General features: G+C 68.1%; 46 protein-coding genes and 1 tRNA gene (1 of these 47 running past the window's edge). 25 read left to right on the top strand and 22 right to left on the bottom strand.

Annotated elements, in window-relative coordinates; genetic code table 11:
* Both AUL32_RS02285 and AUL32_RS02280 read left to right on the top strand, forming a co-directional pair.
* A protein-coding gene (locus tag AUL32_RS02285; protein ID WP_062111390.1) for a L,D-transpeptidase crosses the window boundary here: on the top strand, window positions 1-700 show its 3' portion. Its footprint begins 80 nt before the window's first position; only the last 700 of its 780 coding nucleotides appear in the window; the start codon falls outside the window, past its left edge; its stop codon occupies window positions 698-700.
* A gap of 143 nt (window positions 701-843) precedes the next feature.
* Window positions 844-1,341: an AAA family ATPase gene (locus AUL32_RS02280; protein ID WP_062111388.1), complete on the top strand. Its 498-nt coding sequence runs from the start codon at window positions 844-846 to the stop codon at window positions 1,339-1,341.
* 45 nt (window positions 1,342-1,386) lie between these two features.
* On the opposite strand, the gene glcF is transcribed toward AUL32_RS02280, so the two are convergent.
* Genes glcF through AUL32_RS02265 form a run of 3 tightly spaced genes read right to left on the bottom strand, consistent with a single transcriptional unit; the run spans window position 1,387 to window position 5,469 of the window.
* Window positions 1,387-2,730, bottom strand: coding sequence for a glycolate oxidase subunit GlcF (glcF, locus tag AUL32_RS02275; protein ID WP_062111386.1), 1,344 nt, complete (start codon window positions 2,728-2,730; stop codon window positions 1,387-1,389).
* Between the two features lie 4 nt (window positions 2,731-2,734).
* Window positions 2,735-3,970 (bottom strand): glycolate oxidase subunit GlcE, encoded by a 1,236-nt coding sequence (gene glcE / locus AUL32_RS02270; protein ID WP_062111384.1) that lies wholly within the window; start codon window positions 3,968-3,970, stop codon window positions 2,735-2,737.
* A 5-nt stretch (window positions 3,971-3,975) separates the two neighbouring features.
* A complete protein-coding gene (locus AUL32_RS02265; RefSeq protein WP_062111382.1) occupies window positions 3,976-5,469 on the bottom strand; it encodes an FAD-linked oxidase C-terminal domain-containing protein in 1,494 nt (497 codons plus the stop codon).
* Between the two features lie 184 nt (window positions 5,470-5,653).
* Between AUL32_RS02265 and AUL32_RS02260 the strand changes: the two genes are divergently transcribed.
* Window positions 5,654-5,860, top strand: a complete 207-nt coding sequence (locus tag AUL32_RS02260; RefSeq protein ID WP_062111380.1) for a hypothetical protein — start codon at window positions 5,654-5,656, stop codon at window positions 5,858-5,860.
* A 55-nt stretch (window positions 5,861-5,915) separates the two neighbouring features.
* On the opposite strand, the gene AUL32_RS02255 is transcribed toward AUL32_RS02260, so the two are convergent.
* A complete protein-coding gene (locus AUL32_RS02255; RefSeq protein WP_062111378.1) occupies window positions 5,916-6,713 on the bottom strand; it encodes an SDR family NAD(P)-dependent oxidoreductase in 798 nt (265 codons plus the stop codon).
* Between the two features lie 186 nt (window positions 6,714-6,899).
* On the opposite strand from AUL32_RS02255, the gene AUL32_RS02250 reads away from it, so the two are divergent.
* From AUL32_RS02250 to AUL32_RS02235, 4 genes are all read left to right on the top strand, one after another.
* A complete protein-coding gene (locus tag AUL32_RS02250) occupies window positions 6,900-7,655 on the top strand; it encodes a 16S rRNA (uracil(1498)-N(3))-methyltransferase (protein WP_062111376.1) in 756 nt (251 codons plus the stop codon).
* Window positions 7,656-7,838: 183 nt separating this feature from the next.
* Window positions 7,839-9,212 (top strand): glutamate--cysteine ligase, encoded by a 1,374-nt coding sequence (locus AUL32_RS02245; RefSeq protein WP_062111374.1) that lies wholly within the window; start codon window positions 7,839-7,841, stop codon window positions 9,210-9,212.
* Window positions 9,213-9,383: 171 nt separating this feature from the next.
* Window positions 9,384-10,223: a hypothetical protein gene (locus AUL32_RS02240; protein ID WP_062111372.1), complete on the top strand. Its 840-nt coding sequence runs from the start codon at window positions 9,384-9,386 to the stop codon at window positions 10,221-10,223.
* Window positions 10,224-10,379: 156 nt separating this feature from the next.
* Window positions 10,380-11,690, top strand: a complete 1,311-nt coding sequence (locus AUL32_RS02235; RefSeq protein ID WP_062111371.1) for a hemolysin family protein — start codon at window positions 10,380-10,382, stop codon at window positions 11,688-11,690.
* Between the two features lie 281 nt (window positions 11,691-11,971).
* On the opposite strand, the gene AUL32_RS02230 is transcribed toward AUL32_RS02235, so the two are convergent.
* Window positions 11,972-12,235 (bottom strand): DUF1127 domain-containing protein, encoded by a 264-nt coding sequence (locus tag AUL32_RS02230; protein WP_061974530.1) that lies wholly within the window; start codon window positions 12,233-12,235, stop codon window positions 11,972-11,974.
* 255 nt (window positions 12,236-12,490) lie between these two features.
* Between AUL32_RS02230 and AUL32_RS02225 the strand changes: the two genes are divergently transcribed.
* Both AUL32_RS02225 and xseA read left to right on the top strand, forming a co-directional pair.
* Window positions 12,491-13,444: a LysR family transcriptional regulator gene (locus AUL32_RS02225; RefSeq protein WP_061974529.1), complete on the top strand. Its 954-nt coding sequence runs from the start codon at window positions 12,491-12,493 to the stop codon at window positions 13,442-13,444.
* Between the two features lie 2 nt (window positions 13,445-13,446).
* Window positions 13,447-15,039 (top strand): exodeoxyribonuclease VII large subunit, encoded by a 1,593-nt coding sequence (xseA, locus tag AUL32_RS02220; RefSeq protein ID WP_062111369.1) that lies wholly within the window; start codon window positions 13,447-13,449, stop codon window positions 15,037-15,039.
* 43 nt (window positions 15,040-15,082) lie between these two features.
* Here xseA and AUL32_RS02215 read toward each other — a convergent pair whose 3' ends face one another.
* The 4 genes from AUL32_RS02215 to AUL32_RS02205 all read right to left on the bottom strand — a co-directional run bounded on the left by AUL32_RS02215 (window position 15,083) and on the right by AUL32_RS02205 (window position 18,036).
* Window positions 15,083-16,711: a Na+/H+ antiporter gene (locus tag AUL32_RS02215; RefSeq protein WP_062111367.1), complete on the bottom strand. Its 1,629-nt coding sequence runs from the start codon at window positions 16,709-16,711 to the stop codon at window positions 15,083-15,085.
* 257 nt (window positions 16,712-16,968) lie between these two features.
* Window positions 16,969-17,121 (bottom strand): hypothetical protein, encoded by a 153-nt coding sequence (locus AUL32_RS24955; RefSeq protein WP_156421097.1) that lies wholly within the window; start codon window positions 17,119-17,121, stop codon window positions 16,969-16,971.
* A gap of 175 nt (window positions 17,122-17,296) precedes the next feature.
* A tRNA-His gene (locus AUL32_RS02210) sits at window positions 17,297-17,373 on the bottom strand.
* Window positions 17,374-17,514: 141 nt separating this feature from the next.
* The gene (locus AUL32_RS02205) at window positions 17,515-18,036 is read right to left on the bottom strand and encodes a phasin family protein (protein ID WP_062111364.1); all 522 of its coding nucleotides are present in this window, start codon (window positions 18,034-18,036) and stop codon (window positions 17,515-17,517) included.
* A gap of 233 nt (window positions 18,037-18,269) precedes the next feature.
* On the opposite strand from AUL32_RS02205, the gene AUL32_RS02200 reads away from it, so the two are divergent.
* From AUL32_RS02200 to AUL32_RS02190, 3 genes are all read left to right on the top strand, one after another.
* The gene (locus AUL32_RS02200; RefSeq protein ID WP_062111363.1) at window positions 18,270-21,245 is read left to right on the top strand and encodes an ATP-binding protein; all 2,976 of its coding nucleotides are present in this window, start codon (window positions 18,270-18,272) and stop codon (window positions 21,243-21,245) included.
* A 195-nt stretch (window positions 21,246-21,440) separates the two neighbouring features.
* A complete protein-coding gene (locus tag AUL32_RS02195; RefSeq protein WP_062111361.1) occupies window positions 21,441-23,336 on the top strand; it encodes an AsmA family protein in 1,896 nt (631 codons plus the stop codon).
* Between the two features lie 59 nt (window positions 23,337-23,395).
* Window positions 23,396-24,658, top strand: coding sequence for a hypothetical protein (locus tag AUL32_RS02190; protein WP_062111359.1), 1,263 nt, complete (start codon window positions 23,396-23,398; stop codon window positions 24,656-24,658).
* Between the two features lie 83 nt (window positions 24,659-24,741).
* On the opposite strand, the gene AUL32_RS02185 is transcribed toward AUL32_RS02190, so the two are convergent.
* From AUL32_RS02185 to AUL32_RS02160, 6 genes are all read right to left on the bottom strand, one after another.
* On the bottom strand, window positions 24,742-25,563 hold the full coding sequence (locus AUL32_RS02185; protein ID WP_061974515.1) for an ABC transporter permease: 822 nt from the start codon (window positions 25,561-25,563) through the stop codon (window positions 24,742-24,744).
* Entirely contained in the window at window positions 25,560-26,462 is a 903-nt protein-coding gene (locus tag AUL32_RS02180) for an ABC transporter permease subunit (RefSeq protein ID WP_062111357.1), read from the bottom strand. The genes AUL32_RS02185 and AUL32_RS02180 overlap by 4 nt, the downstream gene beginning before the upstream one ends.
* A gap of 11 nt (window positions 26,463-26,473) precedes the next feature.
* Window positions 26,474-27,625, bottom strand: coding sequence for an ABC transporter ATP-binding protein (locus AUL32_RS02175; RefSeq protein WP_061977694.1), 1,152 nt, complete (start codon window positions 27,623-27,625; stop codon window positions 26,474-26,476).
* A 135-nt stretch (window positions 27,626-27,760) separates the two neighbouring features.
* Entirely contained in the window at window positions 27,761-28,852 is a 1,092-nt protein-coding gene (locus AUL32_RS02170; protein WP_061974511.1) for a polyamine ABC transporter substrate-binding protein, read from the bottom strand.
* Between the two features lie 78 nt (window positions 28,853-28,930).
* The gene (locus AUL32_RS02165) at window positions 28,931-29,512 is read right to left on the bottom strand and encodes a GNAT family N-acetyltransferase (protein WP_156421293.1); all 582 of its coding nucleotides are present in this window, start codon (window positions 29,510-29,512) and stop codon (window positions 28,931-28,933) included.
* Complete coding sequence (locus tag AUL32_RS02160) at window positions 29,509-30,300, bottom strand: aspartyl/asparaginyl beta-hydroxylase domain-containing protein (protein ID WP_062111355.1); 792 nt, start codon at window positions 30,298-30,300, stop codon at window positions 29,509-29,511. The genes AUL32_RS02165 and AUL32_RS02160 overlap by 4 nt, the downstream gene beginning before the upstream one ends.
* A 289-nt stretch (window positions 30,301-30,589) precedes the next feature.
* Between AUL32_RS02160 and AUL32_RS02155 the strand changes: the two genes are divergently transcribed.
* From AUL32_RS02155 to AUL32_RS02120, 8 genes are all read left to right on the top strand, one after another.
* On the top strand, window positions 30,590-32,113 hold the full coding sequence (locus AUL32_RS02155; RefSeq protein WP_244493069.1) for a glutamine synthetase family protein: 1,524 nt from the start codon (window positions 30,590-30,592) through the stop codon (window positions 32,111-32,113).
* A 10-nt stretch (window positions 32,114-32,123) separates the two neighbouring features.
* Complete coding sequence (locus AUL32_RS02150; RefSeq protein WP_062111353.1) at window positions 32,124-33,416, top strand: NAD(P)/FAD-dependent oxidoreductase; 1,293 nt, start codon at window positions 32,124-32,126, stop codon at window positions 33,414-33,416.
* 164 nt (window positions 33,417-33,580) lie between these two features.
* The gene (locus AUL32_RS25535; protein ID WP_061974503.1) at window positions 33,581-34,201 is read left to right on the top strand and encodes a biliverdin-producing heme oxygenase; all 621 of its coding nucleotides are present in this window, start codon (window positions 33,581-33,583) and stop codon (window positions 34,199-34,201) included.
* Window positions 34,198-36,792: an HWE histidine kinase domain-containing protein gene (locus AUL32_RS02140; protein WP_062111351.1), complete on the top strand. Its 2,595-nt coding sequence runs from the start codon at window positions 34,198-34,200 to the stop codon at window positions 36,790-36,792. The genes AUL32_RS25535 and AUL32_RS02140 overlap by 4 nt, the downstream gene beginning before the upstream one ends.
* Window positions 36,793-36,915: 123 nt before the next feature.
* The gene (gene zwf / locus AUL32_RS02135; protein WP_061974499.1) at window positions 36,916-38,394 is read left to right on the top strand and encodes a glucose-6-phosphate dehydrogenase; all 1,479 of its coding nucleotides are present in this window, start codon (window positions 36,916-36,918) and stop codon (window positions 38,392-38,394) included.
* An 8-nt stretch (window positions 38,395-38,402) separates the two neighbouring features.
* Window positions 38,403-39,104 (top strand): 6-phosphogluconolactonase, encoded by a 702-nt coding sequence (gene pgl / locus AUL32_RS02130; RefSeq protein WP_062111349.1) that lies wholly within the window; start codon window positions 38,403-38,405, stop codon window positions 39,102-39,104.
* 93 nt (window positions 39,105-39,197) lie between these two features.
* Window positions 39,198-41,015: a phosphogluconate dehydratase gene (gene edd / locus AUL32_RS02125; RefSeq protein ID WP_062111347.1), complete on the top strand. Its 1,818-nt coding sequence runs from the start codon at window positions 39,198-39,200 to the stop codon at window positions 41,013-41,015.
* Between the two features lie 282 nt (window positions 41,016-41,297).
* Window positions 41,298-43,322, top strand: coding sequence for a polysaccharide biosynthesis protein (locus AUL32_RS02120; RefSeq protein ID WP_062111472.1), 2,025 nt, complete (start codon window positions 41,298-41,300; stop codon window positions 43,320-43,322).
* Between the two features lie 30 nt (window positions 43,323-43,352).
* On the opposite strand, the gene AUL32_RS02115 is transcribed toward AUL32_RS02120, so the two are convergent.
* The 6 genes from AUL32_RS02115 to AUL32_RS02090 all read right to left on the bottom strand — a co-directional run bounded on the left by AUL32_RS02115 (window position 43,353) and on the right by AUL32_RS02090 (window position 51,089).
* A complete protein-coding gene (locus tag AUL32_RS02115) occupies window positions 43,353-44,459 on the bottom strand; it encodes an ABC transporter ATP-binding protein (RefSeq protein WP_062111345.1) in 1,107 nt (368 codons plus the stop codon).
* 34 nt (window positions 44,460-44,493) lie between these two features.
* Window positions 44,494-45,336: a carbohydrate ABC transporter permease gene (locus AUL32_RS02110; protein ID WP_061974491.1), complete on the bottom strand. Its 843-nt coding sequence runs from the start codon at window positions 45,334-45,336 to the stop codon at window positions 44,494-44,496.
* Window positions 45,333-46,331, bottom strand: coding sequence for a carbohydrate ABC transporter permease (locus AUL32_RS02105; RefSeq protein ID WP_062111343.1), 999 nt, complete (start codon window positions 46,329-46,331; stop codon window positions 45,333-45,335). The genes AUL32_RS02110 and AUL32_RS02105 overlap by 4 nt, the downstream gene beginning before the upstream one ends.
* 151 nt (window positions 46,332-46,482) lie before the next feature.
* Window positions 46,483-47,748 (bottom strand): ABC transporter substrate-binding protein, encoded by a 1,266-nt coding sequence (locus AUL32_RS02100; protein ID WP_062111341.1) that lies wholly within the window; start codon window positions 47,746-47,748, stop codon window positions 46,483-46,485.
* Window positions 47,749-47,932: 184 nt separating this feature from the next.
* Window positions 47,933-49,987 carry a GumC family protein gene (locus AUL32_RS02095; protein ID WP_062111339.1) on the bottom strand — a complete coding sequence of 685 codons (2,055 nt, stop codon included), beginning with the start codon at window positions 49,985-49,987 and terminating at the stop codon, window positions 47,933-47,935.
* Window positions 49,988-50,084: 97 nt separating this feature from the next.
* A complete protein-coding gene (locus tag AUL32_RS02090) occupies window positions 50,085-51,089 on the bottom strand; it encodes an endo-1,4-beta-xylanase (RefSeq protein ID WP_062111337.1) in 1,005 nt (334 codons plus the stop codon).
* 229 nt (window positions 51,090-51,318) lie between these two features.
* Here AUL32_RS02090 and AUL32_RS02085 point away from each other — a divergent pair, with 229 nt between their 5' ends.
* On the top strand, window positions 51,319-52,641 hold the full coding sequence (locus AUL32_RS02085; RefSeq protein WP_061974481.1) for a lipopolysaccharide biosynthesis protein: 1,323 nt from the start codon (window positions 51,319-51,321) through the stop codon (window positions 52,639-52,641).
* Window positions 52,642-52,661: 20 nt separating this feature from the next.
* On the opposite strand, the gene AUL32_RS02080 is transcribed toward AUL32_RS02085, so the two are convergent.
* The gene (locus AUL32_RS02080; RefSeq protein WP_062111335.1) at window positions 52,662-53,546 is read right to left on the bottom strand and encodes a DUF6492 family protein; all 885 of its coding nucleotides are present in this window, start codon (window positions 53,544-53,546) and stop codon (window positions 52,662-52,664) included.
* 152 nt (window positions 53,547-53,698) lie between these two features.
* Here AUL32_RS02080 and AUL32_RS02075 point away from each other — a divergent pair, with 152 nt between their 5' ends.
* The 4 genes from AUL32_RS02075 to AUL32_RS02060 all read left to right on the top strand — a co-directional run bounded on the left by AUL32_RS02075 (window position 53,699) and on the right by AUL32_RS02060 (window position 57,060).
* Window positions 53,699-54,694, top strand: a complete 996-nt coding sequence (locus tag AUL32_RS02075) for a glycosyltransferase family 2 protein (protein WP_062111333.1) — start codon at window positions 53,699-53,701, stop codon at window positions 54,692-54,694.
* A 91-nt stretch (window positions 54,695-54,785) separates the two neighbouring features.
* Window positions 54,786-55,238 carry a DUF2948 family protein gene (locus AUL32_RS02070; protein WP_061974475.1) on the top strand — a complete coding sequence of 151 codons (453 nt, stop codon included), beginning with the start codon at window positions 54,786-54,788 and terminating at the stop codon, window positions 55,236-55,238.
* A 50-nt stretch (window positions 55,239-55,288) separates the two neighbouring features.
* A complete protein-coding gene (gene hisD, locus AUL32_RS02065; protein ID WP_062111331.1) occupies window positions 55,289-56,584 on the top strand; it encodes a histidinol dehydrogenase in 1,296 nt (431 codons plus the stop codon).
* A gap of 8 nt (window positions 56,585-56,592) precedes the next feature.
* Window positions 56,593-57,060, top strand: coding sequence for a UPF0262 family protein (locus tag AUL32_RS02060; protein WP_061974471.1), 468 nt, complete (start codon window positions 56,593-56,595; stop codon window positions 57,058-57,060).
* Window positions 57,061-57,158: the final 98 nt, after the last annotated feature.

The following is a 57,158-nucleotide window of genomic DNA, read 5'->3' as shown; positions in this document are numbered from 1 at the left end:
CCGCTATTTCGACCACTCCTCGCAGACCTGGGTATCGACCTCGGGCGATAGCCGCGCCGTGGTGTCCAGCGGCGGCGCCTCGCTCGGCCGGGCCCCGGTTCGCGTGGCGCGCCAGCCGCAGGCCATGCGCCCGGTCGATCCGCGCTTCAAGCGCCAGAGCGTGCGCCTGTCCACCAAGGAAAAGCCGGGCACGATCATCATCGATACCGACCGCAAGTTCCTCTACTTCGTGGAAGCCGGCGGCACGGCGACGCGCTACGGCGTGGGCGTCGGCAAGGAAGGCTTCGCCTGGGGCGGCACGATGAAGATCGGTCGCAAGGCCGAATGGCCGGGCTGGACGCCGCCGGCCACGATGGTCGCCCGCGAGCGCGCCAAGGGCCACATCCTGCCCGCCTACATGGCCGGCGGCCCGGACAATCCGCTCGGCGCCCGCGCCATGTATCTCTATCGCGGCGGCGGTGGCGGCGACTCGATGTTCCGCATCCACGGCACCAACCAGCCCTGGACGATCGGCCTCAACATGTCGTCGGGCTGCATCCGCATGATGAACGAGGACGTGACGCATCTCTACGAGCGCGCCGATCGCGGCACCAAGGTGATCGTGCTCGGCCCCGGCCAGTCCGGCAACGGCGTCTATGCCGAGACCGGCACGATGCGCCCGGCGGGTCGAGGCCTGCTCGCCGCCGTGTTCGGCGGCTGATCGCGGCACCCCCTCGCGGAACGACAAGAAGGCCCGCCCACTCGGCGGGCCTTTTGCGTAAGCTCCCTTCGCAGCCGGAAAGGACCCGCCGCGAGGCGCGTTCGGATTCGCGACCAGAACAGGCCGGAGATCGGAGCCGAAGGATGGGGCGGAGAAACTATCTGATCGAGGGCGTGTCCGGCACCGGCAAGACCAGCGTCTGCGAGGAACTCAAGCGTCGCGGCTTTCACGCCATCCATGGCGACAGGGAATTGGCCTATCAAGGCGACCCGGAGACCGGCGAGCCCCTGCCCGGCTCGAAGCATAAGAACCACATCTGGGATCTCGAAAAACTCGGGTCCCTGGTTTCGGACCGCAGCCAGCCGATCACCTTCTTCTGCGGCGGCTCGCGAAACTTTTCAAAGTTCATCCATCTCTTCGACGGGATCTTCGTCCTCGACGTCGATTTGGGGACGTTGAACCGGCGGCTCGCGGCGAGACCCGCCGACGAGTTGGGCGGGACGCCCGGCGAGCGAGAGATGATCGCGCGGCTGCACGCGTCGAAAGAAGACCTTCCCGAGAACGCGATCCCCATCGACGCGACCCTGCCGCTCGCCGAGGTCGTCGACCGGATTCTCTCGCGATGCGAAGCGCTGGGATAAGCGCTCCGGCACGTCGAAAAGCCCGCAACTCGCGCGGGCCTTCCTTTATTCGGCGGCGACGGGCCTTGCCATGCGCGGGAACGAACGACCGGCGAGCTTGGCGGGCGGCTCGCCGCCGAAGGCCCAGTCCAGAAGCTCCACGGTGTGGAGGATCGGGATCGAGGTGCCCGAGCCGATCTGCGTCATGCAGCCGATATTGCCGGTGGCGATGAGGTCGGGCTTCACGCGCTCGATATTCCCGACCTTGCGGTCGCGCAGCTTGGCGGAAATCTCCGGCTGGAGAATGTTGTAGGTGCCGGCGGAGCCGCAGCACAGATGCCCTTCCGGCACGTCGCGCACGGTGAAACCGGCCTGGGCCAGCAGGGTTTTCGGCGCCTGCGTGATCTTCTGTCCGTGCTGCATGGAGCAGGCGGAATGATAGGCGACGATCGCCTCCACCGGATTTTCCGGCAGGGGCAGGTCGAACGTGGAAAGGAACTCCGTCACGTCCTTGGCAAGGCTGGAAACGAGAGCGGCCTTCTCGGCATAGGCCGGGTCGAGCCGCAGCATATGGCCGTAATCCTTGATGACGGTGCCGCAGCCGGACGCGGTGATGACGATAGCGTCGAGCTTGGAGCGCTCCACCTCGCGGGCCCAGACGTCGACATTGCGCCGGGCGAAGTCGAGCGCTTCCTCTTCCCGGCCCATGTGGTGGGTCAGCGCGCCGCAGCAGCCCTCCCCTTCGGGCAGGACGATCTCGACGCCGAGCCGGGTCAGCAGCCGCACCGTCGCCTCGTTGATGCCGGGATCGAGCACGGACTGGGCGCAGCCGCGCAGGAGCGCGACGCGCTTTCGCACGACGCCCTCGGCCGTGCGCAGGCCCGGCCGATCGTTGGCCGAGGCCGGCGGCACGGCGGCGGGCGCGAGCTTCAGCATGGCCGCCAGCGGCTTCAGCGGCGCCACGCCGCCCAGCGCGTCCGCGAAGGGCCGGGCGAGACGCGCGAGCTTCAGGCTCCAGCGGAAGCGCTGGGGATAGGGCAGAACGCGGGCGAGCATCTCGCGGATGACACGGTCGATCAGCGGGCGCTTGTAGGTGCGCTCGATATGGGCGCGAGCGTGGTCCACGAGATGCATGTAGTTCACGCCCGAAGGGCAGGTCGTCATGCAGGCGAGGCAGGACAGGCAGCGGTCGATATGCTTGACCGTGCGCTCGTCCGCCGGGCGCCCGTTCTCCAGCATGTCCTTGACGAGATAGATGCGCCCGCGCGGGCTATCCAGCTCGTTGCCGAGCGTCACATAGGTCGGGCAGGTCGCCGTGCAGAAGCCGCAATGAACGCATTTGCGGATGATCGAGGCGCTTTCGGCGGTGTCGGGATCGCTGAGCGCGGCGGGGGTGAAGGAGGTCTGCATCAGATCATGCCATCCGGCCGGGATTGAGGATGCCGGCGGGATCGAACTGATCCTTCAAACGGCGGGACAGGGCGGCGAGCGGGCCGGGCTGGGGCTGGAACACGGGCAGCGACAGGCGCTCCCCTTCCGGCGCGCGCACCAGCGTGGCGTGGCCGCCGCCATGGCGGGCGACGAGCGTGCGGATCAGATCGGCCTCGGCGAGGCCTGCGTCCATGCGCAGCCAGACGAGGCCGCCCTGCCAGTCGTAGAAGGCATCCGCCGCCGCGTTCATACGCAGCGCCATGACGAAGTCCGGCCCTGCCATGGGCGGCAGCGAGACGCGCCAGACCGCGCTGTCGGTGCCGTCCGCGAAGGGCGCGACGTCGCGGATGTCGCGCCAGAAGGCCTCCGAGCGCTCGCCTTCCAGCTGCTCCAGCCGGCCCACGCGGGCAAGCGCGGTGCCGAGATGCGCGGCCCGGGCCGAGACGGAGGGGCCGAACCCGTCGAGCCGGATGGCGGTCGCGGGGTCGCGCCCGAGCGCGCCGCCCAGCACCCGCCCCGCCACGCCATAGGGCAGATGCGCCGCGCCGGACGCCTCGACCGAGGAGCCGAGCGCCGCGCTCATCGCCTCCGCCGCCTCGCCGTCCGCGAGATCGCGGACGATCAGCGTCGTCTCGGCAGGGGAGCGTGGCATGGTCTTGAAGATCACGTCGGCGAAGACGGCAAGCGTGCCGAAGGAGCCGGCCATGCCCTTGGAAAGGTCGTAGCCCGTGACGTTCTTCACCACGCGCCCGCCGGAGCGGAAGATCTCGCCGCGCCCGGAAACGGCGGTGACGCCCAGAATATGGTCGCGCGCCGCGCCCTGCTTGAGCCGGCGCGGGCCGGACAGGTTGCAGGCGAGCACGCCGCCGATCGTGCCCTGCCCCGCCGGCCGGCCGTGCAGCGGGCCGTAATCCATCGGCTCGAAGTCGAAGCGCTGGCCGCGCTCGGCGAGCAGCGCCTGGATCTCGGCGATCGGCGTGCCCGCCTTGGCGGAGATCACGAGCTCTTCCGGCTCGTAGAAATTGACGCCGGAAAGGCCCGTCAGCGACAGGGTGCGCGCGGCCTGGACGGGGCGCCCGAGGCCGGCCTTGGAGCCCTGGCCCTCGACGGCGAGCGGCTCCTCGCGGGCGAGCGCTTCGGCCACCATGTCGCGCAGCGCCTCGACACTGTCCGGGCGAAGACAATCCGGCGCGAGGGCCGAGTTCGACAGAACGGACATTCGAATCAGAACCTCGGCAGGTCAGGAAAGGGCAGCTGGCCCTTGTGGACATGCAGCCGGCCAAGCTCGGCGCAGCGATGCAGGACGGGAAAGACCTTGCCGGGGTTCAGCAAGTGGCGCTCGTCGAAGGCGCATTTGACGCGGATCTGATGCTTCAGATCGTCCTCGCCGAACATTTCGGGCATGAGGTCGCGCTTCTCGATGCCGACCCCGTGCTCGCCGGTGAGCACACCGCCGACCTCGACGCAAAGGCGCAGGATGTCGGCGCCGAAATCCTCGGCGCGCTGCAGTTCGTCGCTCTTGGAGGCGTCGTAGAGAATCAGTGGGTGAAGGTTTCCGTCGCCGGCATGGAAGACGTTGGCGACGGCGAGCCCGTATTTCTCCCCCAGGGCCTTCATGCCGGCCAGGACGCGCGGCAACTCCTTGCGCGGGATCGTGCCGTCCATGCAGAGATAGTCCGGCGAGATGCGTCCGACCGCCGGGAAAGCCGCCTTGCGCCCGGCCCAGAAGCGCATCCGCTCCTCGGCCGACTGCGACACGCGCGCCGTGGTGGCACCATTCTTGGTGGCGATGCCCTCGACCTCGGACAGGAGATGGTCGACCTCGGCCTTCACCCCGTCGAGTTCCACGATCAGGAGCGCCTCGACATCCAAGGGATAGCCGGCATGGACGAAGGCCTCCGCCGCGTGGATGGCGGGCCGGTCCATCATCTCCATGCCGCCGGGGATGATGCCTTGCGCAATGATCTCGGCGACGCAGGCGCCGGCCTGTTCGGACGTGGGAAAGCCGATTAAGACGGCGCGCGCCGTTTCCGGCGCCTGGAGAATGCGAACGGTGACCTCGGTCACGACGCCGAGCAGCCCTTCCGAGCCCGTGATCAGGCCGAGCAGGTCGTAGCCTTCCGAGTCGAGATGCTTGCCGCCGAGGCGGATGACCTCGCCCTCCATGGTGACGAACTCGACGCCCAGCACGTTGTTGGCCGTCAGCCCGTATTTCAGGCAGTGCACGCCGCCGGAATTCTCCGCCACGTTGCCGCCGATGGAACAGGCGATCTGCGAGGACGGGTCGGGCGCGTAGTAAAAGCCGGCATGCTCTACCGCGCGGGTGATGCCGAGATTGGTGACGCCCGGCTGCACCACGGCGCAGCGATTGTCGAAATCCACCTCCAGAATGCGGTTGAAGCGCGACAGGACGAGAAGCACCCCGTCCTCCAGCGGCAGCGAGCCGCCCGACAGCGAGGTGCCCGAGCCGCGCGGCACGACGGGAATGCGGTTGGCGTGGCAATAGCGAAGCACGGCGGCGACCTCGGCCACCGTTTCGGGCAGGACGACGGCGAGCGGCATCTGGCGATAGGCGGTGAGCGCGTCGGTCTCGAACACGCGCATCTCGACGCTGGCGTCCACCACGCCCTCGCCCGGTACGATAGCGCGCAGCGCCGACACGATCTCGGCCCGGCGGCCGAGAATTTCGCCGCTGGGCTTGGGCATCTGGATCGCCATGGGTTCTCCCGTCCTCCAAGACCTCGGCGCCGGACCATGCGCCGTCGCCGATTTGGAACGATGCTAAAGCTTGCGCCTCGCGAAGGACAGTCGCCGCGCCCGGGAAAAAGCACCGGGGGTTCTTCCCCAGGCTTGGAACACCCCAGGGCTCGCCTCCATTCCTAGAGGGAATAGGGAGGTCTCGATGACAGACAGCGATCCGAAGAATGCCGACGACGCGACGACTGAGCGCGCCTCCGCATTGGAGGGCGTGACGCCCGGCGGGCAGGAGCGCGTGATGACCGAGGACGAGAAGCTGGACGAGGCGTTGGAGGAAACCTTCCCGACGTCCGATCCCATCGCCCCCAGCCGCATCGACGGCCCGATGATCGACCCGGGCAAGCATAGCTGAGGCGCTGGGTTAAGAGCGCGACGGGCGGCCCTGGGGCCGCCCGTCTTGCATTCGCTCAGTTCTGAACGGCCTGAACCGACCCGCCATCGACCCGGATGTTGGACCCGTTAATGAAGGAGGCGCGCTCGGAGACGAGAAGCGCGACGGCGGCAGCAACCTCCCCCACCCGCCCGCGCCGCTTCTGCACGATGCCAGGCCGCTCTTCCTCGAGAAACGAGCGAATCGCCTCGTCCTTGGTCGTGCCGCGTTCGGCCGCACGCTTTTCCATCATCTCGTCGGTCATCGCCGTCTCGATGAAGGCCGGGGCCACCGTGTTGACCAGAATGCCGTCGGCCGCGAGCTTGTAGGACAGGCCCTTGGCGAAGGTGGCGAGCCCGGCCTTGGCGACATTGTAGGTCGCCTCCTCCCAATAGGGCTGCACGGCGTTTTCCGAGGTGATGCAGACGAAGCGGCCCCACTGGCCCTTCTTCATCTGAGGGATCGCGGCGCGGGCGACGCGCACGGCGGCAAGGAAGTCGGTCTGCCAGGCTTCCTCGTAGTCGGCGTCGGTGAGTTCCAACGGATCACCCTTGGCGCCCGTGATGCCGGCCGTGTGGACCGCGATGTCCAGCTTGCCGAAGCGGCGTAGGGCCTCGGCGACGATCCCGTCGGCATCGCCCTGCCGCGTCAGATCGGCCTGGACGATCGCCGTGTCCTCCGGCAGTTCGCCTCTGCGCGCCAGCGCCTCGTCCAGCTTCTTGTCGGCGAGAACGAGCTTCACGCCCTCTTCCGCCAGCAGCTTCGCCACGGCGAAACCCATGCCTCCGTCGGCGCCCGTGATGAGCGCGACGCGCCCCTTGATCCCCAGATCCATTCGCTGAAAAACTCCCGAAAGTCCGGCCACCTGACGGAATCGCGATCCGAAACCCGCGCGATGGCTGGAAAGACCGGCCGGCTTCGCTAAAACGCGAGTTCAAACCCGGCACCCATGCCGGCAACAACGAGCGCTCCGGCGGTTGGTTTCGCCGGGCCGGCGCCGTGAGCCTGAGTTCGAGGGGCGATGCCAGACTACGATTTTTCCGGCCAGCGCCTGTTCGTGGAAGGAGCGCTCGCGCAGGGGGCGGCGATCGAGGCGAGCACTGCGCAGGTGAACTATCTCCTGAACGTCCTGCGGCTCGACGACGGGGCGATGATTCTCGCCTTCAACGGCGCGGACGGCGAGTGGCGCACGCGGCTCCGGCGGGACGGCAAGAAGCGGCTTTCGCTCGTGCCGGAGGAAAAGCTGCGCGACCAGACGCCGCGCCCCGACCTTCACTGGCTCTTCGCGCCGCTCAAGAGCGCCCGGCTCGACTACATGGTTCAGAAGGCCGTTGAGATGGGCGCGGGCCTCATCCAGCCGGTCATGACGCAGCATTGCCAGGCGCCGCGTTTCAACCTGGACCGCGCGCAGGCCAACGCGGTGGAGGCGGCCGAGCAGTGCGGCGTGCTGGCCGTGCCCGAATGTCGCGAGATCCTGCGGCTCGACAAGGTCCTGGCCGCCTGGGATGCGGGGCGAACCCTTCTCTTCTGCGACGAGCGCGCGGGGTCGGCGAGTCCGATCGACACGCTCGCGCCGCTCGCCGGCAAGCCGCTGGCGCTCCTGATCGGGCCGGAGGGCGGCTTTTCGCGCGAGGAGCGCGAGACGCTTCTGGCCCTCCCCTTCGTCGTCCCCATCTCGCTCGGCCCCCGCATCCTGCGCGCCGACACGGCGGCGGTCGCGGCGCTGGCCGTGGTGCAGGCGGCGGCCGGCGATTGGCGAGAAGGCCCCGGCGGGTGAGCGGTTCGCGGACCGGAGCGTTCACCGGCAGGCCCTTGCGTCCGCGCGGGAAAGCGGACAGACACCCGAAGGGATGGGGTCTTCCCATTCGCTGCGAAGGCGGGGGCGGTTTCGTTCCCGCGTTTTGAGCTGTGCCGGCTTTCGCGCCGGCTTCCTGAACCGCATCCGTCCCCGGAGCTTTCGATGGCGCGCGACACGACCGACCTCACCCCGATCCGCTCGCTGGACGAACTGGTGGACCATATCCGCGCGGGCGAGAAGCCGGTTTCGGAGTTCCGCCTCGGCACCGAGCACGAGAAATTCGGCTATCGTTTGGCCGATCTCTCGCCGGTTCCCTACGAGGGAGAGGACGGCATCCGCCGCCTTCTGGAAGAGCTGCAGACGCGCACCGGATGGGAGCCGATCGTCGATGACGGGCGCATCATCGGCCTTGCCGGCGGCAGCGGCGAAGGCGCGATCTCGCTGGAGCCCGGCGGACAGTTCGAGCTTTCGGGCGCGCCGTTGGAAACGCTGCACGAGACGGTGAGCGAAACCGAGGGACATCTCAACCATGTGAAGGCGATCGCCGGCGAGCTCGGCCTCGGCTTTCTCGGCCTCGGCGCCAGCCCGCTCTGGACGCTGGATCAGACGCCGGTCATGCCGAAGTCGCGCTACTCCATCATGAAGCGCTACATGCCCAAGGTCGGCACGCGCGGTCTGGACATGATGTTCCGCACCGCGACGATCCAGGTCAATCTCGACTTCTCAGACGAGCGCGACATGGCGCGCAAGATGCGCCTCGGGCTGAAGCTCCAGGCGCTGGCCTCGGCCCTGTTCGCCAACTCGCCTTTCACCGAAGGCAAGCCGAACGGGCTCTTGTCCTGGCGCTCGGGCGTCTGGCTCGACACCGACAACCAGCGCTCGGGCCTCCTGCCCTTCGCCTTCGAGGCGGGCTTCGGCTACCGCGACTATGTGGACTGGGCGCTGGACGTACCGATGTATTTCGTGATGCGGGACGGGCGCTATCACGACGCAACGCATGTCACCTTCCGCCAGATGCTGGACGGGGCGTTGAAGGGCGAGATCGCCGATCCCGAGCCGAATATGGGCGACTGGGCCAACCATCTCTCCACCGTGTTTCCCGATGTGCGGCTCAAGCGCTTCCTGGAAATGCGCGGCGCCGACGGCGGCCTTCTGCCCGACATCATCGCCCTGCCCGCCTTCTGGTGCGGCCTGCTCTACGATGCGCAGGCGCTGGACGAGGCCGAGGCCATCACCGCCGACTGGAGCTTCGAGGAAGTCGACCGGCTGCGCTCGGCCGTCCCGCGCCTGGGGCTTCACGCTCCCTTCCGCAACGGGACGCTGCTCGACGTCGCGCGCCGCATCCTGCCGCTGGCGCAGGACGGGCTCGAGCGCCGCGACCGGCGGGACGCGCAAGGCCGCAGCGAGGCGATCTATCTCCAGCCGCTCGCCGCCCGGGTCGCCAGCGGACGTACGGCGGCCGACGACCTCCTCGCCCGGTTCGAGGGCGAGTGGAACGGCAGCCTCGAAGCCCTGTTCGCCGACCAGAGCTACTAACTCCCGAAAAACAGACCCGTCGCACCTCCGCCCCCTTCCCAAGCCCGTGGGAAGACCGCAGGGTGGCGCTTCGTTCCGCTCGTGGCGGCGCCGTGCGGCGATGCTCCTGACGCGAGGGACGGTAGAGCGTCGCGCCGGCCGCCTGTCGGCCCGGCGCGCGAGGGAGGCGGGATGACGGATTTCTTCGACTGGCTGAAGGTTGCCGGCGCGGGCGAGGCGGCGGACAAGCTCGCGCTTCAGTTTCGGCTGAGCCCCGAGGAAATGCGCGCCACGACGGACGCGCTGGTGCCCGCCTATATCCTGGGGATGCAGCGCGCCATGATCGACCCCAAAAGCTGGTCGGATCTGGCCGAGCGCTTCGGCGCCATGGGCGGCTTCGGCGCCGGCAGCTTCCTGACCGGGCCGGCGGGCGAATTGGTGACGCGCTCGCTCTTCGGGCCGGACCTGACGGCCGCGATCGCGCGCAACGCTTCGCTCCTCACCGGCCAAGCACCCGACACGCTGCAGCAGATGATGGCGCCCTTCGGCGCCATGGTCTTCGGCGCGGCGCTGCAGACCATGGCGGCCGGCGCCGCCAACTGGCCGAAGGGCTACGCGACCGACCCGGCCGGCCAGGCGCTGGCCGAAACCATGCGCCGCTCCGCCAATGCGGTCGAGGCCTTCCATCGCCCCTCGGGTGGGGGCGCCGCGTCTGCCGCGCCCGGCACGCCCGCCGCCATGATGGCCCTGTTCTCGGATGCCTGGCGCACGACCTTCCCTTGGGCCCCGCAGGGCCCGCAGGCCGGGGCCGGCGCGCCGGCCGCCTTCCCGTTCGATCCGTTCGGCATGATGGGCGCCATGACCAAGGCCTTCGCGCCGCCGAGCCCGGCGCCGCGCCCCGCGCCCGCCGATTCGCGCCAGCCGCGGCGCGATCCCGTGCTCGACATGATCACGAATGCGCAATCGATGCAGGCCGACTACTTCACCTCGATGGCCGCCTTGTTCGACCGCAAGGCCGAGCCGAACGCCTGATTCCAAGCCGGGCGGGCCGCCCTCGCGCGGCCCGCGCCACAGCATCGGCGCCGGTCCGGCAAAAGTTTTGCTGTGATCTATTGGATCGGAACCGTCCCGCCCCCTATACTCCCGGCATGTTCAACGGGAAGCCGCAGCGGCTTTCACGGATACCGGATGCTGATCGTCAATCTTCTGATCGTCGTTTTCTTGATTGTCCTCAACGGATTCTTTGCAATGTCGGAACTGGCCATGGTTTCGGCCCGGCGGATCCGGCTTCAGCAGATGGCGCAAAATGGCAGCAGAGGAGCGACCGCCGCGCTCAAGCTGGTGGACGATCCCACCGGCTTCCTGTCCACGGTCCAGGTCGGCATCACCCTGGTCGGCATCTTCGCCGGCGCGTTCGGCGCCTCGGCCTTCTCGACACCGGTGGCCGAAATCCTGGTCGGTATTCCTCTCATCAGCGTCTATGCCGACACGATCGCCTTCGTGCTGGTGGTCGTGCTCATCACCTATTTCTCGCTGATCCTGGGCGAGCTGGTTCCCAAGCGCTTCGCGCTCGCCCATGCCGAGTCGATCGCCGCCTTCGTCGCGCCCTCCATGCGCCTGATCGCACTGGTCGGCGCGCCGATCGTCTGGTTCCTGCGCTTCTCCACCGAAACCGTCAGCAAGCTCGTGGGCGCCAGCGCCGTCAGCGAGAATTCGGTGACGGAAGAGGAAGTGAAGGCGATGATCGCCGAGGGCACGGAATCGGGCGTGTTCGAGGAAAAGGAGCGCGAGATGCTGGAAGGCGTCCTGCGCATCGCCGACCGCAACGTGCGCTCTATCATGGTGCCGCGCCCGGACGTGGCCTGGATCTCGCTCGCCGACGAGCCGAACGCCATTCTCGACGAGATCAACGCCAGCGGTCACTCGCGCTTTCCCGTCGCCAAGGAGGACGTGGACGATCTCGTCGGCGTCGTGCAGGCCAAGGATCTTCTGGAACAGTATCGCCGCACCGGCACGGTGGACGTGAAGGCCGCCGTGCGCGAGCCGCTCTATGTCAACGAGACCATGCCGGTCCTGAAGCTTCTCGACCGCTTTCGCTCCGTCAACATCCATATGGCGATCGTGATCGACGAGTACGGCTCGTTCGAAGGCGTGGTGACGCCGACCGACATTCTCGCCTCGATCGCCGGCTCCATGCCGGAGGGCGCCGAGGAGGACTATTCCGTGGTGCAGCGGGAGGACGGATCCTACCTCATCGACGCCGGCATTCCGATCGACGACGTGGAGCGGCGCCTGGGCGCAGGCAGCCTGCCCAAGGAGCGCGACTACGAGACGCTGGCCGGCTTCATCCTCGACCAGTTCGGCCACATTCCCGAGGTCGGCGAGTTCATTCAATACGGAAACTGGCGCTTCGAGGTGGTGGATCTCGACGGTCGCCGGGTGGACAAGATCATGGCCTCGCAGCTCGGCGAGCTGGAGCCTGCGCGCGACGAACTCTAAGAGCTTGTTTGGAAATTCGGCGGCGGAGGGCCGGCGAGGGATTTTTTGGCGTCGCGAGGCGCCAAACGCAGTCGATGCCGGCGGCATCGGCGAGGATTGGCAACGAGGCGATGGCGGAAAAGCACCGACGGACCGACCCGCCCGAGTTTCCAAATAGGCTCTAAGCCGGCGCGCCTTCCCTCTCCCACAACAGAAAAGACCCGCTGCGATCGCTTCGCGGCGGGTCTTTTCTCATTCGCAGTCCGGGTTCTGTCGGTCCGGTCTTTTTCATTCCGGCCGCCTCAAAGCGAGCGGCGCCGCTGTCCTGCCCTGATGGCCAGCCGATAGGTCGGGTCTTCGCGCCAGTCGGCATGGAGCGCCTCGTGGACGTCGTCGCGCTTCAGACCGATATCGTTCAGGAGATAGTCGGGCAGTTCCGACATCCGGTAGGCGGCCCGGCGATTGCGGATCGTGCGGACGATCGCCGCGAGCGCGAGGAAGCCGGTGCGGACCGACTGGGCGAGACCGTCCACGGAGGGAACGGGGGTCTTCGATGCAAGCGTCATGGCAGGATCTCCCTTGGGAAGCCATTTTCAGGTCGGCAGGCAAAGCGGGAGCGCTCGCTCGAACGGGGTCGTTCGCGCGTTTGCAAGCACCGTGCCGGCTGCGTGGCCGGCCAAGTGTCCACTCCGTCGAAGGCTCGCGCCACCCGATTTCGCGGTCTCGTCTCTGGCTGTCGAGGATGGAGATAGTCCGGCTTGACGGATCAGACCAACGAATGTTTCTTATGCCCATCATCACCGATCATTATAGGTGAAGCCGTGGCCACGCCCCTCGACCTCGACCAGCTCCGCACCTTCCTCGCCATCGTCGACACGGGCAGTTTCACCCGCGCGGCCGAGGAAGTGTTCAAGACGCAGTCCGCCGTTTCCATGCAGGTGCGCCGGCTGGAAGAGCGCCTGGGCACGGACCTGTTCGAGCGTTCGGGCCGAACGGTGAAGCTGACGGAGGCGGGCGGCCGGCTCCTCTCCTATGCGAGGAGGATGCTCTCGCTCAGCCAGGAAACCCTGTCGGCCTTCGACGAGCAGACCATCGAGGGTCATGTGCGGATCGGCCTCCCGGACGACTATGCCGAGCGCTTCCTGCCCGAGATCATGGCGCGATTCGTGCGCTCCAACCCGCGCGTCGAACTCCAGATCGCCTGCGAGACGACGTCGAGCCTCATCGAACATGTGGACAAGGGCCATCTCGACGTGGCGCTGGTCTGCCCGTCCAAGACCCATGCCTGGTCGGAGATCGTGCGGACCGAGCCGCTGCATTTCGTCACCTCCGCCGCGCACAGCGTCCATGAGGAGCCGATCCTGCCGCTCGCCATCGGCCGCACGGACTGCGCCTGGCGCAAGCAGGGGGTCGATGCTTTGAACAGCGTCGGCCGCGCCCATCGCATTCTCTTCACCTCCTGGTCGGCTCAGATCGTCACCTCGGCCGTGCTGGCGGGTCTTGCCGTCAGCGTCCTGCCGGAATGCGCGCTGCGGCCGGGCATGCGGGTTCTCAGCGACGCGGAAGGCTTTCCCCGGCTCGACGACGCGCAGATCGCCGTCATGCGCGGGCGCAACACCGACTCGCCGGTGATCGACGCGCTGGTGATCCACATCCGCGAAAGCCTGCAGAACCTGGCGCCCTCCGTTCCCCCGCAGATCAATTCCCGACTGCCGGAAACGAGAATGATTCGCAGCCAGAGGCTTCGGCCGGGCGTCGGCGTCGCGGGCTGGTAAGCATGAGCGATCTCATGGAAGCGGTCGCCAGCAATGTGGCGGAATATTCCGTCTCGGAACTCTCCGGCGCGCTCAAGCGCACGGTGGAGGACGCGTTCGGCCATGTGCGAGTGCGCGGCGAGATTTCGGGCTATCGCGGCCCGCACTCATCCGGCCACGCCTATTTCGCGCTGAAGGACGACAAGGCCCGGCTGGAGGCCGTGGTCTGGCGCGGCTCCTTCGGCAAGCTCGCCTTCAAGCCCGAGGAAGGTCTGGAGGTCATCGCCACCGGCAAGCTGACCACCTTCCCCGGCTCGTCCAAATACCAGATCGTCATCGAGGCGATGGAGCCGGCGGGCGCGGGCGCGCTGATGGCGCTGCTGAACGAGCGGCGGCTGAAGCTCGAGGCCGAGGGGCTCTTCGCCACCGATCGCAAGCGCGCGCTGCCCTTCCTGCCGCGCGTCATCGGCGTCGTCACCTCGCCGACCGGCGCGGTGATCCGCGACATCCGGCATCGCATCGCCGACCGTTTCCCGCTTCATGTCCTGGTCTGGCCGGTGCGGGTGCAGGGCGAGACCTCGGCGGCCGAGGTCGCGGCGGCGATCGCGGGCTTCAACGCTTTGCCGGACGGCGGCAAGATTCCGCGACCGGACCTTCTCATCGTCGCGCGCGGCGGCGGCAGCTTGGAAGACCTCTGGGGCTTCAACGACGAGGCGGTGGTGCGGGCCGTGGCCGAGTCCGCCATTCCGCTGATCTCGGCGGTCGGCCACGAGACCGACTGGACCTTGATCGACCATGCGGCGGACCGGCGCGCGCCGACGCCCACGGGCGCGGCCGAAATGGCGGTTCCGGTGCGGGCCGAGCTTCTGGCGGTGTTGGCCGCGATCGAGGCGCGCAGCGGCGCCGCCATCTCGCGCACGCTGCAGGCCGAGCGGCGCGCCGTCGCCAATCTCGCCCGCGCCCTGCCCTCGCCCGACATGTTGCTGGCCCTGCCGCGCCGGCGCCTGGACGAGGCCGACAGCGCGCTGGAGCGCAATCAGCGCTTAGGCCTCGGCGAGCGCCGCCGCCGCTTGGCCGAGGCCGGGCTGCAGCTTTCGCCCTCGCGCCTCCAAGGCGCGATCCGCGACAAGCGGGCGGACCTGCGCCATCTCGACTCCGCCCTGGTGCACCGGCTCGACACCGCCCTGCGCCAGCAGCGCCATACGCTGGAGCGCCTCGGCGCGGCCCTGCGCCCGCATGTGGTGACACAGCGCGGCGCCGAGGCGCGCCATCGCCTCATCACCGCCTCCGACCGGCTCGACCGCGCTTTCGCCACGCGGCAGGCGCAGCGGCGCGCGGCGCTGGGCGGCGCTTGGCGCGTCGCCTCCAGCCTCGACCCGCGTCAGGTGCTGGAGCGCGGCTATGCCATCATTCGCGGCGAGAACGACGTGCCGATCACCCGCGCCGAAGATCTGGTGCCCGGTTCGAGCTTCGAGATCGAGTTCGCGCGCGGCCACCGCCGCGCCGCCATCGCCGCCGCGCCCGACGCGGACGCCGTGCCCACGGCCCGCCCGGCGCGCGGCGCCAAGCGGGCCAAGCGCGAGCAGATCGAGGAAAACCAGGGCGACCTGTTCTGACCACGCAGGGTTAGTGGATCGGAGCAGAGCGAAGCGTCGTCGCTCAGCCGGCGTAGCGGGTTTCCAGAATGTCGATCTCGCGCACCAGCTTGCGCGCCGTTTCCGTGCCGAGTTCGCGCCTGCGCACCTTGCGGAACAGCTCGGCACGCTCCGCCTTGAGCGCGGCAAGGCGCATCTCGCGTTCGATGCGCTCGGCGCGCAGGCCCATATCGGCATTGTCGCCCTCGCCCGAGCGCCGGTCGATGCGCTGGCGATAAAGCTCGGTGATCTCCGACGCGGCGGCGACATAGAGATCGGTGTCGCCCGCCCGATCGCCCGCCGCGCGCAGGAAGCGGCCGATCTCGGCGATGGCGGCCTCGGCCGCGGCGATGCGCGCGGCATCCTCCTCGGCTTGGCGCGAGGGCTCGGGCGGCAGTTCCAGCCCGTTGAGAAGCAGCGGCAGAACGAAGGTCGCGGCCAGAAGCGAGGCGATGATGACGCCCATCGCCAGAAAGATCGCAAGATCGCGCGCTGGAAACGGCGTTCCGTCCGCAAGGGTCAGCGGCAGGGTCAGAACGCCGGCAAGCGTCACCGCGCCGCGCACGCCGGCAAAGGACATGGCGGCGACGATGCGCCAACTCGGCGAGGTCGTGCGCCCGCGACGGCGCAGGATGGTCAGCCGCAGCGACAGCCAGACCCAGGCGAACCGCAGCGCCGCCAAGCCGGCCGTGATGGCGACGACATAGAGCACCAGCCACCAGGACTCGCGGTTTCCGGTGATGTCGACCGTTTCGGCCGCCCTGGCGAGAATGCCGGGAAGCTGCTCGCCGAGCAGCACGAAGATGATGCCGTTGGCCGTGTACTGGATCGTGTCCCAGACCGTAGAGCGGCGCACGCGCGTCGTCGCCAGCGCCCGGCCGGAGGTTTCGGCAAAACTCATGGTGAGGCCCGCCGCGACCGCCGCCAGGATGCCGGAGGCGTCGAGATGTTCGGCCAGGAGATAGGAGCCGAAAGGAATGAGAAGGCTGATGAGGATCTGCGATCCCGTGTCCTCGCCGAAGCGGTCGGATATCCAGTCCTTGGCGCGGGTGACGGCATAGGTGACGAGAACGCCGACGGCGACCCCGGCCACCGACACCCAGGCGAAGCTGAAAAGCGCCTCGCGCAGCGAGAAGGCCCCGGTCAGCGCCGCCGCGACGGCGAAGCGGAAGCAGACGAGGCCCGAGGCGTCGTTCAGGAGCGATTCGCCCTCCAGGATATGGAGCATGCGCCTGGGGATGGGCACGCGGCGCGCGATGGCCGAAACGGCGATCGGATCGGTCGGCGAGATGATGGCGGCGAGCGCGAAGGCGACCGCCAGCGGCACGGCGGGGATCATCCAATGGATGAAGAAGCCCATGCCCGTCACCGTCACAACCACGAGCCCCAACGCCAGTTCCACGATGATCGCGCGATCCTTCACCAGTTCCTCGGGCGGGATGCGCCAGCCGTCGAGAAACAGGAGCGGAGGCAGGAAGAGGAGAAAGAAAATCTCGGGGTCCAGCGTCACGCGGATATCGGCGAACAGGCCGATCGCCGCCCCGAGCGCGATTTGGAACAGAGGCCGGGGCACGGGCAGCGGCAAGATGCGGGCGAGAAGCCCGCTCGCCACCACGGCCAGAAGCAGAACGAGAGCGATCGTGACGGTTTCCAAAAGCCTCTCCCGCAAGCGCCCGGGCGACCGAACCGCTGTGGCCAACGCCAGACGCGCCGGGGTCCGGCATTGGCCGGGCCATGGTTCGCAAAGGCCCGATGCGGGTCGCGCTTGTCAACGATCGGAAGCGGGCGGAGAGCTGCGAGAGCGTTCGGACGGTGAGGCCCGTGGAGGAGCAGGCTCTATCACCCCCACCAACGGCCCGAGTTCATGAATCCTGCCAGGCGGGCGCAGCCCTCGCCCACCCGGGCGTCTCGTCAGACCCCGCCATAGGTCCGGATCAGGTCGAACGCGCTTTTCAGCATCATGAGCGTGGCGAACCCGCCTCCGATCATGATGCACACGGGCACGGGTGAGAACACGCTCTCCCCACGCTCGCTCTTCGCCGCGTCGTTCTCGCTGTCTGCCATGGGAAGGAATACGGACGGTGGCGAGCGAAGTTCCGCGCGCGAGTCTTAGCCGACTGACGGGAAGGCTATCGGTCGCCTTACAGCAAAACGCGCGTCAGCTTGCTCAGACTCAACGGCTCGATCGCCTCAGCGCGAACTCGGTGACAAGCATGAATTAATTAGTAGTGGAGAAGAATGGTACGGTTGAGTGGGTTCGAACCACCGACCTTCGGAGCCACAATCCGACGCTCTAACCAACTGAGCTACAACCGCGCATCGCTGTCGCGACGACTGGGTGGGCAATACGAGCTTTCGGCTGGGATGGCAAGAGGGGCGGGCCAAAAAGACCCGTCCCTCGAAGCGGAGGGAGGCCAAGAACTCAGCCCCCCCTCCCCGGTTGCAACTGGCTTCGCTTTAGAACTCGGTCTTGCCGGTCGCCCGTTCGGCGGCTTCGCGGCCGGGCTGCAGCACGTCGCGCGCTGCGGACTGCGAAGCGCTCTGGATGTCACGCGCCTGGCGCGTCGCCAAGTCGACTTGCTGGCGGAAGAAGCTCGTCTGGAGTTCGATGAATTCCGAAAGCGAGCGAACGCTGGCAAGCTTCTGAAGATGGGTGAAGTTCATCTCGGCCTGCGTGCGCATGCCGTCCAGCGCTCGCTTAGTGAGGTTGAGGGAGCCGGAATGGGCGTTCTCGATCGTCGCCTCCAGGGTGCGCGAGGCCTCCTCGGTGGCGGCCTTCATTCTGGCATAGGCTTCCATCGACTGCTCCATCGAGCGTTCGGTGGCGGAGCGAAAGGCTTCCGTCATCTTGGACGGGTCCATTCCCAGGGCCGCCTGCGCCTCGCGGAAGGCCTTGGGGTCGGTCATCGTGTCGAACGCCTTGCGCGCGCCTTCGAAAGCGGCGTTCGCGGCGTCCTGCGGCTTGTCGGTGTCGGACATGGTCGGGTTCCTCCTGGAAGCATTGTGACCACAACGAGGCATCGCCAGCAAGGGTTGCGCCGGATTTGCGCCGGGGGAGGCCCGGCGGGCCTTGCATTAACCCTGTCCCCCGTTGATACAGGGCCCAGATGCGGCGGCTTCTGGATTTGAGCCGCGCAAGCCCGTATTAACACTCCGGTAACCTTTTCGTTCTTCCCACCGGAGACACGGCCATTTCGACGCCTCTCGACTTCATGGTTCTTCCAGCCGTGCGCGTTGCCAACGCCATCGGCTCGGCCGTGGCCGTGCTGTCGGCCGACCTTGCCGCCGTTCTCTGGTGCAACGCGGCCGGCGCCGCGCTGCTGGCGCTGCCCGGCGGACGCCGCTCCTCGGGCGAAGACGCCACCTCCCCTCTCCTGCCGCAAATCGGCTCGGCGCGCCAAACGCTGACGCTCAAGCGGCGCACGCAGCTGCTCCTGCGCCCGGCCGACGCCGGCATGGGCCGGGCGGTGCTGGCCCGACTCGAAGCCATGCCGGACGGTAGCGGTGAAGAAAGCGCCTGGGTTCTCCTGACCGTGCGCCTCGACGGCGCGCCGAGCGAAACGCGCGAGGCCTTCGCCCGGCGCCTGGTGCAGGAAGCGGGGCTGACGGAAGCGCTGGCCTGCGTCGTGTCCGACACGGGCTTCGTCTGGGGAACGCCCAATCTGCCGGCCGAAGAGCAGTCGCTTCTCGCCGCGCAAGGCGCCGAGTTCCTGCGCGCCGGTGAAGAGCGGCTGACGGTCGAGGACGAATACGGCGCGCTGTCCTTCGCCAAAGTGGCCGAAGGGCTGGTGCTCATCCATATCGACACGCCGGACGCCGGTGACGACGCGGTCGCCGCGCCTGTTTCGAATGAGGCTGTTTCGGAGGACGGGTCCGCGAAGATCGCCGAGTCCATCGAACAGGGGTTGGACACCGACCCGTCATTGCTGCCAGTTGAAAGCGCTCCCACGCTCGTCCTTGCAGTGGAGCCCGAAGCACCCGAACCCGCCCTGCTCCAGCCGAGTTTCGAAGCCCCGCTGAACGGCGAGCCGAAGCGCTTCGTCTGGCAGATCGACGAAGACGGCCGCTTCTCCAGCCTCTCAACGGATTTTTCCGCCGTGGTCGGCCCGCACTCGGCCGACGTGATCGGGCGCGCCTTCACCGATGTCGCGCGGGTCTATGGTTTCGATGAGAACGGCGAGATCGCGCGCCTCCTGGAACGGCGCGACACGTGGTCGGGGCGCTCGATCCTCTGGCCGATCGAGGGAACCGACCGCAAGGCGCCGGTCGATCTCGCGGCACTGCCGATCTACAGCCGAGACCGCCGCTTCGAGGGCTTTCGCGGCTTCGGCGTGGTGCGCCCGGCCGAGCATGTGGCCGATCCCGACGCGCTAGGCCTCGTGCTGCGAAGCGGCCTGCCCGTGCCCCAGGAGCCGGAAGCGGACGAGACCGAGGACGAGGCTGAAATCCGTGCGGCCTTCGGCCGGCGGGAACAGGCGCCGGAAACCGAGAGCGAGCGGGCCGAGCGCCGGCACCGGCGCGAGCTTGCCCTGTCGAGCGCCGAGGAAGCGGCCTTCCGCGCCATCGGCGCCGAGCTCGGCGTGTCGCCGCGAAATGTTCTGCCGCTCAAGCCTCAAGGCGCGGACGCGCGCCGCGCGGAGCCGGCGGCCCCCGAGCCTACGAATGTCGAGCCCGTGACCTTCGAGCCCGAGCCGGTGGAGGAGGCCGTCCCCTTCGCAGCGCACGAGCTGGAGGACATGTTCGACGCGCTGCCGCTGGCCGTTCTCGTGCAGATGGGCGACCGGCTTCTCTTCGCCAACAAGCGCTTCTTCTCGCTGACCCGCTACAGCGATCTCGACGCGCTGGAGGAATCGGGCGGTCTCGACCGGCTGGTTCTTTCCTGCGGGGAATCGGGCGAAGGCGACGAGGCGGTGATCCAGTGCGGCGACGGCACGATGGAGCGCGCCCGGCTGCATCTCCAGCGCGTGTCGGTGGCCGGGCGCTCGTGCCTGCTCATGTCCTTCACCGAAGCGCGCGAGCCGCCGGACGATCTCCTGGCCGGCGAGGTGGTGGATCTCCAGCGCGAGGTGGACGAGCTTCAGGCCGTGCTCGACACGGCGACCGACGGCATCCTCCTGCTCGACGCGGGCGAGCGCGTGCGCAAGATGAACGGCGCGGCCGAGGCGCTGTTCGGCCTGACGCCCGACTTCTATCTCGGCCTGCCCTTCGTGGAGCTTCTGGTTCCCGAAAGCCGGCAGACCGCGCGCGACTATATCGAGACGCTGCGCGACAACGGCCTCGCCTCGATCCTCAACGACGGGCGCGAGGTCCATGCCAAGGTCGGACCGGATAAGGCGCGCGGCGGCGAGCAGGGCACGATCCCGCTCTTCGTCACGCTCGGCCGCCTGTCGGACGGGCGCGGCTGGTGCGTGGTGATCCGCGACATCGCGCAGTGGAAACAGGCCGAAAAGGATCTGGTGGAAGCGCGCAAGCAGGCCGAGGACGCGAGCCTGCACAAAAGCCGGTTCCTGGCCAATGTGAGCCACGAGCTGCGCACGCCGCTCAACGCCATCATCGGCTTTGCTGACGTCATGGCGTCGGAGTGCTTCGGCCCGATCGGCCACGAGCGCTATCTCGAATATCTCGGCGATATCAAGCGCTCGGGCCATCACGTGCTCGACCTCGTCAACGACCTTCTCGACATTTCCAAGATCGAGGCGGGCAAGATCGAGTTGAGCTTCGAATCGGTGTCGCTGCACGAGATCGTGGCCGAGGTCGTCTCGCTCATGCAGCCCCAGGCCAATCGCGAGCGGGTGATCGTGCGATCCGTCCTGCCGGCCTCCGTGCCGCCCGTCGTGGCGGACCGGCGCTCGGTGCGGCAGATCGCGCTCAACCTCATCGCCAATGCCGTGCGCTTCACGCCGGCCGGCGGGCAGATCGTCGCCTCCACCCATTATGGCGAGGACGGCACCGTCTGCCTTCGTGTGCGCGATTCCGGTATCGGCATGACCGAGCACGAGGTTGAGATCGCGCTCACCCCCTTCCAGCAGGTCAAGGCCGGCGGGCGGGGCGAAGGCACGGGGCTCGGCCTGCCTTTGACCAAAGCGATGGTGGAGGCCAACCGCGCGCAGTTCTCGATCGCCTCCACGCCCGGGGAGGGAACGCTGGTGGAGATCACCTTTCCACCCTCCCGCGTCCTCGCGGTGTAGGATCGAACCCGCGGCCGGTTCGGGCTCGGCCGGCGCGCCATGCGATCGGCGCAATCGCGTGGCTGATTGCGGGGGATCGGGCCAGGCTCGGGCGGCGGCGCTCTGTTCAAGCCCGGCCTGTCTCTCTAAGTAATATGACTCTCTGAGCAATACGACTTGGGCGTCTGGCCCCGCAACGCCTCGAAGGACCCCGGATTGAAAGAGCTTCCTGCCCCGGCGCGGCGCGCGACCGAGAAGCCATCGCGCGGGGACAGGCATCGGCGCGGGCTCCTGTCTGCGGTTTCGGGCGTCGTTCTGCTGGTTCTGGGACTTCTGGTCTTTGCCCTGTCGCAGGTCTCGCTGCAGCTCGGCGACGCGCGCGAGGAACTGGAAGCCCGGCTCGCCCATCTGACGGGCCGCCCGGTCCATGTCGACGGCACCGTGTCATTCGAGCTTCTGCCGCGCCCCAGGGCTGTTCTGACGGACCTGCGCGCCCGAACCGGCGGGGGCGCGGACGCTCAGCTCCTTTCGGTGGACCGCGTGGAGGCCGATTTCGCGCTCTTCCCCGCGCTTCTCGGCCGCGCCGATATCACGCGCGTCGCGCTGGTGCGCCCGGAACTCGGGCCGGCCGGCCAAACGCCGGACGCCTCCGTCACCCTCACCCCGCCCGCTGCCGACGCTGTTCCCCCCGAGCCCGCTCCGACGGGCGTTCCCGTCGGCAAGGCGTCGCGCGACCTGCGCGTGTTTCTCGTGCGCTTCGAGGGCCTTCGCGAGCTCGACATCCGCGAGGGTCTCTTCCGCCTGCCAGGGCGCCCGGACAGCCTGTCCAACGTCAACGTCACCTTCGAATGGCCGGGCGGCGCCAGCATGGCGCGCCTGTCGGGCGCCGCCGTCTGGAACGGCCAGCCGCTGCGGCTCGACGCGCGCATGGACCGGCCGCTCTCCATCACGGAAGGGCAGACCGCACCGCTGAAACTGGCCTTGAAGGCGCCGGCGCTGGAGATTGGTTTCGACGGCAGCGGCGCGGCGGGCGAGTTCCTGCGCCTATCGGGCGCCATGAGCCTTTCGACGGCGTCTCTATCCCGCGCGGTGGACTGGATCGGGCGGTCCAACGCGGGCCTGCCGGATTTCGGCGCCTTTTCCATTCAGACGCAGATCCAGCTGGTGGACAACCGCGTGTCCTTCGGCTCCGCTTCGCTGGACCTCGGCGGCGACACGGCGCGGGGCGCGTTGGAGGCCGTTCTCCCGCGCGAGGCGAGCGGCGTGCCCGCGATCTCCGGGACGCTCGCCTTCCGCAAGCTCAATCTCGGCCGTTTCAGCCGGGCGATCGCCCCCGCGCCGCAGACCGTGCTCGACTATCAGCGCCCGATCCGCACCGGCTTCATCGCGGACGCCAATCTCGACCTGCGCCTGTCGGCGGAGGAAGCCGATCTCGGCCGCACCACGGCGCGCGACGTGGCGGCGACGATCAAGGCGAGCGCCGGCGTCGGCACCATCGACATCGGCGATATGGCGCTTTTGGACGGGCGCGGCGATCTTCGCATCACCGTCGACACCACCGCGCCGCGCCCGGACCTCGTGATCTCGGCGGGCCTGCGAGACATCGACGTGGCGACCCTTCCGACCCTGACCGGCACCACGATGCCGCTTGCGTCCGGCCGGGGCGAGTTGCAGCTGACCCTGCGCGGCCCCGCCACGAACTGGGCCGAGATCGCGCTCGCCAGCCGCACCGAAGCCAAGCTGCGTGTGCGCGAGGGCCAGCTGGCTGGCGTCGAGCGCGGCATGTTGAAAGTGCCGGGCCCGCGCCCGATCGACCCCACCATGGCCTCGCCCGAGCCGTTTCGCCGGGTCGATCTCGCGCTGGCCGGCGTCGGGCCGCGAATGCGAATCGACAAGCTTTCCATCGCCTTCGACGAGGGCGAGGCGACGGCCAACGGGCAGATCGACCTGCGCAGCGGCCGCCTCGCGGTGCAGGGTCAGTTCGACCCGACCAAGGTCGAAGCGTCCGGCGTATCGAATTCGTTCACCCTATCGAAACCCATCGGGTTCAAGCTGGATGGCGAATGGCCGAAACCGACGTTAACCGTAAGTGCGTCGGACGGGCCGACCTGAGACGGAACGCTCCCTGGTTCAGGCGCGCGGCGTTCCGCCCATCCGGAACGGAGCCGCTTTTGCCCCTGCTGTCCCCCCGCCTCCTTGCCCTCGTTCTCGCCGGCTCGATCCTCTGCCCGCTGTCCGCCTCGGCCGCCGGCTCCGTCCTGCGCGTCGGCTCCGACCCCTCGTCGGGAGCGGCCGGCTCCTCGACGGTCGCAACCGGCCTTCGCGGCGCGCCGGCCGATCCCGCCGCCTGCGCGCGGGACTTTCACGCCAAGCTGAAGCCGATCGCCGAAGGGCCGTTCCAGGGCGTGAAGGCGGCCCTTTCAGCCCCTTCCGAGCCCGCCAGGGCAGCGGCGCCGGGCGAGGCGCCGGCCGCGCGCGGCCTGATCTTCCCGCCCAATGCGCGCTCGCGCGGGCCGAACGAGAGCGCCGCGCTGCGCGCCGCCACGGCCGCTGCCAACGGCGCCTCGGGCGTGGTCCCGCGCGACGGCAATGCCCGCTGGACGGCCATGCGCGTTCGCGAGGATCTCGCCGACTTCCTGACGCAGGGGCCCTCGCCCTATCTCTGCTCGGGCATCGACCAATATCTGGCGACCCTCAAGCGCTTCGCGGGCCAGGTGGCGATCTCGCCCGAGCGCCGGCAGCGCGATTTGGAAACCGCGCGCGCCATGGCGCGCAGCAGCCTGGACGCCGCGCTTCTGGCGCTCCGCCCGGTGCCGCTGCCGACGCCCGCGCCGGAGGATCGCTCGACCCCAGCCGAGATCGCCGAGACCCTGCGCGCCAGCATCGGCGTCAAGGACGAAGCCTTCATCGGCCCGCCCATGCTGGTGGCCGGGCGCGAAGAGGGCGAGACGCGGATTTCGCAGGGCAACGCAGCCGACCCGGACCTGCCGCCCATTCCGGCACGCACCGAGAACAAGCTGGAAAGCGACGCGGACGTCAGTGCAGCCGTGGCCGAGCTGGCTCAGGCGATCCGGCGCGCCATGCCGAACGTGGCGGAGGCGCAGGCGCTCGATAGCACCACGACGGGCAGCGTCGCCGCTCCGATCGGCCCCATGCGCCCCGCCCCGGCCAAGGACACCCTCGCCAAGGACGGGGCGCCCAAGGACGCGCTGACGCGCCTTGCGGAGCTGAAGCCGCTCTTTGCGCCCGAAGGCGGCTTCCCCGGAGACTCGCGCACCCGCCTCACCGTGGTCGGCGCCTTGTCGGACCTCGAAGTCACTGAGCGGCTGCTCGGCGCCTCTTCCCTGCCGGCGGACCCGCTGGGCGCGGCCTTCACCGCGACCTTCGATGCGATCGCCGCCGCCCATGCCGAAAGCTGCCGCTGCAAGCCCTGACGCACCCGCCCATCGCCTCACAGACGAAAGCCCCCTCGTGAACACCACACGAGGGGGCTTTTTTCGTTAGAGGCGCGAAAAACTCAGACGTCCTGCGCGGCCAGACGCTCGTCCGCCCGGCGGCGGGTTTCCTGCCGACGGGTGAACAGCGCGGCGGCGATGACGCCGACCGCCACCACGGCGATCATGATCGTGGAAATGGCGTTGATCTCCGGCGTCACGCCGAGCCGCACCTGGCTGTAGATGCGCATGGGCAGCGTCGTGGCGCCGGGGCCGGAGGTGAAGCTCGCGATCACGAGATCGTCGAGCGACAGGGTGAAGGCCAGCATCCAGCCCGCCGCCACCGCCGGCCAGATCACCGGCAGGGTGATGAGCAGAAAGGCCTTGGCGGGCGGGCAGCCGAGATCCTGCGCCGCTTCTTCCAGTGACCGGTCGAAGGAGACGAGGCGCGACTGAACGACCACGGCGACGAAGCAGAGGGTCAGCGTCGTGTGCGCGACGGTCACCGTCCAGAAGCCGCGGTCGAAGCCGATGGCGACGAAGAGAAGAAGCAGCGACAGACCGGTGATGACCTCGGGCATGACGAGCGGCGCGAAGACCATGCCGGAAAACAGCGTGCGCCCGGGAAAGCGGGCGTGGCGCACCAGCGCCATGGCCGCCATCGTGCCGAGCACGGTGGCCAACGTCGCCGACAGAAAGGCGACGCGCAGCGTCACCCAGGCCGCGTCGAGAAACAGGCGGTTGCCCATGAGCGAGGCGTACCAGCGCGTCGAGAATCCACCCCAGACCGTGACGAGCTGCGAGGCGTTGAAGGAATAGACCACCAGAAGCAGGATCGGCAGGTAGAGAAAGGCGAAGCCCAGCACCAGCGAAACGAGATTGAAGGCGGAAAGGCCGCGTTTCATGCCGCCCTCGCCTGAATGCGCTGGAAGAGAACGATCGGCACCACAAGCACCAGAAGCAGAAGCACCGCCACCGCCGAGGCCACTGGCCAGTCGCGATTGGTGAAGAACTCGTCCCACAGGGTCTTGCCGATCATCAGCGTCTGCGAGCCGCCGAGAAGATCGGGAATGACGAACTCGCCCACCGCCGGAATGAAGACCAGAAGCGCGCCGGCGAGAACGCCGGGCAGCGACAGCGGAAAGGTGATGCGCCAGAACGCGCCGAGCGGCGTGCAGCCCAGATCCCCCGCTGCCTCCAGAAGGCGCGGATCGAGCCGCTCCAGGCTGGCGTAGATCGGCAGCACCATGAAGGGCAGGTAGGAATAGACGATGCCGATATAGACGGCGGTGTTGGTGTTGATGATCGTCAGCGGCGTATCGACGAGCCCGGTCCAAAGGAGGAACTGGTTGAGATAGCCCTCGTTGCGCAGAATGCCGATCCAGGCATAGACGCGGATCAGGAAGCTCGTCCAGAAGGGCAGCACCGTCAGCATGACCAGCACCGGCCGCAGCCCGCCGGGCGCGCGCGACATGGCATAGGCCAGGGGATAGGCGACGAGCAGCGTCAGAGCCGTCGAGACCGCCGCGATCTGGAGGCTGGAGAGATAGGCGTTGAGATAGAGCGGGTCCTCCGCCAGGAACTGGTAGCTCTGGGTGCCGAGCTGACGCAGACTGCCGGCGAAAGCCGAAACGCCCGTCCAGTCGAAGACCGGGAGATAGGGCGGCTGGGCAATCGCGGTTTCCGACAGGGAAATCTTGAAGACGATCACGAAGGGCACAAGAAACAGGACGAGGAGCCAGAGATAGGGCACGCCGATCACGGCGCCCTTCCACCAGTTCACCCTCAAGGCACGAGACGCCATCTCCCCGCTCCTCACTGCACCAGGAGAACGCCGGCGTCGCGCTCGAAGGTCAGCCAGACCTCCTCTTCCCAGCCGATCTGCTCGGGCGCCACGCGCGCGGCGTTGATGACGGTGGAGCGCACCAGCGCGCCGTTTTCCAGCTTGACGTTGAACAGCGTCACGTCGCCGAGATAGGCGATGTCCCAGACCACGCCGCGCAGCGCGTTGACGCCGATATCGCTCGGCGGGCGGCGCGACAGGCGCATCTTTTCCGGGCGCACGGCAAAGGCCGCGCTGTCGCCCGGCGCGACGGCGACCGTGCTTTCCGACTCGATCGCGCCGACATCCGTGGCGAGCCGCACGACCCCACCCGACGCGCTGTCCACCACGCCTTCGATCAGCGAGATGTTGCCGACGAAATCGGCGACGTAGCGCGAGGTCGGCGCCTCGTAGATCACGGCGGGCGTCGCCACCTGGCAGAGCTTGCCGGCGCGCATCACGGCGATGCGGTCGGACATGGTCATCGCCTCTTCCTGGTCGTGCGTCACGATCACGAAGGTGAGGCCGAGCTCCTGCTGGAGGTCCATCAGCTCGAACTGCGTTTCCTCGCGCAGCTTCTTGTCCAGCGCGCCGAGCGGCTCGTCCAGAAGCAGCACCTTGGGGCGCTTGGCGAGCGAACGGGCCAGCGCCACGCGCTGCTGCTGGCCGCCCGAAAGCTGCTGCGGCTTGCGCTTGCCGTAGCTGTCGAGCTTCACGAGCTTCAGCATCTCGGCCACGCGGTCGCGGATCTCGCCCTTGGCCATGCCGTCCTGCTTCAGGCCGAAGGCGACGTTCTGCTCCACGCTCATATGGGGAAACAGCGCGTAGGACTGGAACATCATGTTGAGCGGTCGCCGATAGGGCGGCACGCCCTTCAGGCTCTCGCCGCCGAGCCGGATGTCGCCGGCCGTCGGCTCCTCGAAGCCCGCCAGCATGCGCAGCAGCGTGGACTTGCCGCAGCCGGACGGCCCCAGCAGCGTGAAGAACTCGCGCGGGTAGATCTTGAGGCTGAGATCGTCCACCGCGTTGAACGTGCCGAACCGCTTGGAAATGCGGTCGAACTCGATCAGCGGCTTGGCGGCGGGGTCGTTCCACGGGTCGAACGAGCGGCGGATATTGCCGAAAGCCTTGGGTGCCGTTGCCATCTCTACCCCGAACCAGATCATGGAGGCGCCCGTGCCTCGACGGCGCGCCTCTTGGCCCGGACCGGCGCGGGAAGATCCAGCGCCCGGTCCGATCGCGATGCTTAAGCCCGAGCCTGCCGGCCCGGGGCGCCGGGCCTACTGCCCGGTCTTCACGGTGGTGAAGGCGCGGGTGACGGTGCGCTGGGCGCGCGCGTCATAGGGCTTCTTGACGTAGAGCGTCTTCAACGTCGCCTCGTCGGGATAGATCGAGGTGTCGTTCAGGATCTCGGGGTTCACGAATTTCTGCGAGGCGAGATTGCCGTTGGCGTAGCTGACGAAGTTCGTCGCCTTGGCGATCACTTCGGGCCGCATCATGTAGTTGATGAACTGGTGCGCCGCGTCGACATGCGGCGCGTCGGACGGGATCGCCATCTGGTCGAACCACATCATCGTGCCTTCGTGGGGGATGAAGTAGCCGATGTCGACGCCGCGCTTGGCCTCGGCCGCGCGGGTGCGCGCCTGGAACACGTCGCCGGAGAAGCCGACCGCCACGCAGATGTCGCCATTGGCGAGCGCGTTGATATATTCTGAGGAATGGAAGCGGCGGATGAAGGGGCGAACCTTCAGGAGCAGCGCTTCCGCCTTGCCGATTGAATCGGCATCCGAGGCGCTGGGGTCGAGCCCGAGATAGCTGAGCGCTGCGGGAATGATCTCGCCCGGCGCGTCCAGCATGTCGATGCCGCATTTCGACAGGGCCTCGGCGTTCTTCGGATCGAAGACGAGAGCCCAGGAGTTCAGCGGCGCGTCCGGCAGCAGCTCCTTGACCTTCTCGACATTGTAGCCGACGCCCGTGGTGCCCCACATGTAGTTGACGGAATAGGCGTTGTCCGGGTCGTAGGAGGCGACGCGCTCGGTCACCAGCGGCCACATGTTGGAAAGGTTCGGCAGCTTGGACTTGTCGAGCTTCTGGAACACGCCGGCCTGGACCTGGCGCTGCAGATACTCGGCCGAAGGCACGACGATGTCGTAGCCGCTGCCGCCGGCCAAGAGGCGCGTTTCCAGAATCTCGTTGGAATCGTACACGTCGTAGACGACGCGGATGCCGGTTTCCTTGGTGAAGTCGTCGACGATCGAGGTGTCGATATAGTCCGACCAGTTGAAGATATTGAGCACCTTCTCCTGCGCCATGGCGCCGTGGCTCGCGAAGGCGGCCAGGGCCAACCCCAAGGCAAAGGCATTGTGTCTCATCGCTGGCGGACCTTCTCGCGCGGCGGGCTCGGCGCCCTCTTGCAGTGCGGGCAATATCGCCAAGCGCGGCCGCGATTCCTAGTCCCCGCCGCCGATTTTAAGACCTTGTTCGTTTTTCAGGCAGACGCCCTCCGCGTCGCCGCCGCCAACAGGACGAACCATGTAGACCGCCCCCTTGCCATAGGAGGCGAGCTTGGCCGGCGCGATCGTCTCGCCCGCCGGCCGGAAGCCGAAGCGGCGCCAATAGGGCGCGGTGCCGTAGACCGAGACGAGCATGGCGGGATGCGAGCGCCGGTCCGCCAGCGAGAGCAACGCGGTGATTGCCGGCTCGGCCAGCCCGCGCCCACGCAGCGCCGGCAGGAGCGCCACGTCATGAAGATAGAGCGCGTCGGCGCCGGGCTCCAGCGCGCCGAGCGCGGTGTCGAGCGGCGGCGGCGCGCCGAGCGCGGCGGGATAGGCAATGGCGTAGCCGCAGATCGCCCCCGCCTCGTCCTCCAGCGCCAGACACCCATCCGGGAACAAGGCGATCCGGTCGAGATACATGGCCGGGCCTTCGGGGAAGCTGGGATGCACCACGTCCGCCACCGCAATGGCGCCGGGAACGTCCGCCGCCGCCATCGCGCGCCAGTGCGGCCGGGGCCGACCCGCCGTCTCGCTCATCGGTGCTTGCGGCCTTCCCCGTAGAACATCTTTTCCCAAGCCTTGTGCGCCTTATAGCCCTCGCGGATGAAGGGCGTGAACATGGCGAGGTTGAGCACCGCCTTATTGGTGAGATTGGCGGGAAAGCGCAGCGGCTTCTCGAAATCCACGAAGAGCACCACCCGCACCTTATCGGAATGGTTCCAGGCCTCGTGCTCGTAGGCGTCGTCGAAGATCAGCGCCTTGCCCTCTTCCCAATGGCAGGTCCGGTCGGCGACGCGGATGCCGATCTTGTCGGGCTCGGGCGGCACCACGAGCCCGAGATGGAAGCGCAGCACGCCGTTATAGGGGCCGCGATGGGGCGGCAGATGCTTGCCCGGTTCGAAGATCGAGAACATGGCCGACTTCAGCCCCGGGATCTTCTGTAGGATACGCCACGTCTCCGGGCACTGGGCGATCGCCTCCTCGGACTTGATGCCGTAGCCGCAGAGGAAGAAAGTCTTCCAGTTCTGATCGGACGAGATGGAACGCACTTCCGAGGAGATCTCGTGAAAGGCGGGCAGATCGCCCTTGCGCACCAGGATCTTGTCGAGCTCGGCGCGAATCAGCCGCCATTCCCGCTCCACCTCGCGCGCCCAGGGAAAATCGTCGGTCGGATAGACCGCCGGATTGCCGATGGCGGAATGCTTGAGATTGAGGCTCTCGGCGCCGTCCACGAGCTTCTGAACCATTCGGGCGGCAAGGCCGCCCCGGCTCATCGTGTCTTCCAGACCTTGGGTCTTCAGCTTCTGCTGGGTCGTTTCGGTCATGCCATCCACCGCGTCCTGCGGCCTCCATGCCCGCCCCTTGGCGGCTTCGACCTCAAATAGGGGCTTCGATGTCATTTCCATGACGCACGATGCCCAGCCCCCCGATGCCCGAGCGGATCGATCGCATCGGGTACAGCCGCCCCGTCGTTATAAAGGTCCCCTTATCGCCCTGTGCCCGATCGGCACGGCGATTTCCAGCCCCCTCGCGCGAACGCCCTTCAGCCGGGCGCCTTGCGGTTGGCTCCGGGGCGGGTATGGTCGAGGTAACCGAAATTCCGCGCAGGAACGCATGGCAGATCGCACCCGGCCTCCCAAACTCGAGCAGGCGTCTCCCTCCAAGATCAAGCGCGACAAGCCCAAGCGCCGCACGGTGGAGCGCACGGGATCGGGCGGGCGCATCGGCCTGTCGCGCCGCGAGGCCGAGCCCGAGCGGCCGCGCTTCCTGGATTCGCGCCGGGGCGTGCCGTCCATGGCCGAGGCGGGCGAATGGTTGCGCGCGCGCGGCATCGAGGATGTGGAATGCATCACGCCCGATCTCGCGGGCGTGGCGCGCGGCAAGATGATGCCGGCCAAGAAGTTCACCGGCAACACCTCGCTCGCCCTGCCCTCGGCGCTGTTCATGCACACGATCTCGGGCGAGTATCCCGACGAGACCGGCGAGTTCCGCTATTCGCCCAACGATGGCGACCTGAAGCTCGTGCCCGATCTCTCGACGCTTTCGGCCGTGCCTTGGGAGACCGACCCGACCGCGCAGGTGATCTGCGATCTCGTGGACACGGCGGGCGAGGCGGTGGCCTACACGCCGCGCAACGTGCTCAAACGCGTCGTCGCGCTCTACGAGAGCCGGGGCTGGAAGCCGATCGTCGCGCCCGAGATCGAGTTCTATCTCGTTTCCAAGAATGTCGATCCCGACTATCCCCTCACCCCGCCGATCGGCCGCTCGGGCCGGCAGATCTCGGGCGGGCAGGCCTATTCGATCGGCGGGGTCAACGAGTTCGACGAACTGATCGACGACATCTACCATTTCTCCGACGCGCAGGGGTTGGAGATCGACACGCTGATCCACGAGGACGGCGCGGCGCAGCTGGAGATCAACCTGCGGCACGGCGACCCGATCGAGCTGGCCGACCAGGTCTTCATGTTCAAGCGCACGATCCGCGAGGCCGCGCTCAAGCACGACATCTACGCCACGTTCATGGCCAAGCCCATCCAGGGCCAGCCCGGCTCGGCGCTGCATATCCACCAGTCGGTGGTGGACGCGGTCACCGGGCAGAACGTCTTCTCCAACGAGGACGGCAGCCCCTCGCCGCTGTTCTTCCATTTCCTGGGCGGAATGCAGCGTTACGTGCCGGCGGCGCTGGTGATGATGGCGCCCTATGTGAACTCCTATCGCCGGCTGACCCACGGCATGTCCGCCCCCACCAACAATGCCTGGGGCTACGACAATCGCACCACGGCCTTTCGCGTGCCGACCTCGGACGCCTCCTCGCGCCGCGTCGAGAACCGCCTGCCCTCCTCCGACACCAATCCCTATCTCGCGCTCGCCGCCTCGCTCGCCTGCGGTTGGCTCGGCATGGTGAATGCGGTGGAGCCGGACCAGCCGACCGACCGGACGGTGAACGAGGACGGTGTTATCTCGCTGCCGCGCGGCCTGCTCGAGGCGGTCGCCGCCTTCGAGGCGGAGGACGCGTTCCACGACGTGTTCAGCCGCGAGTTCGTCGCCACCTATACCGGCATCAAGCGCGGCGAGTTCGAAACCTTCATGCAGGTCATCAGTCCCTGGGAACGCGAATTCCTTCTCCTGAACGTTTGAGCCGCGCCCGATGAGCGCCGGCTCCTACCAGTCCCCCATTTCGCCCGGCCGCTCCTGGTACGAGGACTCGGCGGGCGAGCGGCCGCGCTATCCCCGGCTGGACGGCTCGATCGAGGTGGACACGCTCATTGTCGGCGGCGGCTTCACCGGGCTTTCAGCCGCGCTGCATCTGGCGGGGCGCGGCGTCCGCGTCGCGCTTCTGGAGGCGGCAAGGCTGGGGGACGGCGCGTCGGGCCGCAATGGCGGCCAGTTCGGCACCGGCCAGCGGCAATGGCCCGAAGACCTGGAGCGCGAGGTCGGGCTGGAGCGTTCGCGCGCGCTCTTCGCCATGACGGAGGACGCCAAGACCCATCTGCACGAGATGATGGCGGCACACGGGATCGAGGCCGACTACCGGCCCGGCCAGCTCTCGCTGGCGCACAAGCGGCGCTATGTCGAGAGCTATCGCCGCCACGCCGAAATCCTGACTGAACGCTACGCCTATCCCCATGCCCGCTTTCTCGGCCGCGAGGAAACGGAGGCGCGTCTCGGCTCGCCGCAATACCACGCCGGCGTCCTCGACACCGGCACCGGGCATCTCCACCCGATGAAGCTCCTGATCGGCACGGGCCGGGCGGCGGCAAGGGCGGGCGCCGCGCTCCACGAGGAGACGCCGGTGACACGCCTGCACCGGCGCGGCGCGGCGATCGAAGCCGAGACGCCCTTCGGCACCGTGCGCGCCGAGCGCGCGCTGATGGCGGTCAACGCCCATGGCGAAGGGCTGAGCCGGGCGAACGCGGCGCATGTCATGCCGATCCGCTCCTTCATCGCGGCGACCGAGCCCCTGGCCGAACCGGACCGCGTGCTTCCGGGGGGCGAAGCGGCGGACGATTCCCGCTTCGTGGTGCGCTACTTCCGCAAGACGCCCGACAACCGCCTCCTGTTCGGCGGCCGCGAGGCCTATTCCTCGGCGGAGGGCGATATCGTCGGCCAGATCCGGCGTCAGGTCGTCTCGATCTATCCGCATCTGGCGGATGTCGGTTTCACCCATGCCTGGGGCGGGTCGGTTGGCGTCACCATGCCGCGCATGCCGTATGTCGCGAGCCCCGAGGCGGGCCTCACGGTGATCGGCGGCTTCTCCGGGCATGGCGTGCTTCTGTCCCACTATACCGGGCGGCTCTATGCCGAGCGGGTGCTGGGAAACCAGGATCGGCTGGCCGAGTTGGAGTCGCTGCGCATCCCCGCCTTTCCCGGCGGTTCGGCCCTTCGCGCGCCTCTCCTTTTTCTCGCGATGACATGGTATGCGCTGCGCGATCGGTTTTGACGAGGTCGATCGTGCCTTGCGCCGTCGGTTCGCCCGTTCCACTTAGACGGTCCATGGAGACCGTTTGACAACGCGGCCGGATCGGCTTGCAGGCGTTGATCCGCCGCCGAATTGTCAAATCGTCTCCCAGGCGGCCCATGCTGCCCGACCATCGAGGACCGTTCTTGCCCCGCGAAGCCACCAGTTCCTCCGGCCAGCCGGAACCGGCGACCACCCCCCGGCTTCGCGACAGGCTGCGCTTGGAAACCCGCGCCGAGCACGAGGCGCTGGACGCCGGCTTCGACGGCATGTTGGCGCCGGGCGCGGAGGCTCTTTATGCCTGCTTCCTCCTGACCAACCGCGCCGGCCACGAGGCGGTCGAACCCCTCCTGCGGCAGAGCCCGCTGGCGCGGTCCAACCCGGCGGCCTGGGAGCCGGGCGGCCGCCTTGCGGCGCTGGCGGCCGACTGCCGCGATCTGGCGCTGCCCCGTTTCGCCGCGCCGGCGCGCTTGCCGCTTTCGCCCTCCCTTCCCGAGGCGCTGGGCGCGGCCTATGTTCTGGAAGGCTCGCGGCTGGGAGCGGCCTTTCTTCTCAAGGCCTTGCGCCGCAGCCCCGGCTCTCGCCTGCCGGTGCGCTATCTCCTGGCTTCGAGCGATCCCGAGCCGTTTCGCCGGCTGCTGGCCGTGATGAGCGCGGCCGGTCTTTCGGAGCGGGAAGCCGATCGGGCCGTTGCGGCGGCCAACCAGACGTTTCGCACCTTTCGCGCCCTGGCCGAGGGTGCCCGGATCAGGATGACGTTCTCTTGACGAATTTTCCCGCTTCGAGAGATCACGACGTCGATCTGACCAATTGCGACCGCGAGCCCATCCAGTTTCTCGGCCGCATCCAGGATTTCGGCTTCCTGGTCGCGGCCTCGATGGACTGGCTGATCGAGCGCGTGTCCGCCAACATCGCCGATTTCACGCCGCACGACGCGGACGCCCTCTTGGGCGAGCCGCTGCTCTTCCTGTTCCCGGAAAGCTCCGTCCACGCCATTCGAGGCCGGTTGCAGATCCTTTCCTCCAGCGATGGAGTGGAGCGGCTCTTCGGCTTCGACCTGTTCGGCGACGGGCGCCCCTTCGACGTTGCCATCCATGTGATCGGCTCGACGCTGGTGGTGGAGGCCGAGCCCGCCGCGCGCGCCGCCGGCATCAACCCCGGCGCGCTCATCAAGAGCATGATCTCGCGCGTCCAGCGCACGGACGGGCTCGACGGGCTCTACCGCGAATGCGTGCGCCAGCTGCGCGGCATCACCGGCTTCGACCGCGTTATGCTCTATCGCTTCGCCTCCAGCGGCGCCGGCGCCGTGGTGGCCGAATCCGTGCGCGGCGGCCTCGGCTCGTTCCTGGGGCTGAACTATCCCGCCGCCGACATTCCCGCCCAGGCCCGGCGCCTCTACGTCCAGAACCAGATCCGCATCATCGCCGATGTCGGCGCCGTGCCGATCCCCGTCCTGCCCGAGCTCGATCCGCACGGGCGCCCGCTCGACCTGTCGCTATCGGTGCTGCGCAGCGTGTCGCCGATCCATATCGAATATCTTTCCAACATGGGCGTCTCGGCATCCATGTCGATTTCGATCGTGATCGACGGCAAGCTCTGGGGCCTGTTCGCGCTCCATCACTACGCGCCGCGCCACCTGACCATGGAAATCCGCAGCGCGACCGAGCTCTTCGGGCAGATGGTCTCGCTCATCATCGAGGGCCGCCTCTACAAGGAGGCCAAGCGGGTGGACGAGGCGACGCGCGAGCAGCACGACCGCTTCGTTTCCAAGCTCGTCGCCGCCTCACCCTCGGTCGAGGCCGTGGCCGATTTTGCCGAGGAGCTGCGCGAGATCATCCCCTGCGACGGGTTCGCGGTCTGGGCCAAGGGCCAGGAGCGCACGCACGGCGTCGGCCTGTCGCGCGAGGAGCTGCAGTCGCTCGCCCGCTTCCTGAATCGGGCCGGCTCCAGCCGGGTCTACGCCACGGACGAGCTGTCGGCCCATCACGCGCCGGCCGCCGACTATAGCGACCGCGTGGCCGGCGTGCTCGCCATTCCCATCTCGCGCTCGCCGCGCGACTACATCCTCTTCTTCCGCCGCGAGATCGTGCAGACCGTCACCTGGGCGGGCGATCCCAAGACCAAGGAGCGGATGATCGGGCCCAACGGCGCCCGGCTGACGCCGCGCAAGAGCTTCGAGGCCTGGAAGGAGACCGTGCTCGGCAAGTCCCTTCCCTGGACCGAGAGCGAGGTGAAGGCCGGCGAATCGCTACGCGTTTCGATCCTGGAAGTGCTCTTGCGCTTCAACGAGGAAAGCGAGCGCCAGCAGATGCTCGCCGCCCAGCGCCAGGAGCTCTTGATCGCCGAGCTGAACCACCGGGTGCGCAACATCCTCAGCCTGATTCGCGCGCTCGTGGTGCAGTCCAAGCCCAGCGCGCGGGACGTGGACGGTTTCGCTCGGATCATCGGCGGGCGTATCCAGGCCCTGGCGCGCGCGCACGACCAGATCACCAGCGAGCAGTTTTCCTCCACCTCGCTGCAGGACATCATACGCACCGAGGTGCTGGCCTATATCGGCTCCAAGCAGGACCGGGTGCATCTCGACGGGCCGCCGATCTGCGTGGAGGCCGCGGCCTTCTCCACGCTCGCACTCGTGTTCCACGAGCTGGTGACGAACTCGGCGAAATACGGCGCGCTGTCGGATTCCTCGGGCAGCGTCAGCGTCGTCTGGCGGTTGGACGAGGACGGAAGCTGCGGCATCGACTGGACCGAAAGCGGCGGACCGCCGGTCACCGCGCCGACGCGCCGGGGCTTCGGCTCCACCATCATCGAGCGCTCGATCCCGCACGATCTGGGCGGCGAGGCGCGGCTGGACTTCCGACTGGGCGGGCTTCGCGCCCATTTCCGGCTGCCGGCGCAGGTCTTCCACATCCAGACCGTCGCCCCCCTTCCCGCGACCGCGCTGCCGAAGGAAACAGAGACCATGTCGCGCCCGGCCGGCCCCGAAATCCTGAACGGCCTTCGCGCCCTCATTCTCGAAGACAACATGATCATCTCGCTCGACGCCGAGCAGCTTCTGATCGACCAGGGCGTGCGCGAGGTGCATCTGGCGGCCAGCGTTTCGGAGGCGCGCAAGCTTCTGGAAAGCCAAGCGGTGGACGTTGCGCTCCTCGACGTCAATCTGGGCAGCGAGACGAGTTTCTCGCTCGTGCCCGACTTGCGGCGCCGCGACATTCCCTTCGTCTTCGTGACCGGCTATGGCGAAAAGATCGAACTGCCCGAGGACGCGGCCGGTGCCGGCGCGATCAAGAAGCCGTTCGATGCGCAGGAACTGGTGAAGGCCCTCGCCCGGGCCGTCGCCGGAGCACGAAACGGGTAAGCCGTCCGCCGCGTCCCCGCCGCCTCCCGGGTGGGGCAGGCGTCGGCTTCCCATATTTAATCGATTAGATTATAGCCAGCCCCAGGCCCGACCGGCGGGGCGCTATCAGGAGATGTTGACCTCGTGTCCAGCCAGATCATCCCCGTAGAGATCTTCGATTACATCGTTTTCGGCGGAAACGGCGATCTCGCGGAGCGCAAACTGCTGCCCGCTCTTTATCATCGCGATCGCGACGGCCAGATCCCCGCCGGCGCGCGCATCATCGGCGCCTCCCGCACCGCCCTGTCGGACGAAGCCTATCGCGCCTTCGCGCAGAAGGCGCTGGAATCCTTCGTCGCCGCCGAGGACCGCCACCCGACCGCGATGGAGCGCTTCCTGGCGCGCCTGCACTACCGGCAGGTGGACGCAAAGGGCGACGGCGGCTGGGCCGAGTTGAAGGCGCTTCTGGACGAGGCGGGCGACAACCGCATCCGCGCCTTCTACATGGCCGTCAGCCCCTCGCTGTTTGCCGACATCGCCTCGCACATTAACACGCAAGGGCTCGCCAACGACCGCACCCGCCTCGTGGTGGAGAAGCCGGTCGGGCGCGATCTCGAATCTGCCATGCAGCTGAACGCGCTGATCGGCGAGCATTTCCGCGAAGATCAGGTCTTCCGCATCGACCACTATCTCGGCAAGGAAACCGTGCAGAACCTCATGGCTCTGCGCTTTGCCAACATGCTCTACGAACCGCTGTGGAACTCGGCCTTCGTGGACCACGTGCAGATCACGGTCGCCGAGAGCGTCGGCCTGGAAGGGCGCGCGGGCTACTACAACACCGCCGGCGCGCTGCGCGACATGGTGCAGAACCATATCCTCCAGCTCGTCTGCCTCGTGGCGCTGGAGCCGCCCTCGGCCATGGACGCCGACGCGCTGCGCGACGAGAAGCTGAAGATCCTGCGCTCGCTCAAGCGCATCGACGACAGCAATATCGAGCACGTCACCGTGCGCGGCCAGTATCGCGCGGGCGCCTCCAACGGCGGCGCGGTGAAGGGCTATCTCGACGATCTCGGCGAGCCGACGAGCGACACCGAGACCTTCGTCGCCATCAAGGCCGAGATCAACAATTGGCGCTGGTCGGGCGTGCCCTTCTACATCCGCACGGGCAAGCGCCTGTCGGAGCGCATGAGCGAGATCGTCGTCACCTTCCGACCCATTCCGCACTCGATCTTCGAGGGCTCGGCCGGGCACGTCCAGCAGAACCAGCTGGTCATGCGCCTGCAGCCCGACGAGGGCGTGAAGCAGTGGCTGATGATCAAGGACCCCGGTCCGGGCGGCATGCGCCTGCGCCACGTGCCGCTCGACATGACCTTCGCCGAATCCTTCCACGTGCGCAATCCCGACGCGTACGAGCGCCTTCTGATGGACGTGATCCGGGGCAACCAGACCCTGTTCATGCGCCGCGACGAGGTGCAGGCCGCCTGGGAATGGGTCGACCCCATCCTCAAGGCCTGGGAAAACCGAGGCATGAAGCCGCAAGGCTACACGTCCGGCACCTGGGGTCCCTCCTCCTCCATCGCGCTGATCGAGCGCGACGGGCGCACCTGGCACGAGCCGGATTGAGAGCGGCGATGACGATCAAGCGGCACGACTACGAAACCCGCGAGGCGCTGGCCGAGGCACTGGCCGCCGGCATCGCGGCGGTTCTGGCCGGCGGCGTCGCCACGCAGGGCTCGGCGGTTCTCGCCGTGTCCGGCGGCTCGACTCCCAAGCTCCTGTTCCGCCACCTGTCGGAGGCGGAGATCGACTGGGCGAAGGTCACGGTGATCCTGGTGGACGAGCGCTGGGTTCCCGAGACCTCCGATCGCTCCAACGCCCGGTTGGTGCGCGAGAACCTTCTGCGCGGCCGCGCGGCCGAGGCGCATCTGGAGCCCTTCTATATCGAGGGGCTGGATGCGCTGGAGGCCGTGGGCGAACTCTCCGCTCGCTTCGGCGGATTGCCGCACCCGTTCGACGCGGTGATCCTCGGCATGGGAACGGACGGCCACACGGCCTCCTTCTTCCCCGGCGGCTCCAGGCTTTCGACCGCGATCGACCCCGCCTATCCCGAGGCAGTGATCGCGATGGAAGCGCCCGGCGCGGGCGAGCCGCGCGTCACGCTCACGCTCAAGCGTCTTGCGGAGGCGCGCTTCCTGGCGCTTCATATCGAGGGCGAGGACAAGCGCGAGGTCCTGGAGCGCGCGCTGGGCGAAGGCCCGGCGGAGGACATGCCCGTGCGCGCCGTGCTGCGGGCGCCGCGTGAGGAACCGCTGCAGGTCTTCTGGGCACCCTGAAAGACTCCCCATGCCCGGCGCGCGCGAAGTGCCGGGCCGAACGACCGGGCGGGCGGCGAGAGCCCGCCACCCCCAAGCCAACGAGGTGACGCCATGGCCGCCATTGCCCGCATCGAGGAGATCACCGATCGCATCCGCGAGCGTTCGGCGCCGACGCGCGAGCCCTACCTCGCCCGCATCCAGGCCAAGGGCGAGGCCGGCCCGCGCCGCACCCGCCTCCATTGCGGCAATCTCGCCCATGGCTTCGCGGCCTGCGGGCCGACCGATAAGGCGCGCCTGACCGGGGGCGAGACGCTCAACCTCGGCATCATCACCTCCTACAACGACATGCTCTCGGCCCATCAGCCGTTCGAGACCTATCCCGAGATGATCCGCCAGACGGCGCGCGACATGGGCGCGACGGCGCAGGTCGCTGGCGGCGTGCCGGCCATGTGCGATGGCGTCACGCAGGGGCAGACGGGCATGGAGCTCTCGCTCTTCTCGCGCGATGTCATCGCCATGGCGACGGCGGTCGGCCTCAGCCATGACATGTTCGACGCCGCCGTCTATCTCGGCGTCTGCGACAAGATCGTGCCGGGCCTCGCCATCGCGGCGCTGACCTTCGGCCATCTGCCGGCCGTGTTCATTCCGGCCGGCCCCATGACCACGGGCCTGCCCAACGACGAGAAGACGCGCATCCGCCAGCTCTATGCCGAGGGCAAGGTCGGGCGCGACGCGCTGCTGGAGGCCGAGTCCAAGTCCTATCACGGGCCGGGCACGTGTACCTTCTACGGCACGGCCAATTCCAACCAGATGCTGATGGAGATCATGGGCCTTCACACGCCCGGCTCCTCCTTCGTCAACCCCGGCACGCCGCTGCGCGACGCGCTGACCCGCGAGGCGACGCGCCGCGCCCTGTCGATCACCGCGCTCGGCAACGAGTACACGCCGGCCGGGCTGGTGGTGGACGAGCGCGCCGTGGTGAACGGCGTCATCGGCCTTCATGCGACGGGCGGCTCCACCAACCACACGATGCATCTCGTCGCGATCGCGGCGGCGGCCGGCATCCAGCTGACCTGGACGGACATTTCGGAACTCTCCGACCTCACCCCGCTGCTCGCCCGCGTCTATCCCAACGGCTCGGCCGACGTGAACCATTTCCAGGCGGCGGGCGGCATGGGCTTCCTGATCCGCGAACTTCTGCAGCACGGCCTCCTGCACGACGACGTGCGCACCGCCTGGGGTACGCCGCTTTCTGGGTACACGGTCGAGGCGCGTCTGGGCGAGGACGGCCAGTCCGTGCTTCGCGTGCCCGCCCCCGCACTCAGCGGCGATCCCAAGGTCCTGACCACGCCCGAACAGCCCTTCGCCAGCAATGGCGGCCTGAAGATGCTGGACGGCAACATGGGCAAGGCGGTGATCAAAGTGTCCGCCGTGAAGCCGGAGCGCCGCATCGTCGAGGCGCCGGCCCGCGTGTTCCACGATCAGGACGACCTGCAGCGGGCCTTCAAGGCCGGCGAACTGACGGGCGACTTCGTCGCCGTGGTCCGCTTCCAGGGGCCGAAGTCGAATGGCATGCCCGAGCTTCACAAGCTCACGCCCTCGCTCGGCGTCCTTCAGGATCGCGGGCAGAAGGTTGCGCTCGTCACCGACGGGCGCATGTCCGGCGCCTCGGGCAAGATCCCGGCCGCCATCCACGTCACGCCCGAGGCGGCCGAGGGCGGCACCATCGGCAAGATCCGCGACGGCGACATGATCCGCCTCGACGGCGAGACGGGCCGGCTCGAAATTCTGGTGGACGCCGCCGAGCTCGACGCGCGCAGCCTTGCCGAGGCCGATCTCTCGGCCAACGAATTCGGCTTGGGGCGCGAGCTCTTCGCCGTGTTCCGCCGCGCCGTGGGCCCGGCCGATCGAGGCGCCAGCGTCTTCTAACGAAGCCAAGTTGCAACGCCCGCCGGATTTCCCCTTTCCGGCGGGATCGGCTAGACCGGACGCGACAGCGGGACGCTGCCCCCTCATAGGGCGGCGGATCGCTGAAGGTCCGGGTCGCGCCTTGCGGCGCGCGCGGGCGACCGGGCATCGGCGCGGCGACCGGCGCGGTCCCGAACCGATGCGAAAGCAGCGATCGACAGCAGCAGGGCGGGACAGATCCCCGCCCCACTGATGTCGGCGAGACGAGGCCGTTCGCCCCGTTTCGAAGAAGGATTGGCCATCATGTCGCGTTCGTCCCGCATCAAGCTTCCGCGCGGCTCGCTCCGCTCGTTCGGCATCGTGCATGACGTTTTGGTCGCCGCGCTGGCGATCAGCCTGTCGCTGGCGCTGGCCTTCGATTCCTACGCGCTGACCCATTCCTGGCAGCTTTGGGCGATGATCGGCGGCTTCACCGCGCTCTCGGCCGCCATGTTCCCCCTGTTTTCGCTGAACAGCGGCGCCTGGCGCTACGCCTCTCTGCTCGACGTCGTGTCGATCGTGAAGGCGGCAACGGCGGTGAACGTCGTCTTCCTGATCGCCAATTTCATCCTGTTCCGGGGCGAGTATTTTCCGCGCTCGGCCTTCATCATGACCTGGTTCATCATGATCGTGGGCCTCGGCGGCCCGCGCCTCGCCTACCGCCTCTACAAGGAGCGCGGCCTGTCGGAGCGCTTCTTCGAGACGGGCGCGGTGCTTCAGCGCCCGCAGCACATCCTGCTCTACGGCTTTTCCGACAATGCCGATCTCTTCATCCGCAACGCGCGCCGCTCGCACAACAGCCCGCATATCGTCGGGCTGCTCGATCCGCTCGCCAAGAACCGCCGCCGCCAGTTGCACGGGCTGCGGGTTCTCGGCGCGCTGGCGGACCTGCCCGAGATCGTGCAGCAGGCCGAGCATGGCGCGACGCCCATCACGCAGCTGATCGTCACCCAGACCAACATTTCGCCGGCCGACCTGTCGCGCGTGGTGGAATCGGCCGCACCCTTCCAGATCGCGGTGAAGCGCCTACCGGACATTTCGCGCGCCGGTGGCGTGGATGCCGACAAGCCGATCGAAGCTCTGCCCGTCTCGCTGGAGGATCTTCTCGGCCGCAACGAGGTGGAACTCGACACGGCCGAGGTCGCCCGCCTCATTCGCGGCCGCTGCATCGCGGTAACCGGCGCGGGCGGCTCGATCGGCTCCGAGCTCGTCAACCAGATCGCCGCCTTCGAACCGGGGCGGATGATCCTGGTGGACGCCAACGAGTTCAATCTCTACGCGATCGGCAAGCGCATGGAGGTCAGCCATCCCGGCGTCGAGGTGGTAGAGCGCATCGTCGACGTGCGTCAGGCCGAACGGATCGCCCGCCTCTTCGACCAATGGCGGCCGGACGTGATCTTCCATGCCGCGGCGCTCAAGCATGTGCCGATCGTCGAGGACAATCCGCTCGAAGGCATCGAGACCAATCTTCTGGGCTCGCGCAACGTGGCGAACGCCGCGCTCGGCTGCGGCGCGACGGCCTTCGTCATGGTCTCCACCGACAAGGCGGTGAACCCGACCAATGTCATGGGCGCCACCAAGCGCGCCGCCGAGGCCTACTGTCAGGCGCTGGACCTTGCCGGCTCGGGCACGCGCTTCATGACGGTTCGCTTCGGCAACGTGATGGGCTCGGCGGGCTCGGTGATCCCGCTGTTCCAGGCGCAGCTGGCGCGCGGCGGGCCGCTGACCGTGACCCATCCCGACATCACCCGCTTCTTCATGACGATCCCCGAGGCCTCGCGCCTCATCCTCCACGCCGCCGGCCATGGCCTGGGCGCGCATGCGGCGGAAGGGCAGATTTTCGTTCTCGACATGGGCGAGCCGATCCGCATCGCGGAACTGGCCGAACGGCTGATCCAGCTTGCGGGCTTGCGCCCGCATGTCGACATCGCGGTCCGCTACACCGGCCTGCGCAAGGGCGAGAAGCTTTACGAGGAGCTGTTCGGCGAAGGCGAGACGCGCGAGAAGACCGGCCGCGCCGGGCTCCTGATCGCCCGCTCGCGCGTGTCCGATCTCGACCTGCTGCGCCGACGCTTCGCGGAAGCGGAAGCGGCCGTGCGGGCAGGCGACGCGGACGCGGCCATCGCCGTGCTGCGAGCGATCGTACCGGAGTTCACGCCGCTGCGCGACGGAGGCTTGACGCTGATTGAGGGCGCAAACGTGCCGCGCCTTGCCGCTCCGACGGACGCCGAAGAGGCGAAAGCCGTCGAGCGGCAGGCGGACGAAACCGAGACGGCGTCGGCGCCCTGAGGCGCCGCCTGGGCCAATGCTCTCGCGCTCTCAGGCCGCGAGGCGACGCGCCGTGCGAACGGCGCGTCCGTCCTCCCCGAACAGGCGGATCTTGTCGGCCTCCGCCTTGAGGCGGATCGCGGCTCCGCGATCGAGATGCACCGCGCCCGGCAGCTTGGCGACGATCGGCTCCGCCGCGCCCACGTCGACATAGACCAGCGTCACCTCGCCCAGCGGCTCGACCAGCGTCACCGTGCCCGAAAGCAGCGCGTTCGCCTCGTCGGTCAGCGCGAGGTCTTCGGGCCGCACGCCCAGATGCCCCTTCCCGCCTTGAAGCGACGATCCGGCGAGGCCCGGCAGGGCCACGGACTGACCCGAGCCGATGCGGGCGCGAATGGCGTCCCCCGTCGGCTCCAGTGTGGCGGGCAGGATGTTCATGGCCGGTGAGCCGATGAACTGGGCGACGAAGAGATTGTCGGGATCGGCATAAAGCTTCAGCGGCGCGCCGACCTGCTCCACATGGCCCTTGTTCAGCACCACGATCCGGTCCGCCAGCGTCATGGCCTCGACCTGGTCGTGCGTGACGTAGATCATGGTCGTGCCGTGCATCTTCTCGTGCAGGCGGGCGATCTCGATTCGGGTCTGAACGCGCAGGGCGGCGTCGAGATTGGACAGCGGCTCGTCGAACAGGAAGACCTTCGGGTTGCGCGTGATCGCCCGGCCGATCGCCACGCGCTGGCGCTGGCCGCCCGACAGGGCCTTGGGCAGGCGGTCGAGATAGGGCTCGATCTGCAGGATCTTCGCCGCCTCGCGCACGCGCTTGTCGATCTCGGCCTTGGAGCCGTTCTTCTCCAAGGTCAGGCCGAAGGCCATGTTGTCGTAGACCGTCATGTGCGGATAGAGGGCGTAGCTCTGGAACACCATGGCGATGCCGCGCTCCTTGGGCGTCGCCTCGTTGACCACGCGCCCGTCGATCTCCAGCGTGCCGGCGGAAATGTCCTCCAGCCCCGCGATGACGCGCAGGAGCGTGGACTTGCCGCAGCCCGAAGGGCCGACGAAGACCACAAACTCGCCCGGGCGGATGTCGAGATCGATGCCGTGCAGCACCTCGACCGCGCCATAGCGCTTCTTGACCTTGGTGAGCTTCACTCCCGCCATGGGGTATTTCCTTTCGAGAACGAGGCTTGGGGCTTCATCCCTTCACGCCGCCTGCCGTGAGGCCGGAGATGATCTTGCGCTGGAACACCAGCACCAGGACGATCAGCGGAACGGTGACGACCACGGAGGCCGCCATGATCGTGCCCCAAGGCGTTTCCTGCTCCGAGGCGCCGGACAGAAGCGCGATGGCGACGGGCACGGTGCGCGTGTCGTTGTTGGAGACGAAGGTGAGCGCGAAGAGGAACTCGTTCCAGGCGGCGATGAAGGCGAGAAGCCCGGTGGTGACAAGCGCCGGCCACATCAGCGGCAGGAAGACGCGGCGAACGATGGTGAAGGGGGAGGCGCCATCGACGATCGCCGCCTCCTCGATCTCGATCGGCAGATCGCGCATGAAGGTGGTCAGCACCCAGACCGTGAAAGGCAGCGTGAAGATCATGTAGGCGAAGATCAGCGCGAAGAGCGTGTTGTAGAGGCCCATCGCGCGGATCATCTCGAACAGACCGGCCAGCACCGCGATCTGCGGAAACATCGACACAGCGAGGATGGTCAGGAGCAGCAGCCCCCGCCCGCGGAAGGGCACGCGCGACAGCGCATAGGCCGCCGTCACCGCCAGGAACAGCGAGATCACGACGACCGACACAGCCACGATCAGCGAGTTCAGGACGTTTCGCAGGAAGGTCGCCGTCGACAGGACGCCTTCGTAGTTGATGAGCGTGACGGCGCGCGGGAGATAGTCGATGCGGAAGAGATCGGTGCCCGTCTTCAGGCTGGTCAGGATGGCGTAGTAGAAGGGAAAGACCGAGAAGAGGACGATCGCCACCACCAGCGCGTAGAAGCCGGTGCGCCCGGCGACGGCCTTGAGGGAACGGGCGCTCATGTCCGGTTTCCTTCCAGATTGAGGCGGGCGGTCTTGATGTAGAGCAGCGTGATCATCGCGATCACGAGGAAGAGTAGCGTCGAGGCGGCCGAGCCTTGGGCGAAATTGTCGAACTGGAAGAGATTTTCCTGGGCGTAGACGCTCATGGTCTTGGTCTGCGAATTGTTGGGCGTCAGCACGTAGATGAGGTCGAAGACGCGCAGCGCGTCGAGCGCGCGGAAGATGACGGCGACGAGGATCGCCGGCCGGATCAGCGGCAGCGTCACCTTGAAGAAGACCTTCACCGGGTTCACCCCGTCGATCTTGGCCGCCTCGTAGACATCGCCCGGCACCATCTGGAGGCCGGCGAGGATGAGCAGCGCCATGAAGGGCGTCGTCTTCCAGACGTCGACGATGATGACCGCGATCATCGCCGTGTCGGGCGAGGCGGTCCAGGCGATGGGGGAGGAGATGAGGCCGACGCTCACCAGCATGTCGTTGAGAATGCCGAACTGGTCGTTCATCATCCAGGCCCACATCTTGGCCGAGACGATGGTCGGGATCGCCCAGGGGATGAGAACCGCCGCGCGCACGAAGGCGCGGCCGGGGAAGTTGGCGTTCAGCACCAGCGCGAAGATGAGGCCGAGCACCGTCTCGATCGACACGGATATCAGCGTGTAGCGCACCGTGTTCCACACGGCCTGCCACCAGATCGGGTCGACCAGAAGGCCGAAGGCTTCGCCCTCCCCGCCGCCATAGTCCACCCATTCGTAGTAGTTGCGAAAGCCGATGAAGTTCGCGCCCTGGAGATCGCCGAGCCGCGCGTCTGTGAGCGAGAAGCGGATTGTCTGGAGCAGCGGCCAGGCCGCAACCAGCGCCAGCACCACCAGCATCGGCGTCAGGAAGAGCCAAGCCGCGCGGCGGCGCTGCGAGGACAGGGCCGAGCGCCCGGCCGGGGCCGCTTCGGCCTCGAAGGCCTTCTCGGTCGGTGGTGCGCCTGTGTGTGCTTCGGTCATCGCGAAAGCGCCTCGCTAGGACAAGGATCAGTCGAGGCGGGCGAGAATGCGGCCCGCCGACGAAAGGCCTGGGAACGAGAAGCTTAGGAGCGCCGCTCCCGCTCCGCCCGAGGGCGGCAGCGTCAGGCGCCCCCAAGCCCTGGCGAAAGGCCTACCAGGCGTTGCGCTTGAGGCGGCGCAGCTGGCGCTCCAGATCCTGAAGATTCGAGGCGGCATCGCCCTGGCCGGCCAGCGTCTTGTTCACCGCCGTCCAGAACTGCTGCGACACTTCGTTGTACTTGGCCTTGGTCGGCGCGGAAGGGCGCGGCGTCGCGTTCTCGAACACGGTCTTCCACTTGGCGACGAGCGGCTGCTTCTCCTTGATCTCCGGATCGTCGTAGAGCGCCGGGATGGTCGGCAGGCGGGCGGTGCCCAGGGCGCGCTGCTTCTGCGACTCGGCGGAGGTGAGGAATTTCACCAGCTCGATCGCCGCCTCCTGATGTTGCGAATATTGGGAAACGGCGAGGTTCCATCCGCCGAGGCAGGCGGCCGAGCTGCCGCCCTCGCCCGCCGGCAGCGGAACGGCATCGAACTTGCCCTTGACGGGCGAGTCCGCCGCCTCGCTGAGCGGATAGGCATAGGGCCAGTTGCGCATGAAGACGGCGTTGCCGGTCTGCCAGACGCCGCGCGATTCCTCTTCCATGTAACCGAGGACGCCCTGCGGGGCGATCGTGCCGACCCAGGACTTGGCCTGGTCCAGCGCGGCCACGGCCTTGGGATTGTTGACCGTGATGTCGCCCTCGGGCGAGACGATCTGGCCACCGCCATTGGAGGCGATCCATTCCAGCGCGTCGCAGGTCAGCCCCTCGTAGGCCGCGCCCTGGAACACGAAGCCGGTGAGCTGCGTGTTGCCGGCCGCCCGCTCGCCGTCGAGCACGGCCTTGGCGGTTTCGCCGAGTTCCTTCCAGGTCTTGGGCGGCTGGCGGCCGTATTTCTCCAGAAGATCCTTGCGATAGTAGAGCGCGGGCGCGTCGCCGAAGAGCGGCATGGCGACGAGCTTGCCGTCCACGGTCTGCGACTGGATCACGGCCGGAAGATGCTGGCCCACCACGTCCTTCATCGCATCGGTGAGGTCCATCAGGCCGGAGGCGAGCTGCGGCGCCCAGATGACGTCGGTTCGGTAGACATCGACATCCTTGTTGCCGGCCGACAGCCAGAGGCGGTATTGGCCGAACTGGTCGGTGGTCGAGGCCGGCATGGTGACGATGCGAACGGTGTGGCCGCTGGCCTTCTGGAAGGCGTCGAGCTGGCCCCGCATTTCCTCCACGTCCTTGCCGACGGAGCCGAGCGCAATCGTGAGGTCGGCCGCCGTCGCGGGAACCGCCAGAAGCGAAATGCCCATCGCGAACGCGCCGGCCCATGCAGCCAAAGAAGCCATCCGTTCCTCCCCTCTCGCGGCGAGGCCTCCGAACGGGATCGGCCGACCTGCCTGTTGTGCCCGCCTCCCCGACGGGTCGTATCCTTTTCGAAAGTTAGCACGCCAAACACGCCGGGGAAGAGACCCACGGCGTGTTCTTTAACGCGCAGTTGAAAATAGGCGGGGATATTGCGCTCAGATTGTATCAGGCGGAGGGGTGAAGCAGCAGGCTTCGCCGCTGCCGCGCGGCCGCGAGCGTCAGGCTGATGCGCTCGCGCACCGCCTCGGCCGAGGCCGGATTTTCCGCCGGCTCGGGGTCGGGCTGCGGCTCGGCCGCCGCGTGTGCCGGGTCCGTTTCGGCTTCCATCTGGCGCACGGGGCGCGCGCCGGAGCGACGAAGGCCGATGGCGCGAATGCGCTCGCGCAACTCGGCGCGGCGGCGGTCGAGATCGCCGTCGTTCTCGTCGAACTCCGCCGTTTCGTCCGCCTCGTCCCAATCCGGCAAAGGCTCTTCATGCTCGCTTGCCGTGCCGAACGACTGTCCGGATTCGGCGACGGAGGGCGTCTCAGTCTCGGCGGCTATGGCCGAGCGCTCCGCCGGCTCGCTGGCCGAGCCGCGCAAGGACCAGTGGGACGAAGGCACCGCCGCGGTCGCGGCGTCCGGTTCAGCGACCTCGGCCAGCGCTTCGGCCTTGGCGTCTGCCCGGGCCGCGCGGTCGGCCGCGCGCAGCCGCTCGGCCGGCGTCAGGGGCGCGTCCTCGATAGACGTGTCGTCCCAGCGGTCCCGCGCCACGCGGCGGGACGACGGCACGCCGCCCCGTAGCACCGAGACCATGGTGGCGAGGGCCGCGAGCGCGAGCCCGGCGCCGAAGCCGGCAATGCCGCCCGCCCCCACCACGACCTTGCGAGACAGGCTGGAAGGCTGGAGCGGAACCGTTGCGTCGGAGATCACGCGGACATTGGACGTGTTCAGGCTTTCCTGTTCGCTCGTCTGGCGGGTGCGCAGGAGATAGGCCTCGTAGACCGCGCGAGAGGCGTCGACCTCGCGCTCCAGCTCGCGCAGGCGAACGAAGGAGCCGCTGGTCTCGATCTGGCGCGAGCGCAGCGTGTCGATCTGCTGCGACAGGTCGGCTTCCGTTTCGCGGGCGCGGGCGAGCTCAGTCTGCGCGGAGGCGACGATGCGGCCGAGTTCGGTCTGGATGGCCCGGCGGGCCGTGGCCACCGCCTCGTCTGCGCCGATGCGCTGAGGATGGCGGGGCCCAAGGCGGGTCGAGAGAACCGCCGCGCTCTGGCTCGCGTCCGTATAGGTCTGGCGCAGGCGCTGCAGCGTTTCGGAGTTCAGCCCCTCGGGAAAGGAGCCTTCCACCACGTCGTTGACGCTGGCCTTGCGCAGAGACTGGGCGCGGACGTCCAGCGCGGTGATCTGGGCGCGCACGTCGGCCAGTTGGCTGTTGACGCGGGTGATGTAGTCGTCGTCGATCAGTCGGCCGCCGACGCCCACCAGCCGATTGTCGGCCTTGTAGCTTTCCACCGCGTCTTCCGCGTTGACGACGCGCTGGCGCAGCTCGGCAAGGCGCGAGGACAGAGCGGTGGTGGCGCGGCGCGCCAGTTCCGACTGGGCGCGGCCCTGTTCGGCGATGAAGGTTTCGGTCAGGAGATTGGCGAGGCGCGGGGCCTTCTCCGGGTCTTCCGAGGTGACCGAAACGTTGATGACGAAGCTGTTGGCGTTGCGCGCCGCCTTCACATGCTCGGCGAGGTTGGAGATCGTCAGAAGCTGACGGTCGCGCACCACGGCGCCGGTGTCGGAGGAGAACAGCGCGCTGAGCACGCTGCCGATGCCGGAGATCAGGCTGGTGCGGGTGCCGTTGAACTCGGGGTCGGCGGCGAGGCCCGCCTTGGAGACGACCTGTTCCAGCACCGTGTTGGAGGTCATCACCGCGATCTGGCTTTCCACCAGCGCGAGTGTCGCGTCCGTGCTCATGCCGGTCGGCGCCACGGTGACGTCGTTCTGCACGATGTTGAGATCGCGCGGGTCGAGCACGATCTGAGCGATGCCGGTGTAGCGTTTGGGTGTGGAATAGGCGTAGGCGCCGGCAAGACCGAGGCCTAGAAGCGTGGTGAGCACGAGAAGGCCGCGCCGGTCCCAGATGCCGCCCGCGATCACGGCGGGGTCGAACAGCGACGCCCGCTCCTGCGCCTGCCGGCGGGAGTTCGTCTCGGAGCCGTCGGCACGCTCCGCGCTGCTGTCGGAATGAAACATCCGGGATGTGCCCGTTCGGTTCGAAGTTTGGTCAATCAACCTTCACTGAAGATGGAAAACAAATCGTTAACATCTCTTTCGCCGCCTGGCCCAGCCCTCAACCGCCGAGCGCGAGCCTGTGGCGTAGTGTCGCATACCAGACCTTGGGGCGTAGCGCGGTGTCGAAGGGCAAAGGCCGGTTGGGCCGCCCGTCCGTGCGCGGCATGGCGTCGGGAACCCAGGTGTAGCGGTCGCTGATCCCCCAGGTGATGACGGCATAGGGCCGCTGGCCGGCGAACAGCCCGTCGAGAAAGTCGCTCACGACGATCTCGGCCGCGTGGTCGATCGCGTCCTCGTCGCCGCGCACCTGGAAGTCGATCACGTCCAGCTCGCTCGCCAGAAGCCCGACGCCCAGCGCCTTGAGGTCCCGTCCGAAGCGGGCGAGCGCCTCGCGGTCGACCTTGATATGGCTGTAGAGATGAGCCTGGAGCCCCACCATGTCGACGCGCAGCCCCTCGTCCTGCAGGGCGCGCACGAGCTTCAGAATTTCGGCGCGGCGGGCGTCGTAGCGCGGGCCTTCGAACTCCAGATCATATTCGTTGATGACGAGACGCGCCTCCGGGTCGGCGCGCATGGCTGTGCGAAAGGCCAGCGGAACATGCCGGTTGCCCAGCCGCCGCTGCCAGAACGTGTCGCGCATCGGCCCGCCGCGCTCGCGCGGATCGTGCGCGATCACTTCGTTCACCACGTCCCAGCTGCCCAGGCGGCCCCGGTAATGCGCGGCGGTGCGTTCGATATGCTCCACTAGCACGGCCTCCGCATCGGCGGGGTCGCGGATCGCCTCCAGCCAGGGTGGGTTGGTGGACCACCAGACGAAGGCATGGCCGCGCGACAGCATGCCCCGCTCGCGCGCCCAGTTCACCATCCGATCGGCCGGCTCGAACAGGAATTCCGGCCGCGTCGGGCGAAGCAGGCCGAACTTCAGCTCGTTGGACGGCATGAGGAGATCGCATTCGCGCTCGATCAGCGCGCGGTAGTCGGCGTCGGCTTCGAACTGGTCGACCTGCACCGCCGCGCCGAAGGGCACGCGCGGCGTCAGCGCGGCAGCCGGCGAGGATCTCACCGCCGCCGTCCCCAGAAGCGCCGCGCCCGTGGCCAGGAGCGAACGACGCGTTAAGCCCGCCCGGCTAGACTTCGCCGCCGGAAGAGGATTCGAAGGAGAGAGCGCGCGGGAGGACGGGGGTCCCCCACCCACCGGCGCGGCGTCTTCGCCTCCATCCGGGACGCGAGGGCAGAAGGGAAATCGGTCGGTCTCTTCTGTCACGTCGGAAACGGCCTTTTGGAGATTTGCCATGCGCCCGATTCGAAGCCTCGTTCGGCTCGGCCAAGCCAATCTTCACCTTCTGCGCGACTATGCCAAGCTCATCGGCGGATCGGCCGGACGGCTCGTTCTCTCGCTCGCCTATTTCACGGCGGTCGCCAATGCGCTGAGCGTGGAGGGCTTCGGCCTGTTCGCCACGGCCTCGGCCACGGGCATCGTCCTGTCGCGCATCGCGGGGCTCGGCTTCGTTTCGCCGCTCTACCGCGCCGCCACGCGCAAGCCGCATCTCGTGGGCACCTACACCGCCGGCTATCTCGTCGCGCTGGTTCTCTCGCTGCCGCTCGTCGTGCTGGCCGCGCTCGGCTTCTTCGCGCTGGTCTTTGCCGGCGACATGGCGCTTCTTCCCTTCGCCCTCGTGGTCGCGGCCGAGGTCCTCGGCTGGCGCTCGCTGGAGATCGTCTGCATCGTCAACAACGGCATGGGCCAATTCGGGCGCGCCTCGCTGCTCGTGGTGCTTGGCTCGGCGGTCAAGGCGCTGGCGGCGCTCGCCTTCGCCCATGCCGGCATCGGCTCAGGCGATCTCCTGTCGTGGAGCGTCTTCTATCTCGCCGCCAATATGGGCTCGGCCCTCCTCGGCATCGCCCTGTTCTATCCGCGCCAGCGGCTGCGGCTTCGCCCCGCGCTTTATCTCAAGCGCCTGTCCGACAGCCTCGCCGTCGCGGGCGCCGACATCCTGTTCTATCTTCAGTCGGAACTCGACAAGCTTCTGGTTCTCTCGCTGGGCGGGCCGGCGGTGGCGGGCGTCTACGCCATGCTGATGCGCCTCATAGACCTGACGGCGCTGCCAGTGCGCTCCTTCAACATGATGATCGTCCAAAAGCTGATCCGCAGCCCCGGCTTTCTCCAGTCCTGGCGCCGGCGCTGGCTGACGGAGGGCGGCATCGCGCTGGTCTCGGTCGCCGGCATGGCGGCGCTCGGCTTCGTGCTGACGGTTTCGCCCACCCTTCTCGGGCGCAATGTCGCGGACGCCGCGCCCCTCGTGCTTCTCGTTCTTCTCGTGCCGGCCTTCCGCAATCTCGTGGAATATCAGAGCGAGCTGCTCTACGCGCACGGCCGCACCGGGATGCGCGCCGCGATCCTGGCGCTGCTCGGCGGCCTAAAGGCAGGGTTCCTGACGCTGCTGCTCCAGGGCGCGGCGGCAACGCCGGACGGAAACTGGATTCTCGGTCTCAACGGCGTCTTCGCCGCGCTCTGGATCGCCTCTGCCGGCGCCAGCTATGTCGCGCTGGACTGGCGGAGCCGCGGGCCGCAACGGCCGGGGCCTGCCGGCGCGCCCGACATCGCCACGGCTTGAGCCACAGGCGTCTCGACGTCTCAGCCGCCGAGCCCGACCACGCGGCGGATCATGGCCGGATCGGTGCCGGTGAAGGACTGGAGGCCGAGGGCGACCTGCTCGGGCGCCAATTCCTCCAGGAAGCCGCGAAGGCCCGCCGCATCCAGCGGCGGCCCGTCCCAGTAGACCGCGCAAAGCCGTTCGTGGGTCGGCAGGTGCCGCTCCGGGCGCCCTTCCACCTCGTCGGCGAAGCGGCCGTAGATCGTGCATTCCGACAGGGCGCGCGAGCCGGCGAGCGCCATCATGGCCGGGCGATGCGTCGAGGCCCCGATCCGCTCCAGAAGCGCGCGCACCGTGTCGCGCCGCCAGGCGATCAGCGTAGTGATGTAGGTCGGCGCCGGGATCGGCTCGGGCGGCAGGCCGAGCAGCGCCGCCGCACGGCGGGACCAGCGCTCGTGCTCGGGCCGCCGCTCGGGCTCGACCTCAGCCATCCCGCCCGCCCGGCGATAGAAGCGCACGGCCTCCCCGGACCGGAAATGCGAAACGTCGAAGGGCTTCACGAAGACGACGTCCGAATCCAGCGACACCAACACGGCCTCGTCCATCGCCGCGCCCATGGCGATACGGCGGAGTTGCTGCACATGCCAGCCGCGCAAGGGCGGCCCGAAGGGCGAGAGCCAGAGCCGGCGCCCGGCCGCGATCGGATCGTTGATCGGCCGCAGCCAGAAGGGCAGAAGGTCTCGCTCCGACACGACGCGCCGGCGCGGGCCTTCGAAACTCTTGAACAGCGGCAGGTCGGCCGCTTCCACCAGGAGATAGTGGACGGCATGGCCTGTCACGAAGCGGTCCACGCTGTCGCACAGAAGCCGGCAGCGCTCCCAATCGCCTTTGTAGGAGGAGGTGACGAGCGCGATGGAAGGGGGCATCGATCTGTCCGCGCGGGAGGGCCGTGGCTTGCCGGCTGGGCGCCGATCATTCGGGACGATCCTATCGGCTCGGCCTTGCGAATGCATCAATTCGGGTGAAGCGAAACCTTCGGTTTGAAGGATCTTTCATCCCTTTGCGTCAGGCTTGCCCTATGACCCAAGCGCCCCTTCTTTCCGCGCCGCTGCCGCCCGGCGTCCTTCTTGAGGTCGCCTCGCCCGGTCTCGATCAGGGCGTGGAGATCGCGGTCGTGGTGCCGACCTTTCGGCGGCCGGCGCTGGTTCTTCGCACGTTGGCCTCGCTTCGCGCACAGGAGGGCTCAAGCCCCTTCGCGGTAATTCTCGTTGAGAACGATGCGGAAGGCCGGGCGGGCCTCGATGCCGCTCGGCCCCTGTTCGAATCGGGCGCTCTCCCCGGCGCCATCGTGATGGCGCAGGCGCGCGGCAATTGTGCGGCCTATAATGCGGGCTTCGCCGTCGCCGCGCGGCTCTTTCCGCAGTTGCGCATCGCGTTGATCGTGGACGACGACGAGGCGGCCGAGCCCGGCTGGATCGCGGCACATGGCGCGGCGCTGGATCGGCTGGGCGTCGACATCACCGGCGGCCCGCAGATTCCGGTCTTCGAGGACGAGAGCAAGCGGGCGCTGGCCGCCCATCCCGTTTTCCGCGCGCCGTTCGAGGCGAGCGGGCCGATCGGGGTTCTCGTCTCCTCCGGCAATGTCGCGATCCGCGCCGATGTCCTGAGGCGCATGGGCGAGCCGCTGTTCGACACGCGATTCGATTTCACCGGCGGGGGCGATGCCGACCTCTTCTCGCGCTGCCGCGAGGCCGGCTTTCGGTTCGGCTGGTGCCGGGAGGCCGCCGTGCACGAGATCGTGCCCGCGCGGCGCACGCAATTCTCTTGGATCAACGCGCGGGCGCTGCGCAACGGTGCGCTCTCCACCCTGGTGCAGCGGGGGCGCGACGGGCGGGCGCGCACGCTGGCCAAGAGCCTTGCCCTGGCGCTCGCCGCCCCGCCGCGCTCGGTTATTGCCGCGCTTCGCTCGCGCTCGGCTCTGATCGGGCTTTACCATCTGCAGATCGCGATCGGCCGCCTGCAGGGCGAGTTCGGGCGCGTCGGCGAGCAATATCGCAAGCCCGAAAGCAATTAGGCCGGGAAAATCACTGAGAGCCGTCGCACTTTGCCATGGGATGCCCTAGCTGCGCTGGAGCATGACAGGGCGGCGAGGAGCAGCGGGCAGGATGGACCTTCTTCGATTGATGGCGCTCGACGCGGCCGATCTCGACATCGTGTCGGCCCATGTGCAGGACGCCGTGATTCGCGTCGCCGACCTCGCCTTTTCGCCCGAGCGCGGGCAGTTCACCGTACCGATCAATCGTTTCGTCTGGGAAAACACCCCGCCGCGCCAGGGCTTCTTTCGCCGCCGGGGCGAATACGAGCGCCGCCGCAGCGTCCTGCATTTCGACCGGGTGCTCGGCGTCCGGCGTAGCGGATTCCGGCAGAGCGACGACGATGCCGTGCTGGCGCTGCTCGCGCTGCGCTGGAGCGCGGGCGAGGAGCCGTCCGGCACGATCGACCTTGTGTTCGCGGGCGGTGCCGCGATAAGGCTCGACGTCGAATGTATCGAAGCGCAGCTGACCGATCTCGGCGCCGCCTGGAGCACCCCGTCGCGGCCCGACCACGACAGGGGCTGAGGGTCCGAGCGCCGAGAGATCGCCCGCCGCGCCGAGGGAGAGTGCCTGACGTGCCGCAGCGGCTTCATATCGACCAACCCGATTTTGAGACGCGGTTTCGCGCGCTGCTGGCCGCCAAGCGAGAAGCCTCGGTGGATGTCGAAACGGCCGTGCGCGCCATTATCGACGACGTGCGGGCGCGCGGCGACGCGGCGCTGATCGAGCTGACCGCCCGCTACGACGAGCTGACGCTGACGCCCGAGACGCTGCGCGTTCCCGAAGCCGAGATCGAGGCGGCGCTGGAGGCGACCCCGCGCCCCACGCGCGAGGCGCTGGAGCTCGCCCATCGGCGCATCGAAAGCCACCATGCCCGGCAGATGCCGAAGGACGACCGCTACACCGATTCGATCGGAGCCGAACTCGGCTCGCGCTGGACGGCGGTGGAATCGGTCGGCCTCTACGTGCCCGGCGGCGCGGCGAGCTATCCCTCCTCCGTTCTGATGAACGCTGTTCCCGCCAAGGTCGCGGGCGTCCGGCGCATCGCCATGGTCGTGCCGGCCATGCGCGGCGCCCTGAACCCGCTGGTGCTGGCCGCCGCGCGCATTGCCGGCGTGTCCGAGATCTACCGCGTCGGCGGGGCGCAGGCCGTCGCCGCGCTCGCCTATGGCACGCAGACCATCCCGCCGGTGGCCAAGATCGTCGGGCCCGGCAACGCCTATGTCGCGAGCGCCAAGCGGCAGGTCTTCGGCACGGTCGGCATCGACATGATCGCCGGTCCCTCGGAAGTGCTGGTGATCGCCGACGGCGCCAACGACCCGGACTGGCTGGCAGCCGACCTCCTGGCTCAGGCCGAGCACGACCGCGCCGCGCAATCCATCCTTCTCACCGACAGCGAAGAGCTTGCGCAAGCCGTGGAAGCGGCGGTGGAGCGCCAGCTCGCCACGCTTTCGCGGGCTGAGACGGCACGGGCGAGCTGGGCCGAGTTCGGCGCAGTGATCGTGGTGCGCGATCTCCTGCGTGACGCGCCGGCGCTTGCCGACCGGATCGCCGCGGAACATCTGGAAATCGCGACCGACGATCCCGACGCGCTGTTTGCCGAAATCCGAAATGCCGGCGCCGTCTTCCTCGGCCGGCACACGCCGGAAGTGATCGGCGACTATGTCGGCGGCTCCAACCACGTGCTGCCGACCGCGCGCTCGGCGCGCTTCTCCTCCGGCCTGTCGGTTCTGGACTTCGTCAAGCGCACCTCGATCCTGAAACTGTCGGCCGAAGCGCTGCGCGAGCTCGGCCCGGCGGCGATCGAACTGGCCCGCGTCGAGGGGCTCGACGCGCATGGCCGATCCGTCGCCATCCGGCTCAATCTCTAGAGGACCCCATGGAGCGCGGACGCCTCGTTTCAGTCGACCTCGACGATTCGATCGGGCGCGCCGCGCCCGATGTGGAGCATGATCGCGCCGTCGCGATCGTCGATCTCATCGAAGAGAACCTCTTCGAGCCCATGGGTTTCGAGGGCGGGCGGTTCCGGCTGAAGCTGGCGCTGGCCGACCGGCGCCTCGTGTTCGACATCGCGGACGAGGGACAGGCTCCGCTCGCCGTTCACATCCTCTCGCTTACCCCCTTCCGCCGCGTCATTCGGGACTATTTCCTCATCTGCGACAGTTATTACGAGGCGATCCGCACCGCGACGCCTTCGCAGATCGAGGCCATCGACATGGGTCGGCGCGGCATACACAATGACGGTTCGGACCTTCTGCGCGAGCGCCTGAAGGGCAAGATCGAACTGGACAAGGACACGGCGCGACGCCTGTTCACGCTGATCTGCGTCCTCCACCGGCGCGCTTGACGGGAGGAGAGCGGGTTGGCCACACGCATCGACCTTTTCGGGAGACGGACTGATTGAGCGCCCCCTCCCCTTCCCCCCTGCCCCATTCCATCCTGTTC

The organism is Aureimonas sp. AU40 (assembly GCF_001463785.1).
Lineage (GTDB): Bacteria > Pseudomonadota > Alphaproteobacteria > Rhizobiales > Rhizobiaceae > Aureimonas.
Note: the sequence above shows the minus strand (reverse complement) of the source record. Positions and strands in the feature narration are given on the sequence as shown.

What these genes read in the sequence shown, in the direction of transcription:
- AUL32_RS02230 (WP_061974530.1), bottom strand. Translation starts at nt 12,235, where the DNA reads ATGACGCTTGCATCGAAGACCCCCGTTCCCTCCGTGGACGGTCTCGCC.
- edd (WP_062111347.1), top strand. Translation starts at nt 39,198, where the DNA reads ATGGCCGCCATTGCCCGCATCGAGGAGATCACCGATCGCATCCGCGAG.
- AUL32_RS02110 (WP_061974491.1), bottom strand. Translation starts at nt 45,336, where the DNA reads ATGAGCGCCCGTTCCCTCAAGGCCGTCGCCGGGCGCACCGGCTTCTAC.
- AUL32_RS02235 (WP_062111371.1), top strand. Translation starts at nt 10,380, where the DNA reads ATGCTGATCGTCAATCTTCTGATCGTCGTTTTCTTGATTGTCCTCAAC.
- AUL32_RS02245 (WP_062111374.1), top strand. Translation starts at nt 7,839, where the DNA reads ATGGCGCGCGACACGACCGACCTCACCCCGATCCGCTCGCTGGACGAA.
- AUL32_RS02070 (WP_061974475.1), top strand. Translation starts at nt 54,786, where the DNA reads ATGGACCTTCTTCGATTGATGGCGCTCGACGCGGCCGATCTCGACATC.
- xseA (WP_062111369.1), top strand. Translation starts at nt 13,447, where the DNA reads ATGAGCGATCTCATGGAAGCGGTCGCCAGCAATGTGGCGGAATATTCC.
- AUL32_RS02120 (WP_062111472.1), top strand. Translation starts at nt 41,298, where the DNA reads ATGTCGCGTTCGTCCCGCATCAAGCTTCCGCGCGGCTCGCTCCGCTCG.
- AUL32_RS02100 (WP_062111341.1), bottom strand. Translation starts at nt 47,748, where the DNA reads ATGGCTTCTTTGGCTGCATGGGCCGGCGCGTTCGCGATGGGCATTTCG.
- AUL32_RS02075 (WP_062111333.1), top strand. Translation starts at nt 53,699, where the DNA reads ATGACCCAAGCGCCCCTTCTTTCCGCGCCGCTGCCGCCCGGCGTCCTT.
- glcE (WP_062111384.1), bottom strand. Translation starts at nt 3,970, where the DNA reads ATGTCCGTTCTGTCGAACTCGGCCCTCGCGCCGGATTGTCTTCGCCCG.
- AUL32_RS02155 (WP_244493069.1), top strand. Translation starts at nt 30,590, where the DNA reads ATGGCAGATCGCACCCGGCCTCCCAAACTCGAGCAGGCGTCTCCCTCC.
- AUL32_RS24955 (WP_156421097.1), bottom strand. Translation starts at nt 17,121, where the DNA reads ATGGCAGACAGCGAGAACGACGCGGCGAAGAGCGAGCGTGGGGAGAGC.
- AUL32_RS02095 (WP_062111339.1), bottom strand. Translation starts at nt 49,987, where the DNA reads ATGTTTCATTCCGACAGCAGCGCGGAGCGTGCCGACGGCTCCGAGACG.
- AUL32_RS02105 (WP_062111343.1), bottom strand. Translation starts at nt 46,331, where the DNA reads ATGACCGAAGCACACACAGGCGCACCACCGACCGAGAAGGCCTTCGAG.
- AUL32_RS02180 (WP_062111357.1), bottom strand. Translation starts at nt 26,462, where the DNA reads ATGGCGTCTCGTGCCTTGAGGGTGAACTGGTGGAAGGGCGCCGTGATC.
- pgl (WP_062111349.1), top strand. Translation starts at nt 38,403, where the DNA reads ATGACGATCAAGCGGCACGACTACGAAACCCGCGAGGCGCTGGCCGAG.
- AUL32_RS02160 (WP_062111355.1), bottom strand. Translation starts at nt 30,300, where the DNA reads ATGACCGAAACGACCCAGCAGAAGCTGAAGACCCAAGGTCTGGAAGAC.
- AUL32_RS02175 (WP_061977694.1), bottom strand. Translation starts at nt 27,625, where the DNA reads ATGGCAACGGCACCCAAGGCTTTCGGCAATATCCGCCGCTCGTTCGAC.
- AUL32_RS02060 (WP_061974471.1), top strand. Translation starts at nt 56,593, where the DNA reads ATGGAGCGCGGACGCCTCGTTTCAGTCGACCTCGACGATTCGATCGGG.
- AUL32_RS02115 (WP_062111345.1), bottom strand. Translation starts at nt 44,459, where the DNA reads ATGGCGGGAGTGAAGCTCACCAAGGTCAAGAAGCGCTATGGCGCGGTC.
- AUL32_RS02165 (WP_156421293.1), bottom strand. Translation starts at nt 29,512, where the DNA reads ATGAGCGAGACGGCGGGTCGGCCCCGGCCGCACTGGCGCGCGATGGCG.
- AUL32_RS02185 (WP_061974515.1), bottom strand. Translation starts at nt 25,563, where the DNA reads ATGAAACGCGGCCTTTCCGCCTTCAATCTCGTTTCGCTGGTGCTGGGC.
- AUL32_RS02085 (WP_061974481.1), top strand. Translation starts at nt 51,319, where the DNA reads ATGCGCCCGATTCGAAGCCTCGTTCGGCTCGGCCAAGCCAATCTTCAC.
- AUL32_RS02250 (WP_062111376.1), top strand. Translation starts at nt 6,900, where the DNA reads ATGCCAGACTACGATTTTTCCGGCCAGCGCCTGTTCGTGGAAGGAGCG.
- AUL32_RS02200 (WP_062111363.1), top strand. Translation starts at nt 18,270, where the DNA reads ATGGTTCTTCCAGCCGTGCGCGTTGCCAACGCCATCGGCTCGGCCGTG.
- AUL32_RS02280 (WP_062111388.1), top strand. Translation starts at nt 844, where the DNA reads ATGGGGCGGAGAAACTATCTGATCGAGGGCGTGTCCGGCACCGGCAAG.
- AUL32_RS02170 (WP_061974511.1), bottom strand. Translation starts at nt 28,852, where the DNA reads ATGAGACACAATGCCTTTGCCTTGGGGTTGGCCCTGGCCGCCTTCGCG.
- AUL32_RS02255 (WP_062111378.1), bottom strand. Translation starts at nt 6,713, where the DNA reads ATGGATCTGGGGATCAAGGGGCGCGTCGCGCTCATCACGGGCGCCGAC.
- AUL32_RS02260 (WP_062111380.1), top strand. Translation starts at nt 5,654, where the DNA reads ATGACAGACAGCGATCCGAAGAATGCCGACGACGCGACGACTGAGCGC.
- AUL32_RS02080 (WP_062111335.1), bottom strand. Translation starts at nt 53,546, where the DNA reads ATGCCCCCTTCCATCGCGCTCGTCACCTCCTCCTACAAAGGCGATTGG.
- AUL32_RS02240 (WP_062111372.1), top strand. Translation starts at nt 9,384, where the DNA reads ATGACGGATTTCTTCGACTGGCTGAAGGTTGCCGGCGCGGGCGAGGCG.
- AUL32_RS02150 (WP_062111353.1), top strand. Translation starts at nt 32,124, where the DNA reads ATGAGCGCCGGCTCCTACCAGTCCCCCATTTCGCCCGGCCGCTCCTGG.
- glcF (WP_062111386.1), bottom strand. Translation starts at nt 2,730, where the DNA reads ATGCAGACCTCCTTCACCCCCGCCGCGCTCAGCGATCCCGACACCGCC.
- AUL32_RS02265 (WP_062111382.1), bottom strand. Translation starts at nt 5,469, where the DNA reads ATGGCGATCCAGATGCCCAAGCCCAGCGGCGAAATTCTCGGCCGCCGG.
- AUL32_RS02205 (WP_062111364.1), bottom strand. Translation starts at nt 18,036, where the DNA reads ATGTCCGACACCGACAAGCCGCAGGACGCCGCGAACGCCGCTTTCGAA.